This is a genomic window from Paramicrobacterium fandaimingii (assembly GCF_011751745.2).
GTDB classification, from domain to species: domain Bacteria; phylum Actinomycetota; class Actinomycetes; order Actinomycetales; family Microbacteriaceae; genus Paramicrobacterium; species Paramicrobacterium fandaimingii.
This window is the reverse complement of sequence record NZ_CP061170.1, coordinates 1,534,263-1,591,594: the sequence shown is the minus strand read 5'-3', so window position 1 is coordinate 1,591,594 and position 57,332 is coordinate 1,534,263. Positions and strand designations below refer to the sequence as shown.

The window sequence follows — 57,332 nt, the reverse complement described above, 5'->3', positions numbered from 1 at the left end:
GCGCAACGGTCTCCAGCGCCGCCCTATCGTATTCGATGATCTGCTGCGGACGAAGGAACGAATACGCGCCGAGACCCGATGAGAATCTCGACTGCCCTCCGGTTGGCAGCACGTGGTTGGAGCCCGCCATGTAGTCGCCGAGGCTCACCGGGGTATACGGACCGATGAAGATCGCCCCCGCCGATGTGATGTGCTCGAGCGTGCCGTGAGGGTCGTGCGTGTGAACTTCAAGGTGCTCCGGGCCATAGGCGTTGCTCAGTTCAGCCGCTATCACGATATCGGAGACCAGAACGATGGCCGATTGGGGGCCCTCGAGAGCGGTGCGAGCCCGCTCGGCGTTCGCCGTCTGCGGCAAAAGCACGTCGAGCTGTTCAGCCACCTCACGAGCGAGACGCGGTGAATCAGTGACAAGAATGGATGCCGCTGCCTCGTCGTGCTCCGCCTGGCTGAGCAGATCGGCTGCGACGAAGCGCGCGTTCGCTGTGCCGTCTGCGATGACGAGGATCTCTGTTGTCCCTGCTTCAGCGTCGATGCCGACCTGACCGCGAACGAGTCGTTTCGCGGCAGCAACGTAGATGTTTCCTGGCCCCGTCACCACATCAACAGGAACAAGGTCAAGATCCGGCACACCGTACGCAAACGCACCGACGGCGCCTGCGCCGCCCATAGCGTAAACCTCGGTGATTCCCAGCAGCCCGGCGGCGGCGAGAATCGTGGGGTGCACTCCCCCATCGAACTCGCGCTGAGCTGGTGATGCAAGGGCGATTGACCGCACACCCGCCACCTGCGCCGGCACGGCGTTCATAATGACGCTCGACGGGTAGACCGCCTTGCCTCCGGGAACGTACAGACCAACGCGGTCGACCGGCTGCCAGCGCTGAACGATAGATGCGCCGTGTCCGATCTCTGTGTGGCGCGGTTGCGGCACCTGTGCCGTTGTCGCGCGTTGCACCCTCTCAATGGCCTGCGTGAGAGCGTCGCGCACAGAGGGGTCAAGATCGTGCACGGCCCTGTCGATGGCATGGATGTCCACGCGCACCGAGTCGGGCCGCACGCCATCGAACCGCTCCGCCTGATCGAGGAGGGCCGCCGTGCCCGACGACCTGACGTCATCGATCAGCGCCTGGGCCGCCTCGCTGGCAACGGCGACATCGATGCTCGGACGCGGCAGCACGCCGACGAGCTCAGCTCGACTGAGGTCTTGAGAACGCAGATCTATGACGTGAACCATAACTCGTTCATCTTAGCGGGGCGCGCTGGTCAGCCTCGCGTCAGCCCGTCGACATCGTTCAAGATGCCGACGCGTCCGTCGTCGTGACGAACGACGAGCGCCTCGCCTCGATCCTCGACGGCAAGAGCCCAGGCGTCGGGGCCGATGTCAAACACGGGAGCGCCCGTTGTCTCGTCGACGACAGGACGCGGGTGCGGCGACCAGACCCAGAACGGAGTTGTGCTCTGGCCGTCAGATCCGTTGATATGGGCAGCGGCGCTGATCGGCTCCGTGCCCGGCTCAGTCTTCGGCTCAGCAGCCGGCTCCGGCTCCGGCGTTGTGTCGGCGGCATCCGCGACCGGCGACGCCTCGTCAATCTGCGGCTCGACAGGTTCGCTGACCATCGGTGTCGGCTGATGAGTCGAGCTCTGCTCGGTCGCTGGCTCCGGCTGAGGCGCGGTGTGCGCCGGTGCGGCCTCGGGCTCTGCCTGACGAGCATACGGGCTCGCGCCCTGCGTTGCACCGTACGGCGCGGGAGCAAACGATGCGTCGTGTTGTTGCGCAGGCTGAGGAGCAGGCTGCGCGGCAGGCGGCTGCGGTTGCAGGGGCTGCCCATATCCATTCGGAGCACCATGCGGTGCGGGCGGACCGTACCCAGGAACGGGAGCAGGAACGGGGCGAGGCGCACGCACGATCGGTTTGGCGGGCCGTGCGGTGATGTGCGCTTCCACCGTCACACGCCCGCGGAAGTCGGCGGCGAACGGGGGAATCAACGTTGCCAATGTCGTCACGACCACGAGAATGAGCGAGAAGAGAATTCCGAGCAGCGGCCCGAAGCTCAGCGAGACAGAGAAAAAGCCCACCTCTCCGAGCGATGCGCCGATCGACAGCACGACGATCATGACGCCGAGATATGTCGCCGCGGCGATGATGGCGACGACGGAGGCGAACTGATCGACGGAGAGAGAACCGACGCGCAGCCTCACCCCGGGAGCAAGACGCCGAATGAGCACCAGCACGGCGGCGGCAATCGGAAGCAGTGCCCCGGGGACCACGAGCGGCCACATCAGACTCCACAGGTTCGTCGTGCTTCCGATATCACCGGACAGAATGGGGAGGAACGTGCAGACAAGCAGAAGAAACGCGGCAATGAAGATGATCAGCTCACGCAGCGTGAATGGCCCGACGGTGATGCTCTCGGATGGCGGCCGCTGCGGCTGTGGAGCCGAAAAGCCGTTTGGCGCCGGATAGCCCTGCGGCCGGTGTGGAGTCCCGTACTGAGCGGACGGAGCGGGAGCGCCGTTGTGCGGTGCTCCTGCAGTGTTCTGAGGTGGGTTCCACCCCGAAGGCGGCTGCTGGTTCGTCATTGCGATATTCTCCACATCATTGTTTCGAGCGGCGCGGCAATCCTAGCCGAGACAGTTCGGCCCGAGAAGCGACTTGAGTTCGCCGAACAGATCGGCCGTGACGGAGACCGGAAAGGGAACCTCAAAGACACGGGCGACGTCGCCGCGAAGCAGGCGAAGGCGCACCTCGTTATCGCCGCGGTGTCGCGCGAGAATCTCGGCGAGCTCGGTCACGGCCTCCTCCGTCGCGCGGTGCTCGGGCACGTTGAGCAGCAGCGGGCCGGAGGGGCCGTCTTGCTGCAGGTCAGGAGCGAAGATCGAGTAGGCGTGAAGGTTCATTCCGTCGTCTCGCATGCTGACGCGCCCGCGGACGACAACAACCGTGTCGGCTTGCAGGGCGTGCTGATACTCCTGGTAGCCCTTGCCCATGAACATCACGGTCATCTCGGCGCCGAAGTCTTCCACAGTGATCATGCCATATGGGTTTCCGGATGTCTTCGCCACGCGATGCTGCACGCTGGTGACGAGTCCAGCAATCGTGACGGTATCGCCGTCTTGCGTGTGCTCCGACGCTGTCAGGTCGGTGATCGAGGTGCTCGCGAGTTTGGCGAGCTGCACGTCAAGCCCAGCCAGAGGGTGATCGGAGACGTACAGGCCCAGCATCTCGCGCTCGAAGGCGAGTTTGTCTTTCTTCGACCACTCAGGTCTCTCAGGAACCTGAGTCACCGCGGCCTCGCCGACCTCCGCAAAAAGGCTGTCAAAATCGAAGCCCACTTGGCCCGTCGCCTCCATGCGCTTGTCGCGCACGGCCGACTCGACGGCATCTTCGTGTATTTCGATGAGTGCTCGGCGCGTCGCCCCCATTTCGTCGAAGGCACCCGCTTTGATCAGCGATTCGACGGTGCGCTTGTTCGTGACATGCGCGGGAACTTTTCGGAGGAAGTCGTGGAAGTTCTCGAAACGTCCGCCTTTCTCGCGTGCAGCGACGATGCCGTCAACGACGTTGCCGCCCACGTTTCGCACGGCGCCGAGTCCGAAGCGAATGTCTTCTCCGACGGCGGCGAAGAAGTTGATCGACTCATCGACGTCGGGAGGCAGAACCTGAATTCCCATGCGCCGACACTCATTGAGGTACATCGCCAGCTTGTCGCGCGAATCGCCGACGCTTGTGAGCAGCGCCGCCATGTACTCCGCCGGGTAGTGAGCTTTGAGATACGCGGTCCAGTAGGCAATGACGCCATACGCTGCGGAGTGCGCCTTATTGAACGCATAGTCGGAGAACGGAAGCAGAATGTCCCACAGCGCCTTGATCGCGGCATCCGAATAGCCGCGCTCTTTCATACCGCCACTGAAGCCGACGTACTGCTTGTCAAGCTCTGACTTCTTCTTCTTTCCCATCGCCCGGCGCAGAATGTCTGCTTGACCGAGTGAGAACCCCGCGACCTTCTGCGCAATGGCCATGACCTGCTCTTGGTAGATGATCAGACCGTAGGTTGTGTCGAGAATATCCGCGAGCGGCTCAGCGAGCTCGGGGTGGATGGGCGTGATCTTCTGCAGGCCGTTCTTGCGCAGCGCATAATTCGTATGCGAGTCGGCGCCCATCGGCCCGGGACGGTACAGCGCGATCACGGCCGAAACGTCTTCGAAGTTGTCGGGCTTCATCAGGCGCAGGAGGCTGCGCATTGGACCGCCGTCGAGTTGGAAGACGCCCAGCGTGTCGCCCCGGGAAAGGAGATCGTACGACGGCCGGTCATCGAGATCGAGCGTCTCGAGATCGAGTGTCTCCTGGCGGTTCATTGTGATGTTCGCGAGCGCATCCGAGATGACCGTAAGGTTGCGAAGACCGAGAAAGTCCATCTTGATCAGACCGAGATTCTCGCAGGCCGGGTAGTCGAACTGCGTGACGATCTGGCCGTCTTGCTCACGTTTCATGACGGGAATGATGTCGAGCAGCGGATCACTCGACATGATCACGCCGGCAGCGTGAACACCCCACTGACGCTTGAGGTTCTCGATGCCGAGGGCCGTGTCGAAAACGGTCTTGGCGTCTGGGTCGGTCTCGACGACCGATCGAATATCGGATGCCTCGCGATAACGCGGATGCTCCTTGTCGAAGATTCCCGTGAGCGGAATGTCTTTGCCCATAACGGGCGGCGGCATCGCCTTTGTGAGCTTCTCCCCCATTCCGAAGGGAAATCCGAGAACTCGGGATGAGTCCTTGAGCGCCTGCTTCGCTTTGATCGTTCCGAAGGTGACGATCTGGGAGACGCGTTCGTCTCCGTATTTCTCGGTGACGTATTTGATCACCTCGCCACGGCGCCGGTCATCGAAGTCGACGTCGAAGTCGGGCATGGACACACGGTCGGGGTTGAGAAAACGCTCGAAGATCAGACCGTGCTCGAGCGGGTCGAGATCGGTGATGCGCATCGCGTACGCGGCCATCGAGCCAGCGCCCGACCCACGACCGGGGCCGACCCGAATGCCGTTGTCTTTCGACCAGTTGATGAAGTCGGCAACAACAAGGAAGTAGCCGGGAAAGCCCATCTGGGAGATGATCCCGATCTCGTAGTCTGCACGCTCGCGCACCGACTGAGGAACTCCGCTCGGGTACCGGTAGTCAAGCCCCTTCTCGATTTCCTTGACGAACCATGTCTGCTCGGTCTCGCCGTCGGGCACGGGGAAGCGCGGCATGTAGTTCGCCGACGTGTCGAAATCGACGCCGCACCGCTCGGCAATCTCAAGCGTGTTGTCACACGCGTCCGGGTGGTCCCGGAACAGGAGGCGCATCTCCTCGGCCGATTTCAGGTAGAACTCGTCTGCGTCGAACTTGAAGCGGTTGGGGTCATCGAGCGTTGCCCCGGACTGCACGCACAGCAGTGCCGAGTGACTCTTCGCATCTGACGCGTGCGTGTAGTGCAGGTCATTCGTCGCGACAAGCTTCAGCCCGAGGTCTTTCGCGAGGTCGAGCAGTTCGGATGCTACACGCTTCTCGATGCCGATGCCGTGGTCCATCAGCTCGCAGTAATAGTTCTCGTGCCCGAAGATATCGCGAAACTCAGCGGCGGCCTCGCGAGCCTCTTTGTACTGCCCAAGGCGCAACCGCGTCTGCACCTCGCCGCTGGGGCATCCGGTTGTGGCGATAATCCCCTTCGAGTACTGCGACAGCGTCTCGCGGTCCATGCGCGGCTTGAAATAGTAGCCCTCGATCGAGGCACGGGACGACAGTCGGAAGAGGTTGTGCATTCCCTCGGTGGTCTCGGCGAGCATTGTCATGTGCGTGTACGCACCCGACCCGGAAACATCGTCTCTGCCCCCATCACCCCAGCGAACACGCGTGCGGTCGCTGCGATGCGTTCCGGGCGTGATGTACGCCTCAGTGCCGATGATCGGCTTGATGCCAGCCGACGTTGCGGCGCTCCAGAAGTCGAACGCGCCGAACATGTTTCCGTGGTCGGTTACCGCGAGTGCCGGCATCTGCTGGTCGGCGGCAGCCTTGGCCACTTCGTTGATGCGCGCGGCCCCATCGAGCATGGAAAACTCGCTGTGAACGTGAAGATGGACGAACGAGTCAGTTGAGGACACCATTACTCCGAGTGACGACGACGATATGCTTCCAGCCTAATCCCGGCCAAGGACATCCAGCGCGTGCTGCAGGTCTGGCGGGTACTCGGCCGAGTAGGTAACCCACTCTCCCGTGGCGGGATGTGAGAACGACAGCTGCACTGCCTGCAGCCATTGCCTGGTGAGTCCAAGCCTCTCAGCCAGCCGCGGGTCGGAGCCGTAGAGGGGATCTCCGACGCAGGGATGCTTCACGGCGGCCATGTGCACACGGATCTGATGCGTGCGTCCCGTCTCGAGTCGCACCTCGAGCAGGCTGGCGTAGGGGAAGGCCTCACGGGTCGAGTAGTGCGTGACCGACGGCTTGCCGTCCGCCGTGACGGCAAACTTCCAGTCATGCTTCGGATGCCGGCCAATGGGCGCTTCGATCGTCCCGGTGAACGGGTCGGGATGCCCTTGCACGACGGCGTTGTAGATCTTCTCGACTTCGCGGTCATGGAACGCGCGCTTGAGCGCCGTGTATGCGCGTTCCGTCTTCGCAACAACCATGAGGCCGCTCGTGCCGACATCGAGACGATGCACGATGCCGGCTCGCTCCGACTGCCCGGACGTCGCAATCGTGTAGCCGGCGGCCGCAAGCGCCCCGAGCACCGTCGGGCCGGTCCACCCCACAGACGGATGCGCCGCGACGCCCGTCGGCTTGTTCACGACGACGATGTCGTCGTCGTCGTGAACGATGGCCAGGTCTTCGACGGCGATCGCCTCGATCACTGGCTCGTGGCGCGGCGTCCACGACACCGCAAGCCACGCCTCAGCCGTGAGCCGATCGGATTTTTGCAGCACGCGTCCGTCGAGCTCGACGCCTCCTGCCTCGATCACCTCGGCGGCAAACGAGCGTGAAAAGCCGAGGAGCTTCGCGATGCCGGCATCCGCTCGCGTGCCGACAAGTCCGTCGGGCACGGGCAGACTGCGTGACTCCATCAGCTGCCCTTCTGCGTGCTCGGGTTCTCATCGGCGACATCGCCGTCTGCAGAGTCGTTCACCACCGTCTCGTGGTCAACGAGATCGCCGGGGACATCGCCCGCGTCGTTGTCGGATGCATCCGTCTCGGACGCCTGCTTGGGCGCACGTTTGCCGTCGAGCCCGACACCGAGGATGGTCAGGAGGACGAAGAGCGCCATCGCCACACAGATGCCGATGTCGGCGACGTTGTAAATCGCTGGCATCATCCATGGAGTGGAGATGAAGTCAACGACATGGCCGAGGCCGAATGACGGCTCACGAAAAAGTCGATCAAGAAGATTGCCGAGAACACCGCCAAGCAGAAGTCCGAACACGAGACCCCAGCGAACGGAATGGATGCGGCGGGCCATCACAATGATCGCAATGACGACGCCGGTGGCAAGAAGAGAGAAGATCCACGTTGCCCCCGACGCGAACGAGAAGGCGGCACCTGGATTGCGCACGAACAGAAGTTGGAGGGCATCGCCGAAAACGGCGATGCGTTCGTTTTCCTGCATGTGCGTGACGACGAGGTACTTGGTGAGCTGATCGAGGCCCACCCACAGCACAGCCACGGTCAGAAGCACGCTGAGCGCGCGGACCGTGGCTGTGCGAGAAGGTGATTCGGGCAAGACCTAGTGGCTTGTCGACTCAGAGAGCTTCGAGGAGCCGCTCGACGGGCTTGCCTTGTCGAGGTCCTTGAGGTGGCCCTCGATGTAGCTGCGCAGGTTCTGGCGGTACTCGCTCTCGAACTGGCGGAGCTCGTCGATCTTCTTCTCGAGACCCGACTTTGCCGTCTCGAGCTTCGACAGCTCTTCACGCTGCTTGGCCTCGGCCTCGGAAACGACGCGAGCGGCCGTTGCGTGGCCCTCTGCGATGAGTTGGTCGCGCTTCTCTGAACCCTCGCGCACGTGCTCGTCGTGCAGGCGACGGGCCAGCACGAGGAGGCTGTTCGAGCTCTCGGAGTCGCCGTCTGACGATTCGGCCGACGCCACTGCCGGAGCCTCTGGCTCGGTCTTCGCCGCTGGTGCGGCAGGCACAGGAGTCGCGACAGGCGCGGCTTCCGCAGGCTGCTGCGCGACAAAGCTCGATGAGGAATCGCTCTGGCTTGACGTGCTTGAGCTTGAGTCAGCCTGTGAGACCTGCTCCTTGAGATCCTGATTCTCCTGGATCAGGCGGCGCAGCTCGACAACGACCTCGTCAAGGAAATCGTCGACCTCGTCCTGGTCGTACCCCTCGCGAAACTTTGTCTGCTGAAACTGCTTGTTGACTACGTCTTCCGGAGTGAGCGCCATGGCTTACCACCTTCATGTGTTCTGTGTTCATGTATAGCGTGCCCACGTTAGCAAACACAACGGCAAATTGCCGGGACGCACGACGCGTGACGCTTGTCCCAGATTACAGCCACATTCGCTGTTTCAGCGGACACTCGGTTCGGAGAGTCTGAAAGTCTGCGTGTCTAGAGGAAGCCGACGATGAACATCGCCACGATCACGCAGAGCATTGTGATCGTCCATCCGAAGTCGAGCGCGACAGATCCAAGACGAACCGGAGGCAGCACTCGCCGGAAGAAGTTCACGGGCGGATCCGTGAGCGAGTACACGAACTCCGCGGCGACGAGCCCCGCCCCCCGGGGTCGCCAGGCACGGTTGAACGTGCGCATGAGGTCGAGAATGAAACGACCCCACATCACGAAAAAGTACAGGAGCAGCACGAGATAGAGGATGCTGCCGATCAGAGAAATGACGGAACTCACCCGTCAATTATTGCTGAGCGAAGAACGTGGCGTCTGACTCGGTCTTCTGATCGCTCTCGCCCGAGATGGAAACGTGCGACGGCGACAGCAGAAATACCTTCGAGGTAACGCGCTCGATCTTGCCGTAGAGCCCCTGAGAAAGCCCGCTCGCGAAGTCAATGAGTCGACGAGCATCGCCGTCACTCATCTGAGACAGATTGATGATCACCGGAATGCCCTCGCGGAAGCTCTCGGCAATTGACTGGGCATCCCGATACTGCTTTGGGTGAACAGTCAGAATCTCGCTGAGCTCGGCGGGTGCCGCCTGCTTCACGGCTGCGGGTCGCCGCAGAGGCGTCACCGGCGCGGCGCGATGCGGAGCCGAAGGCTGCGCTGATGCCGTGGCCTGCGCAGACTGTGCGGGAGCGGCCTGCTGAGCCTGAGCCTGCTCCTCGTACTCAAGCTCTTCGTCAGCGAGCCCGAGGTACATCATGGTCTTCTTCAGGGGGTTCGACATCGCTTCCTCCGATTGTGGTTCGTCTCTTCTGAGGTTAATGGTGACAGCGCCGGTTTTCGCTGATTGAACCGGGCAATTCGTGAGCGTGTCGCCGAAACACACGTGCGCCCAGACCCGCGAAGCGGATCCGGGCGCACGCTCGGAGGCTGTGTCGTTACTTCAGGAAATCGGGGATGTCGAGTTCGTCTTCGTCTGAGAACGACGCGTCGACCGATGTGGAGGCCGGAACGTGCTGCGGGGCACGCGGAGGCGTCCACGGCTTACGCTCCGGCTCAGGCTCGGGAGACGCATCGACAGACACCGCGTCGTCGGCATTGTCAGTGTCGGACTCAGAAGCCGACGACATGACGCCGCCGGTCGTGATGACAGCATCCTTCCTCGGCTCGACCTGGCGCGCGGGCGGCTCTCCCCCGTCGAAACCGGCAGCGATCACCGTGACGCGCACTTCGTCGCCCAGCGTGTCGTCGATGACGGCACCGAAGATGATGTTTGCCTCGGGGTGCACCGCCTCCTGCACGAGTCGGGCCGCATCATTGATCTCGAAGATTCCAAGATTCGATCCGCCCTGAATCGAGAGAAGCACGCCGTGCGCACCTTCGATGCTCGCCTCGAGCAGCGGAGAAGCGACGGCAAGCTCTGCTGCCTTGATCGATCGATCGGCACCGCGGGACGAGCCGATTCCCATGAGCGCAGACCCTGCGCCCTGCATCACCGACTTGACGTCGGCGAAGTCGAGGTTGATGAGGCCAGGCGTCGTGATCAGATCGGTGATTCCCTGCACGCCGGCGAGAAGAACCTGATCTGCCGTCGAAAACGCTTCAAGCATGCTGATGCCGCGGTCGCTGATCTCGAGAAGCCGGTCGTTCGGCACGACGATGAGCGTGTCGACTTCTTCTTTCAGCGAGGCGACGCCCAGCTCTGCCTGCTGCTGACGACGGCGTCCCTCAAAGCTGAATGGCTTTGTGACGACACCGATCGTGAGTGCTCCGATCGACTTTGCGATGCGCGCGACGACGGGAGCTCCGCCTGTTCCGGTGCCACCGCCCTCTCCCGCGGTCACAAAGACCATGTCGGCGCCGGCAAGGGCTTCCTCGATCTCTTCAGCATGATCTTCAGCGGCACGACGGCCAACCTCGGGATCGGCACCTGCGCCGAGCCCTCGGGTGATCTCGCGACCGACATCGAGCTTGACGTCGGCGTCGCTCATGAGCAGCGCTTGTGCGTCTGTGTTGATGGCGATGAATTCAACGCCTCGCAGCCCGAGTTCGATCATCCGGTTGACGGCATTGACGCCGCCGCCCCCGATGCCGACCACCTTGATCACTGCGAGGTAGTTCTGGTTTGTAGTCACGTCCGGCCTCCGATGAGAACTTTCAACCTCTAGTTAAGGGTTAAAGTTATGCTCAGTATGCATTTCCTGAGTTTCACGTTATGCGCGCACGGTCAGCATCCTCTGCTGACACGCGGGCGTGTCGCAGAGCCGGCGCCGGAATTCAGCAAATCCGAAGATCAGCGTGGTTTCACAACGACGTTCTCGGCGCTCGACACGTCGTAGAGCGCCACGCCCTCTGGCGGGTACGCGCTCATGAGTTCGGTGAGAGCTCGCGCTTTCAGCGCCGAGTCCTCAGCGCTCCCCCACCGCACCTGAGCCCCGCTGTCGGCAAACACGAGAACGACGTCGTCGCGCGTGGACGCCGATACCGTGTCAACGACGGAGCGGATCTTCTCGGGAAGCGCGCGCAGCACGGAGACTGCCGCCTGAAATCCGCGACTCTCTGGATCGGAAACCGTATCGATGACCGGAAATCCGTCGATCCGCTTTTCAGACGTGCGAAGCGTCACCCCAGCTGCATCAACAAGCGCAAAGCCCGTGCCCGAGTCCACCAGACCAAGCGGCTCACGCTCGACGAGACGCACGATGAGGGTGGACGGAGGAACCGCCTCCACCGTGTAACTCTGGATCAGCGGATACTTCACAAGCGCAGCCTTGATCGCTCGCCCGTCGACGAGCGGAAGCGGAGTGCCGATCTGCGATTGAAGATCAGTGACGATGCCATCGCTGTTGACGAGCTTTGCGCCCTCCACGGTGATCTCGCGCACAGCCATAACCGGTGAGTACGCCGTGGCAACGGCCCCGATGGCGACGGCGACGATCGCGCCGAGCGAGATCCAGGTGTTCCGGCGGCGACGGCGCTGGCGCGCCGTGAATCGGCGAACTTCAGAGCGCTCGACGCGCTTTCTCTCACGTATGGCCCGGCGAAGCGACCAGGTGCTCCACGTTCTGGTTTCGTGGGCATCTGCAACGGCGTCGTTCTCTCCGTCGGGCCGCGCGTTCTCACGGTCGGCGGACGCGTCGTCGAACTCGGTTTCTTTCCCTCGAAAACGGCCGAGGAACGATACGGGTGCCGGATCGTCGGCGGCGGACGGCTTCTCCTCATCCGGCTGCTGCTGAGGAGTGAATCCGCCTGGACGCTTCACCCTCCCTGCCCGCGCACGCGTTTGAGCGACGAGAGCAGCTGCGGAATGATCAGATTGACGTCACCACAGCCGAGGGTGACGACGAAGTCGCCCTCCTTCGCGATCTCTGCCGTGCGCGCAGCCGCCTCAGCCCAGTCAGGGACGTAATCCACGTTCGACGGGTCGTGAAAGCGTTCAGACACGATTGCCCCTGTCACACCGGGGATCGGATCTTCTCGGGCGCCGCACACGTCGAGAACGATCGTGTGGTCGGCATGCGTCTCGAGCGTCTCGGCGAACTCACCGGCGAAGGCCTGCGTGCGACTGTAAAGATGCGGTTGGTGCACCGCGATGATCCGCCCCTCGCCGACGACGCTTCGGGCCGCCGTCAGCGCAGCCGCGACCTCCGTTGGGTGGTGGGCGTAGTCGTCATACACACTGACGCCGCCGACGACGTCGTGACGTTCAAATCGGCGCTTCGTACCGCCGAATCTGCTCACGGCGTCGATAACGCTCGCCGGGTCCCAGCCCAGCCCGGTGAGAACGGCAAATGCACCCGCCGCGTTTATCGCGTTGTGCAGGCCTGGAACAGACAAGGATGCCGGGTAGCGGGAACCGTCGAACTCAAGTGTGAATGTCAGAGGCCCGCTTTCGCTGACCTCTGTGACGCGAACGTCCGCCTGCGGCGACTGCCCGAACGTCACGACGTTCTGGTGCGTCAGTCGCGAGCGAACGTCGCGTGCTCCGGGGTCGTCCGCCGAGATGACGACGAGCTCGCGTGCCTTGTCTGCGAACTCAACGAAGGCCGAGACGAAGCTCTCCAGCGAACCGTAGTGATCGAGGTGGTCGGGATCGACGTTGGTGATCAGCGCGACAGCAGTGTTGTAGAGCAGGAACGAACCATCAGATTCGTCGGCCTCGACAACGAAGAGATTGTCTGTTCCGGGAGCCGAGCTGACGCCGAGGGATTCGATGACCCCGCCGTTGACGAAGCTCGGGTCTGCTCCGAGCCCGAGGAGCCCGGTCACGATCATGCCCGTCGACGTCGTCTTGCCGTGAGCACCGGCGACCGACACGAGCCGAGATTCTGCGACGAGCCACGCGAGCGCCTGCGAACGGTGCAGAACCGGAATTCCCCGCTCGTTGGCTGCGACGAGCTCCGGGTTCTCTGGCCAGAGCGCGCTCGTCACCACAACGGCGTCGACCGCTCCGAGATGCGCGGCGTCGTGCCCGATGTGCACCCTGGCGCCGAGCGCACGGAGCTGATCGACGGTGGCTGACTCACCGCGGTCGGAGCCCGAGACGACGCTCCCCCGCGCAAGAAACAACCGCGCGATTCCGCTCATCCCCGATCCTCCGATGCCGACGAAGTGGATGGACTGGATGTTCTCGGGAACGGGAGCGGTGAGATCTGGCTTGATCACTGTAGGTCTTTCGCAATCGGGTGAGGGCGTGGTCAGTTGTCGAGGGCGTCGTCGATCAGCTGAAGCATACGCTGTGAGCCTTCACGTGAACCGATGTGTCGGCTCTGCACAGCCATGTCGTGAAGCCGCACACGATCGTTCAGCAGCGGAATCAGAGTGGTGTTTACCCAGTCGGGAACGAAGAGGGCATCGGCGATGAGCAGCGCACCGTTTGCACCGACGACGTCTGCGGCATTGAGCCTCTGCTCTCCATTGCCGACGGGATACGGAACGTACACGGTGGGAACGCCGACGGCGGTGAGCTCAGATACCGTTGCCGCCCCGGCACGCGACACGGCAAAATCGGCGACGGCGAGAGCCAGATCCATGCGATCGCAGTATCGCATCATGTGGTAGTGCTCGATGCCCGGATCGGCGACGTCTGCCTTGCCTCCGACGAGATGGATGATCTGCCAGCCGTTGCCGATGATCGTCGCTGCGGTGTCGATCACCGTCGAGTTCAATCGCCGAGCCCCCTGGGAGCCCCCTGTGACGAGAAGCGTCCTCCGATCGGGGTCGAGATCGAATCGCGCGATTCCCTCGCGCCGCGCCGCGTCAATGTCGATCTGTTCGATCTCGGAGCGCAACGGCATGCCGACAAAGCGCGCGTTCTTCAGTCGGGTTCCATGAAAGGCCACGCCGACGAACGTCGTGTAGCGAGTGCCCAGCCGGTTCGCGAGCCCTGGGCGCGCATTCGCCTCATGGACGACGAGAGGCACTTTCGCCTTCTTGGAGGCGACGTAGGCTGGCGTCGACGCATACCCGCCGAAGCCGACAACGACGTCGATCGACCGATCGGCGATCAGCCGAACGGTCTGCGCGCGCGCCTGGCGAAAAAGTCCGGGAAATCGCATTGCTGCACCGTTGATGCGGCGGGGAAACGGGACCTTCGGGATGGTGACGAGTTCATAGCCTCTCTCGGGAACCAGCCGCGCTTCGAGTCCTTCTTTCGTTCCGAGCACGACGACCTCGGCGTCGGGCTCGCGGGCGCGAAGAGCGTCAGCGGTCGCGAGAAGCGGATTCACGTGCCCGGCTGTCCCACCTCCGGCCAGCAGATATCGAGTCATTGTCCCGCCTTCGCGCGAGCAAGGCTCGCATCGTCATGGCGTGCGCACGAAAGCACAACGCCAATCGCCATCATTCCCGTGAGCAGGGCTGTTCCTCCTGCCGAGATGAACGGTAGAGGGACTCCAAGCACGGGGAACACCCGAAGCACGACTCCGATGTTCACGAATGCCTGCCCGATGATCCAAACCATTACTGTACCCGTGGCAATGCGGGTAAACGGATCGCTGGCTGACCGCATGATGCGCACGAACACAATCACCATCACGACGAAGAGAGCGAGCAGCACAACGCACCCGATGAGTCCGAGCTCTTCGCCGATGATCGCGAAGATGTAGTCATTGGATGCCGCGGGAAGCCACGCCCATTTCTCGTGCGAGTTGCCCAGACCTCGGCCGAAGATCCCGCCGCCGGCCAATGCCCACGTGCCATGCAGCGGCTGCCAGCACAGGCCTTCGTAATCGGTGCACTGAGCGTCGAGAAACGAGGTGATGCGCCGCATCCGGTTCTCGCTTGTCAGCGCCATGACGGCAAGCAGGGCTGCCCCACCGAGCACGGGAACCGCGAGAAAGCGCAGTTTGACATTTGCAAAGAACAGAGCGCCGAGCACGATTCCCGCCATAATGCTCACCGTGCCGAGGTCGTGGCCGAGCAGAACGAGTCCGATGGCGAGCCCCGCGATGGGAAGCACGGGAATGAGCACGTGGTACCACTTGCCGAGAAGAGGCTGCTTGCGTGCGAGAACCGTGGCAAGCCAGATCACGAGGGCGACCTTGACGAGCTCAGACGGCTGGCCGCTGACGGGCCCGATAGCGATCCAGTTTCGGTTTCCGCCATCTTCGATTCCCAGCGGAGTGAAGACGAGCATCTGCAGAACGATGGCGACGATGATCGCGGGCCATGCCCAGGCTTTCCAGAACGAAATCGGAAGCCTGCTCAGAATGAGCATGAGCGGAACGCCGATGGCCGCGTACGTCGCCTGCTTCCAGAAACCGCCAAAGAATCCTTGGGAGTCGAGGTAGGAATCGATTGTCGACGACGAGGCGACCATGATCAGCCCGAAGACAACGAGAAAGAGCGTCACTCCGAGCAGAAGCACAAAATTCGAGGGGACTGCCCTATCGATCTTGCCCAGCGATATGCGTGCGGACGTGAAGCCTCGTCGCTTAGCTGCCGGTTCGGTGAGGCTCGTCTGATTGGTCATCCGCCCCACCCCCCTGAATCTCGTTGACGGCCTGCGCGAAGAACGTTCCGCGCTGGTCATAACCCGTGAACTGGTCGAGCGAAGCCGCGGCCGGAGCCAGCAGCACGACATCCCCCGGTTCAGCCATTCGGAGCGCCGCCTTCACGGCACGCGTCATGACAGTTTCAGTTTCGGTCGGGTCCACCTCAAATACCGGAATGTCAGGCGCGTGTCGCTGCAATGCAGAGGCAACCGCCTGCTGCTCTGTGCCGATAATCACCGCTCCGCGGAGCCGCGCGGCGTGTCGCTCAACGAGCGGTCCGATATCGACGCCTTTGAGGTGACCGCCGAGAACCCAGACGACCGACGCGAATGCCGCAAGAGAAGCATCTGCTGCGTGTGGGTTCGTTGCCTTTGAATCGTTGATCCAGCGGATGCCGTCGCGATCGAGCACCAGTTGGATTCGATGCGGGTCGAGAGAAAAGCCGAGGAGAGCCTGCTTGATGCTCTCGGGCGGAATTCCGTATGACCGCGCGAGGGCGGATGCCGCGAGAATGTTCGCGACGAGGTGCGGCGCGTCAAGGCCAACCCCACGCAGCTCGTCGACGGTGATGATCTCGAGTGCAGAACGTCGGCGTTCGTCGAGAAATGCCCTGTCGCAGAGAATGCCGTCGACGACGCCAAGGTCGCTGGGGCCGGGCATGCCGAGATCAAAGCCGATCGCACGCGCGCCCTCCACGACGTCGGCATTCTCGACCATCGTCCTCGTGACGGCATCCGCCTTGTTGTAGACGCAGGCGACGCGCGTGTTCTCGTACACGCGTGCCTTTGCGTCGCGGTAGGCATCGAACGTTCCGTGCCACTCAAGATGATCGTTCGCCACGTTCAGGCACACAGACGAGTGCGGCGATACCGCGGCATCCGTCAACGCGAGATAGTGAAGCTGGTGGCTCGAGAGCTCGACGACGAACACATCGAATCCCTGAGGATCACGCACGGCATCGAGCACGGGAACGCCGATGTTGCCGCAGGGCGCGACCCTGTACCCCGCCGCGGCAATGATTGAGGCTGTGAGCTGAACTGTCGTCGTCTTGCCATTCGTGCCGGTGACAAGCATCCATTCGGCAGGCGTGCCGACCTTGTCGCGAACGCGCCACGCAAGTTCGATATCGCCCCAGAGGGGAATCTGCTGCCCTGTGGCCCACTGGACCATGGGGTGGCGCGGTGAGAAGCCAGGCGAGGCGACGATGAGCTCTGGATCGTGCTCGATCACCTCAGCAGGCGGATGCTGCAGATCGCCCGTGAGCAGCGTTGCGCCGATCACGGAGACAAGCTTCGCGTACTCGTCAGACGCCTTCTCTGCGACGACGAGAACGTCGGCGCCCAACTCGGTGAGCGTGTCGGCAACGGAAAATCCCGTCGCCCCGAGCCCGAGGACGACGACGCGGAGTCCGCTCCAATCAGCGTGCCAGCTTGTGAGGCCGTCGAGACGATCGGGAGCAGCGTGCCTCGGGGTCATCGCGTGATCCATTCGAGGTAGAACGTGCCGACCCCGGCAGCGACAAGGAGGCCGCCGATGATCCAGAAACGCACGACGACGGTGATCTCCGCCCACCCCTTGAGTTCGAAGTGATGGTGAATGGGGCTCATCAAGAAGATGCGCTTGCCATGCGTGAGTTTGAAATAAACACGCTGCACGATAACCGAACCTGCTTCGATCACGAACAGGCCGCCGATGAAGATCAGGAGAATCTCGGTGTGGGTGAGAATCGCGAGAGCAGCGACGGCGCCGCCGAGAGCGAGAGACCCGGTGTCGCCAAGGAAGATCTGCGCGGGTGTCGTGTTCCACCACAGAAAGCCGATCAGCGAGCCGACGATTGCCGCCGCGACGATCGCGAGACCCAGAGGGTCGACGACTTCATAGCACTTGTAGGCGAGGTCGCCCTGCAGTGCGGTGCTGAAGCAGGACTGGTTGTACTGCCAGAATCCGATGATGACGTATGAGCCGATGGCGAAGATGCTCGCACCGGTCGCGAGGCCGTCAAGACCGTCCGTCACGTTGACGCCGTTCGACGTGGCGGTGACGATGAACGAGATCCAGACAAAGTAGAGCACAAAGCCGATGATGGTTCCGGCGAGCCCCCACTGGGTGAGTGCGAGAAAGTCGATGTTGAGGTCTCTGATGAACGAGACTGCCGTCGACCCGGGAGTCACACCCTGACTGTTCGGGAACCCAATAGCCAGAACCGCGAACACCGCGGCGACGATCACCTGGCCAACGATCTTCTCCCAGCCACCGAGGCCGAGGCTCTGCTGCTTGCGGGTCTTCAGAAAGTCGTCGACAAAGCCCACGACGCCGAGCCCCACCATCATGAATAAGACGAGCAGCGCCGAGACGCTGATGCGATCGCCCGTGATCAGCATCGCCGTGAAATACCCGAAGAAGACGCCGACGATGACGACGATGCCGCCCATCGTCGCCGTGCCCTTCTTCGAGTGATGCGATTGCGGGCCGTCATCGCGAATGAACTGCCCCCAGCCGAGCGCTCGGAAGAGACGGATGAACAGCGGAGTCATGAAGAGGGAGAACGCCCCCGAGAGGGCTCCAGCCGTGAGAAGTGCAATCACGAGAACAATTCTCCCAACCGGTCGCCGAGAAAACGCAGACCAACAGAGTTCGACGACTTCACGAGCACCGTATCTCCGGCGCGGAGCTCGGCCGCGAGGTAGTCATATGCGTCATCAGCCGTCTGCATGAATGTTGATTCGCCGTCCCACGATCCCTCGTTGATTGCCGAGATATGCAGTCGCCTGGCTTCGGGACCGACCACAACGAGTTTGTCGATTCCGAGGCGTACGGCCATCAAGCCGATGCGATCATGCTCGTCCCCGGTGAACTCCCCCAACTCGCTCATTGCGCCGAGAACGGCGACCGTGCGCTGTTCTCGCGGGGTGACGAGCGCGAGCGTCTTGAGCGCCGCCGACATCGAGTCGGGGCTCGCGTTGTAGGCATCGTTGATGATCGTGATTCCATCTCGTCCGCCCATGACCTCCATGCGCCATCGTTCGGCACGCGTCACGGTCTCAAGTCGGCGTACGGCGGTCTCGAGCGGCACTCCGAGCTCGCGCGCCGTCGCCAACGCGGCAAGGGCGTTCCAAACGTGATGCTCGCCGAGCACTTTGAACGAGACGGGGATGCTGTCGCCATCGGTGGTCCTCAGCGTGAACTGTGTTCCGCTCGCCGTGACGACGATGTCGGCCGCGCGCACGTCCGCGTCGTCGTGCTCGCCGAACCACACGATGCGGGCAGCCGTCTGCGAGGCCATTGCCGCGACGCGAGGGTCATCTCTGTTGAGGATCGCCACGCCGTCAGCGGACAGCGCCGCGACGAGCTCTGTCTTTGCCGCAGCCGTCTGCTCGATCCCTCCGAAACCACCGGCGTGCGCCATGCCCACCTTCAGCTCGACGCCGATATCGGGCTGGGCGAGCGCCGCAAGATGCGCGATGTGCCCTGGCCCGGACGCGCCCATCTCAGAAATCAGATATCGCGTCGTCTCGGTGACCCGAAGCATCGTCGTCGGCGCTCCGACGGTGTTATTGAACGAGTTGCGGGGCGTCACCGTCTCGGCATCCGGTGAGAGGATCGCACCAAGCAGGTTCTTCGTCGTCGTCTTGCCGTTTGAGCCGGTAATGCCGATGACGGTCAGCGTTCCCTGTGCTTTGACGCGTCCGATGACGTCGGCGGCGAGAGCGGCAAGGGCGTCGACGGCATCGTCAACGATGATCTGGGGAACCGCCAGGTCAACAGGGTGCTCCACAATGGCGAGTGCGGCGCCGTTCTCTCGCGCGGCGCCGACGAAGCAGTGTCCATCGGTGACGTCGCCTGGCTTCGCCACGAAAATGCCGCCCGCCTCAATTTCGCGGGAATCCGTGTCGACGTGCCCAGAGACGCGCGTGAGCTCGGAAGCGTCCGTGCCCGCCGCGTCATATCGCCCCGATACGGCCGTGGCGATCTCGCCGATGGTGAGAGTGATCACCGGTGCATTGTCTCCTTCGTGTATGGCCTCATGCGACGTTCTAGAATCGCGTCGGCCAGTTGGGAGCCGGCTCCGTTGACGGCGGGACGTCGTACGACTTCAAGACCTGTGTGAGCACCTGCTGAAAGGTTGGAGCTGCAGCCGCAGACGACCTAATGGTAGTCGGATTCGCGATCGTAACTGAAACCACATACTCAGGATCTTCGGCGGGCGCCATGCCCGTCATCGACACGATATAGGTGGATTTGAGGCCGCCAGAGCCGTCGCCTTGCTGAGCCGTTCCGGACTTTGCCGCGACGCGGTAGCCGGGAATCTGCAGCATGGTGCCGAAATGGCCCTCGGTCGGAACGCTCTCGAGCATCTGCACCGTCAGGTCTGCGGCGTTCTCTGACACCACGCGGGTGCCCGAGTCGCTGGGAACATTCGTCAGGGTACCGTCTGGCTGCTGACAGCCTTCAACGAGCTGCGCGGGAAGTCTCACGCCGCCGTTCGCGAGTGCTTGGTATGCGCTCACATCTTGAATGGCTGTCGTGGTCAGACCCTGGCCGAACATCGTCGCGTAGAACGTCTGGTTGTCCCATTTCTCCCACGGATGCAGCACGCCAGACGACTCACCAGGGAACCCGATGGCGCTCTTTGAGCCCACCCCAAACTTCTGCAAGTACTCGTAGCGATTCTTCGCCGACATTTTCTCACCCAGCTGCGAGATGCCGGTGTTCGACGATTCCGAGATCACTCCCGTCAGCGTGAGGTTCATCGGACCGTGCGGGAACGAGTCTTTGATCTCGGCGCCATTGCTCGGGTAATACCAGCCGTCAGCGACAACATGCGTCGTCGGATCGGCAAGCCCAGCGTCAATCAGCGACGCGGCGATGAGGGCCTTAAACGTCGAGCCCGGTGCGTACGGTGTTGTGAAGGCGCGGGCGCCACGGTCTTCCGCGTCTGTCGCAGAGACATTCGTGGGGTCGACGGACGGATACTCGGCTAGCGCCTTGATTTTGCCGGTCTTCGCCTCCATCACCGTGACGATTCCCCAGGTGCCGTGAGTGGCTGTCACCTGCTCGGCAAGTCGCTGCTGGGCATACCACTGCAGATCTGAGTCGAGGGTGAGCTTGACTGTGCCGCCGTTCTCTGCCGGCTGGGTCGTCTGCATCGACCCGGGGATCGCGACGCCGTCTTTGCCGCGCTGATACGCCTGCGTGCCGTTCTGGGACTTCAGACAGGTGTTCATGAACCGCTCGACCCCGGCAAGTGGCTCCTGGTCTGAACCGACGAAACCGACGACGTTGCCGGCAACGGCACCGTTCGGATAAAAGCGGGCGGGATGCTTCTTTGCGTACAGCCAGGGAATATCGAGAGCATCAACGGCGCGATATTGATCGACACCCACGGACTTCGCTATTCGCGCGTACAGCGAATTGGCGTCCTCGTCCAACGCGCCAGAGACAATATCGAGGATGTCTTTGCCGGAAACGCCGATGATGTCGCCGAGTTCGCTCGTCGCCTGCTCGACGCTGACCTTCGTCTTCTCCCCGTCGTCTCCCGTGCGCGTGAACTGATTGACGTTCGCCGGCGCGATAGACAGGTCGTACCGCATCACGCTGCCAGCCAGCACGTCACCGTCTGAATCGACGATGTCGCCTCGTTCGCCGTAGACGGTAAGCTCCCCCGACGTCTTATCTGCAGCATCAGCCTGGAGCGACGAGGCGTTCACAACCTGAATGTCAATGAGTCGAATGACAAAAGCGGCGAAAACGCCAAGCACACAGATGACCGCGATGAAGGCGCGACGCCTGCTGGTTCGATTCGCGTGTTGCACTAAGGGATCCTCACGACGACACGGCTACGTCAGTGGGTTTTGGGAGACGGTAGGCCGTTTTCGAAGATTACCTGCGTGGGCGGCGGTTTCGAGCCAGACTCGCCTGCCCCTGCTGAATCCTCAGAGTCGCGCTGAGCCGAATCGTCTTTCTTGGTGTCGACCGGCCCGAGCTGGTCAAGGAGGCTGTTGCCGACCATGCCACCTGCGAGGGGCCGCTCCGTTGCCTGACCGCCAGGGCCGGGCTGGCCGAGCACCGTGCCATCAGAGAGCCGAATGTAGACCGGACTCTGATTGATCACCATTCCGAGTGTCTGTGCGCTCTCGGCGATGTGCTGCGGCGAGTTGAGCACATCGATCTGCTCGGTGAGGGACTGCTGAGCAAGCTTGAGATCGCCCTGCTGCGATTTGAGGGCCGAGAGCTCATACGCACCCTGGCTCAGTGCGACACTCGAGAGCAGCTGGGCGATGACGATGCCGCTGACCGCAGCGATCGTCGTGACCGCGTAGGCGATCTTCGGACGCGACTTTCTGACGGTGTGCAGGGGAACAGCCCGAAGCGGAGGCCGCTGCGTCTCGCGTTCCGGCGCCCGCAGCGGACGAATGCTGTGCGCCACTCCAGTGCTCATCGATTCTTCCCCCTGATCCGTTCAGCCGCGCGGAGCCGCACGGGCGTCGCCCGCGGGTTCGCAGCCATCTCCGACTCGCTCGCCCGCTCGGCGCCGCGCGTCAGCAGCTCAAATTTCGGTTGATGCTCCGGCAGCTCAAGCGGCAGCCCCGCAGGCGCACTCGACTGGGATGCCGCGTGAAGTGCGCGCTTGACGATGCGGTCTTCCAGCGACTGGTACGACATGACGACAATTCGTCCGCCAACCGCGACAGCGTCAAGCGCTGCGGGTATCGCGCTCTCGAGCACGGCGAGCTCGCTGTTCACCTCGATGCGCAGCGCTTGGAAAACACGCTTGGCCGGGTGCCCGCTGCGCCGCACCGCTGCCGGTGTTGCCGTGTCGATCAGCTGCACAAGCTGCGCGGACGTGTGCAGAGGCTGCTCGTCTCGCATCCTCACGATCGTTCGCGCAAATCGTCCGGCAAGCTTCTCCTCGCCATATCGGTGAAAGATTCTTCTCAGGTCGGCCTCGCTGTACGTCGCGAGCACGCTCTCGGCCGTAAGCTCGCTGTCCGCGTCCATGCGCATGTCGAGTGGCGCATCGTGAGAGTACGAGAACCCGCGCTCTGCGCGATCGAGCTGAAGCGACGACACACCGAGGTCGAACAGGATGCCGTCGAGGTGATCAACGCCTGCTGCGGAGAGTGCTCCCTCGATGTCGTCATACTCGGTTTTGACGAATGTCACGCGGTCATCGAACCGGGCGAGACGCTCCCCCGCGATCTGAAGCGCATCGGCATCTCTGTCGATGCCGATCAGGTGCACATCGGGAAACCGTTCGAGCATTGCCTCGCTGTGGCCGCCCATGCCGAGCGTCGCGTCGATGACGACTCGTCCGGGCCCGTCGAGCGCGGGAGCGAGAAGGTCGACGCAGCGGTCGAGGAGAACGGGAGTGTGAATGTCGTTGTGTGCCATTGATGTCACCGGGCCCTCGGCGCTGATCCCCATCCGTTCGACCTGGCACCGGGGAAGTGTGTCAGGGCGCCAACGGCTGGGAGTCGGCGACGAGGGATCAGAAGAGTCCCGGAATCACCTCCTCCGCGGTGTCGGAGAACACTGATTCCTGCTCGGCGAGGTAGGTCTCCCATGCCTCGGAGTCCCAGATCTCGGCGCGGCTTCCGGCGCCAATCACCGTGAGCTCGCGATCGAGGCCCGCGTACGAACGAAGGTTGTGCGGAATGGTGATGCGGTTCTGCTTGTCCGGTGTTTCCGGGCTCGCGCCAGAGAGAAAAACACGAAGATAGTCGCGCGCCTGCTTCGAGGTAACCGGGGCCTGCCGGATCTTCTCGTGCATCTCCTCGAACTCACGCGTGCTGAACACGTAGACGCAGTTTTCCTGCCCCCGGGTCATCACGACGCCGCCCGCGAGTTCGTCGCGAAACTTCGCCGGAAGAATGATGCGCCCTTTGTCGTCGAGCTTTGGAGAGTACGTGCCGAGAAACATCGAGCCCTCCCCCTCTTCGCCGGCCAACGTGGAGTCTTGCTCCACTTTACTCCACAATGCACCACAAACAGAAGCACATTTGCCTATCTCTTGCGAACTTAGTGTGAAGAACCCCGTAAACACAAGCAATTTTGAGGTGGAGCAAGGTGGAGTGATTTTTCACAATCCGGAGCATAACTGGCCAGAGACACCGCATTAGGGGCCTCTCGAGTCACAAACGGCCGCGGTGGAGGGCTAGGCAGATCTGTCGAGACGGAGCGTGACGAACGGTGGTGGAGGGAAATGGATGACGGCTGTTGCCGCCACGCACGCACAAAAAAAGGAACCGACCCGCAGGTCGATTCCTTTTCACGCTCCGTCAGAGGGAGCTACGTAAAAATCAGCGTTCGTTTTCCTGGCGACGATCCCAGCGATTGTTCATCTTGTCCATGAAATTTGCGCCGTCACGCGGGGTCTTCTGTGCTTTGCTCTTGTCCCCCGCGGGCTCAGCGGAATGCTTCGACGGCTGCATTGCCAGGAGCACACCACCCAGCATGACGACAAATCCGACGACCCCGACGACAGGCTGCTGGATCATCACGGCAGCGACGAGTGCGCCGATGCCGATGAGCACAACAAGGCTGCCCAGAGCGATGCTGCGGTACGAGGGACGGCCTCGACGATCCCCTGTCGTCGAAACGAAATCAGCGTCATTCCTATAGAGGTGACGCTCCATCTCATCGAGGAGCCTCTGCTCCTGTTCAGATAGTGGCATCGCCTTCCCCCTTCTCACGAGTTCGGATGCGACTCAATGTCTGCACCAATTCTATCCCGCCTTCATGTGGCTAGGCTAGACGCGTGCCTGATCCACAGCATCTGCTCCAGTTTATCCAGACTCGGCTCGACGAGTTTCTCAGTGCGCGCACCTCTATCTTGGCGGGAGTTGCCGAGGAAACAGCTCAATTCTCGAGCTTCTCAAGGGAATTTCTCAGAGGGGGAAAAAGGTTCAGGGCTCAGTTCTGCCATCAGGGCTGGCACGCGGTAACGGGATCGTCAGCGTCACACGCGACAGAAGCCATTATCGGCGCGGCATCCGCGCTCGAGATTTTCCATGCCGCGGCCCTCGTGCACGACGACATCATCGACAATTCAGACACCCGCCGCGGACGCCCGTCGGCACACCGGCAATTTGAACGACAGCATAGGGATTCGCGCTGGGCCGGCGATTCTGAGGAATACGGCCGCTCTGCGGCCCTGCTTCTCGGCGATCTGCTTCTCGGCTGGAGCGACGAGCTGCTCGACGACGCGCTCGCTGCATTGAACGACCCCGCGATCGCACGCGTTGCCCGCAATGAGTTTCGTCGCATGCGCACAGAGGTGACGGCTGGCCAATATCTCGACATCCTCGAAGAGAAATCCTGGGCCACGCACACCGATGCCGAACAAGTCCGCCGCGCCGAAACGGTAGCCACCTTCAAATCAGCCAAATACAGCGTCGAAGCTCCACTGTCGCTCGGCGCCCTTGTGGGCGGCGGCCAACCAGACCAGCTCGCGGCGCTTCGCGCATACGGACTGCCCCTCGGCATCGCGTACCAGCTTCGCGACGACCTTCTCGGGGTCTTCGGCGATTCGACAGTCACGGGCAAGCCGAGCGGCGATGACCTGCGCGAAGGAAAACGGACAGTACTCATCGGGCTGACCCGCATGGCACTCTCCCCCGCTGGACGTGACGAACTCGATGGGCTTCTCGGTGATCCGCAGCTCAGAGACGCAGACGTCGCACGAATTCAGACGATGATCCGTGAGAGCGAGGCAGACGCGAAGGTCGAGACCCGCATCGTCGACGAAGTGGCGAGGGCATCGGAGGCAATTCGAAACGCACCGCTCGACGGCGGCGCGATTGACGAACTGCTCAGCCTCGCGGGTGCCGTCACGCAGCGCGACGCATAGCAGCTACGCGAGCGCCTGAGCCACTCGTCGCACCTCGGATTTGCGACCTGCTCTCAACGCATTCAATGGGGTGTCGCCGATGGAGTCATCGGCTTCGGTGAGCCAGGTGAGAATCTCTTCGTCATCAAAGCCGGCGTCTGACAGCACGATGAACGTGCCTCGAAGCTCCGTGAGCGGCTCACCGTCGCGCAGAAAATCAGCGGGCACGACGAGCACCCCGTCTCTGCGCACTGCCAAGAGCTCACGATCCTCAATGAGCCGGCGCACGCGGCTCAGCTTCACATCGAGCATCTCAGCGAGATCGGGGATGGTGAGCCATTGAGTTGAGGCGTCGTCGTGAGTCACGATTCGAGTGTGCCACGATTGGCGAGCTCAGGCCAGTTGCGGCATTTCAACAGCATCCATGACCGATCACTGCGCGTTTTTTATTATAACGTTCACCACATTAATCACATTAGCCACTTGGGCAACAGTGGACCGCCAAATAACATAGTTCTCATCCATCTCTTTTATTGACACGCTTCACACGCGTATGTAACGGTTGGGACGTTGTACGACATTGCGAGGGGGACAGAATGCCGACGACGACAATCAAGAAAAGCATTGTGCCGATTGCGCTGCTGAGCGCCGTGGCCGCCGGAATGCAGATCATGCCGGCGCACGCCGACGAGCATCACACCGCGGACCACGGCCCCGATGGATTCACACGGGGCTCGGGGACCCTGACGCACAGGTCACATTTTCTTCCCGCGCCAGCGTCGTACACGGTCGGAGCGAACGATAGCATCGCCGTCATCGCCACCCGCTTCGGGCTCGCGGCCGAAACCGTTGCCGCCCTCAATGGCCTTGCTGCCGACAGCTCTGTGCACGAGGGTCAGAATCTGACTCTCGCTGCCACGACCTCATCGTCGACACCTCGGGCCTCCGCGTCGACAGCATCCACTCAGTCAACGCACGTCGTGAGATCAGGCGACACTGTCAGTCGAATCGCCAGCAGCCACGGTGTGAGCACGCAGTCCGTGCTCACGGCGAATTCGCTGGAGTGGTCGAGCGTCATCTACCCCGGGCAGAAGCTCATCATTCCTGCGGAGAGCTCGGGGTCGAAGACGTCATCGTCGACGAAGAATACGGAGTCGAACGAATCACACTCGTCGAAGGGAAGCACCTACACGGTGGTCTCCGGTGACACTGTCGGCGGCATTGCCTCACGGTTTGGGGTCAGCACGACATCCGTTCTCGACGCCAACGGCCTCTCGTGGTCGTCTGTGATCTTCCCAGGCCAGAAGCTGACCATCCCCGGAAGCTCCTCGGGCTCGTCCGACTCGAAGAAGTCAGAGTCGAAGAAATCCGAGTCGCATGATTCCACGTCGAAAGGCGGAACGTACACCGTCGTCTCGGGCGACACGGTCGGCGGGATCGCTTCCGCACATGACGTGAGCATTCAGGCGGTTCTCGATGCCAACGGTCTGACCTGGTCGAGCATTATCTATGTTGGACAGAAGCTCACGATTCCCGGCACGGGATCAACGGAGTCTGAATCGTCGAAGAAGTCAACTGACGAGAGCGTCACCCCGCTGACGGCGGAGATGAAGACAAACGCACAGACGATCATTCGCGTTGGCCATTCGTTGGGCGTCAGTGATTACGGACTCGTCGTCGCGCTGGCCGCCGCAATGCAGGAGTCGAGCCTTCGCAACGTCAACGGGGGAGATCGCGACTCTCTGGGCCTCTTTCAACAGCGTTCAAGTCAGGGCTGGGGAACGAAGGAGCAGATCATGAATCCGGAGTATTCGGCAAAGGTCTTCTTTGTCGGTGTCTCCGGTAAGACGCGAGGCCTTCTCGACATCTCCGGGTGGCAAGACATGTCTGTGACGGAAGCCGCGCAGGCCGTACAGATCTCGGCCTACCCCGATGCGTATGCGAAATGGGAGACGTCTGCCCGGTCCTGGCTGGCGCAGCTCGGCTGACAATCCCATAACGAAGAGGGTCGAATAGGCGCGCAACCCGTGTGTCCGTGCTGACACTCAGTGTGCGGTTCGTAGACTCGTGTCGTGACGACTAGCCAGCAAACCGATCCTCTGATCGGCCGTGTCATCGACGGCCGATATGAGGTGCGCTCGCGCATCGCGCGCGGCGGAATGGCTACAGTCTATGTCGCGACAGATCATCGGTTGGAGCGGCGCGTCGCGATCAAGGTGATGCACGGCCACCTGAGCGATGACCAGGCGTTCACCAACCGATTCGTGCAAGAAGCCCGATCGGCGGCTCGACTCGCGAATCCGCACGTCGTCAGCGTCTTTGACCAGGGTCAAGACGGCGACATGGCCTACCTGATCATGGAGTACCTGCCGGGAATCACGTTGCGCGAGCTGCTTCGCGATCACGGCTCCCTGACGCCACAGCAGGTCGTCGACATCATGGATGCCGTTCTCACCGGTCTGGCGTCAGCCCACCGCGCCGGAATCGTGCATCGCGATGTGAAGCCAGAGAACGTGCTTCTTGCCGATGACGGGCGCATCAAGATCAGTGACTTCGGCCTCGCTCGAGCCGCCTCGGCAAACACCGCGACAGGGCAGGCGCTGCTCGGCACCATCGCCTACCTCTCCCCCGAGCTCGTCACTCGAGGCATGGCCGACACCCGCAGCGATATCTATGCGCTGGGCATCATGATGTACGAGATGCTCACAGGCGACCAGCCGTACAAGGGCGAGCAGCCCATGCAGATCGCCTACCAGCATGCGAACGATTCTGTTCCCCGCCCCAGCGCCCGCGTACCGAACATCCCAGATGAGATCGACGACATGGTGTTGTGGGCGACGGAGCGGGACCCCGACGAACGGCCGGCCGACGCTCAGGAGATGCTCGATCGTCTGCACGAGGTGGAGGCCGAGCTCGGCTACGCCCTTTCATCGACACCGACGCAGCACACCGTGGCGTTCCCCATGGACGACACCGTCGCGTTTGGTGAGACAGCGGCGTTTGGCGCAACGACGGCGTTCGACTCTCCCACGACGCCGACAGGAACAACGGACCCTCTCGGCTCGATGGTGGCGACAACGGGAACGGTGAAGAAACTCACAACGACAGTCACAAAGCGTCGCCGCAAGGGCCTGTGGATGTTTCTGATCGTCGTGCTGCTCTGCGCCGTCGTTGGCGGCACCGGATGGTTTTACGGAACCGGCCCCGGTTCGCGCATCGCCATTCCCGAGAGCCTCGTCGGCGGGTCTCCCGATGAAGCTTCGGCAGCGTTGACCGAACTGGGCCTCCTCGTGGAAGCCGGTGAGGAATACAGCCTCAACATTGACAAAGGACTCGTCACGAGCACGAGCCCCAGCCCGGGCGATCTCGTCTATAAGAATTCGACAGTGACGGTAAATGTCTCTCTCGGGCCGAAACCAGAGACGCTTCCCTCGCTGGCAGGCGTTGCCATCGCTGACGCACAGAAGACCATTGAAGACCTGGGCTTGAAGATGGGCGACGCCAGCTACCAATTCAACTCCGATGTCGCCGCAGACGGCGTGATCGCGGCATCCATCGACGGTGACGATGTCACGGGCGGCGCCGATACGTTCCAGGGCAAGACCGTCGATCTCATCGTCTCGGTCGGATCCGTTCCCCAGTTGGTCGGCGAGACCAAGGATGCCGCAACTGCGGCACTGGACGAGGCCGGGCTCAAACTGGGCTCCGTCTCCGAGAAGTTCAGCGATGACGTGCCGAAGGGCAAGGTCATCTCTGTCGATTATGAAAAGCCGCTGGCACCAGGCGACAGTGTCAACCTGCTGGTGTCGAAGGGGCAGGACCTCGTCGCGGTCCCCGATGTCGTCGGCATGACCGTCAACGAGGCGAAGCAGACGCTCGAGGAGGCCGACTTCACGGTGAAGATCGACTCCAACATCCCCAAACAATACTGGGATGCTGTCATCAACGATCTCTTCGCCGTCGACTCGACAGACCCCGAAGCGGGCGCGATGATCAAGCGCGGCTCGACGGTGACCATCGTCGCGAACCTCTGACGCACAGCAGAGAGGACAGGCGCGTAGCCTGCCCTCTCTGCTTCAGTCGGTGCCGCTCGTCAGCCCTTGCCGAGCTGCTCGGCCACGAGGAAGGCGAGCTCGAGCGACTGCATGTGATTGAGTCGCGGGTCGCACAGCGACTCGTAGCGCGTCGACAGCGTCTCTTCGTCAATGTGCTCTGAGCCGCCGAGGCATTCGGTGACGTCGTCTCCCGTGAGCTCGACATGGATGCCGCCCGGGTGCGTTCCGACAGCGCGGTGCGCCTCGAAGAACCCCTGAACCTCATCGACGACGTCGTCAAAGCGACGGGTCTTGTAGCCGTTCGGCGTCGTGATGCCGTTTCCGTGCATCGGGTCGGTGACCCACAGCGGGTTCGCCTCTTCTTGTTTGATGCGCTCAAGCAGCGGAGGAAGCGCGTCGCGGATCTTGCCCGCACCCATTCGCGTGATGAACGTGAGTCGACCAGGGCGGCGCTCGGGGTCGAGCTTGTCGATCAGGCGCAGCATGTCGTCTGCCGACGTCGTCGGCCCGAGCTTCACGCCGATCGGGTTGTGCACACGCGACAGGAAATCAACGTGTGCGCCATCGAGGTCGCGTGTCCGCTCGCCGATCCAGATGAAGTGCCCAGACGTGTTGTACGGCTGGCCTGTGCGCGAATCGATGCGCGTCATGGGCCGCTCGTAGTCCATGAGAAGGCCTTCGTGCGCCGTGTAGAACTCAACGCGCTTGAGTTCGTCGAAGTCGGCCCCCGCTGCCTCCATGAACTTGATGGCGCGGTCGATCTCCTTGGCAAGGTGCTCATACCGCTGATTCGCGGGGTTCGCCGCGAATCCTTTGTTCCACGAGTGCACCTCGCGCAGGTCGGCAAATCCGCCCTGGGTGAAAGCGCGAATGAGGTTCAGCGTCGACGCGGCCATGTGGTACCCGCGGAGAAGACGATTGGGATCTGCGCGCCGCGATTCGGGTGTGAAGTCATACCCGTTGACGATGTCGCCGCGGTAGGCGGGAAGCGTCACATCGCCACGCGTCTCTGTGTCGCTGGAGCGAGGCTTGGCGAACTGGCCAGCCATGCGCCCCATCTTGACGACGGGCATTGATGCGCCGTACGTCAGCACAACGGCCATCTGCAGAATCGTCTTGACCCGATTGCGGATCTGGTCGGCCGTGGCACCGGCAAACGTCTCGGCGCAGTCTCCGCCCTGAAGCAGAAAAGCCTCACCGCGCGCAGCTCGGGCAATACGGTCGCGCAGCAGATCGACTTCGCCGGCGAACACCAGCGGCGGAAGCGTCTCGATTTCGCGAGAGACCTCGGCGACAGCATCCTGATCCGGCCATGCCGGCTGCTGCTTAATCGGAAGCTCGCGCCAATAGTCGAGACCGGCGATCACTGAGTCATCAGCCTTCACTACCGGGTCATTTGACATTGTCACGGGCTGTCCTGTTTCTGTGTGCGAGCGGGAATGGGAGAGCGCGATGCGCGGCTCTCAGCCTATCGCGAAACCCGGGCCTGCTTGTCCTTCACCGACGTCGCATACACGTCAACGTATTTCTGCTGGCTGAGCCGCTGCAGCTCGTACATCAGCTCGTCTGTGACCGAGCGCAGGATGAATCGATCGCCCTCGAGTCCTTCGAATCGGCTGAAGTCGAGGGGCTCGCCGAAGATGAGCCCTGGGCGCTTGATGTGAGGAAGTCGGGTGCCGATCGGCATGATGTGCTCGGTGTTCACCATGACGACGGGAATGATCGGCACACGCGCTTCGAGCACCATTCGCGCGACTCCGGTGCGCCCGCGGTACATGCGGGCATCAGGACTGCGTGTCCCCTCAGGGTAGATGCCCAGAAGCTCACCGCGGCCCAGCACGGCGAGTCCCGTGTTGAGCGATGCCTCGGAGGCTTTGCCACCCGACCGGTCGATCGGAATCTGACCCGTCGCCGTCATGAACGCCCGCGTCGCCCAGCCCTTGATGCCCTTGCCTGTAAAGTAATCGCTCTTTGCAAGAAACGAGATGCGACGGTTGAGGTAGAGCGGGAGGAAGATCGAATCGATCACCGAAAGGTGGTTGCTCGCAATGATCGCCGGCCCGTGTGCTGGCACGTTCTCGGCGCCCACGACCCAGGGGCGAAAGATCGCCGTGACCAAGGGGCCGACGATCACGTTCTTCATGATCCAGTAGAACATCGTATGTAACAGTATCCCGTTCGCTGCCTATGACCTCTGACGTTGCGCCGCGATCCGCGCCGAGTCCGCGGCGCCGACCACTCCCGCATCATTGACAAGCTCGGCGATCACGAACTCGGGCTCGGGGTGGAATCCGCGCGCCGGAAGATTGTCAAAATACGCGGCGCGAACAGGCTCGAGCAGAAGCTCGCCCGCCTGCGCGACTCCCCCACCAAGAACGAACATCTGCGGGTCAAGCACGGCTCCGAGGGTCGCACATCCCTGGCCGATGTACGCTCCAAGGCGGCGCAGAGCCGTCAGAGCGCCGCCGTCACCCGCGACAATGAGCTCGTAGATCGCCTCGCCCGACAGCGTTCCGCCGGCCTCTGCACGCTTATCGGCAAGAGCTTGACCGATTCCACCGGCATCAGCGAGTTCGCCCGCGAGCCGGCCGAGCGCCCTGCCGGAGCCATACTGCTCGAGACAGCCGCGCACGCCGCAGCCACAGGGAAGGCCGCCGGGAATCAGCCGAATGTGACCGAGCTCGCCTCCGGTGCCGAAACCTCCGCGAAAGAGCTCGTCGCCAGTGACGATGGCGCCTCCGACGCCCGTGCCGATCGTCAGCATGACCATGTCACTGACAAGTTGAGCCGCTCCAAAACGAAATTCTGCCCAACCCGCTGCGTTCGCGTCATTCTCGATGACGACAGGCATCTTCAGGCGCGCCGACAGCTTTGCCTGGAATGGCTCATTGCGCCAACTCAGATTCGGGGCATAGTAGACGGTCGACTGGGCCGCATCGATAAACCCTGCGGCGGCGACTCCCACGCCGGCGATGTCGTGACCGTCGCGCAGACGCTCCACCATCTCGACGACGGCATCCTCAATTGCTGAACTGTCGCGGGCCGGTGACGGGACTCGATCTTCTCTGACGATCACACCGTCGTCATCAACCACGGCCCCCGCGATCTTTGTTCCTCCGATATCGATCCCGATGGCGTGCACGCCGTACCTCCACAGATGACTTTGTCGCGAGAACTGATGAATCCCACAAAAATTTGCTTGTACCCTGCCGGTTCTATGCAGGAAATCCCAGGGCGGTGTTGGCCGACCCCGTGAACACAAGCGTCCTCACTTTAGAGTAGAGGAAGCCGTACTCGCCCACGTACCGAAGGAGCTACAGTGGATCACCACACCGTGCCCGCTCTTGTCCCCGCAGATCCCGCTGCCAATGCAACTGATCTTCTTATCGACCGGGTCAAGGCAACTCCCGATGCTGCCCTGTTCTCTGTCCCCTCAGGAGACGGATGGTCTGATGTGACCTCCGCGGAGTTCCTGCGTCAGGTGACGGCACTTGCCAAGGGGCTCGTCGCCGCGGGCATTGCTCCCGGCGACAAGATCGGCTTCATGTGCAAGACAAGCTACGAGTGGACTCTCGTCGACTTTGCAACGTGGTTCGCCGGGGCAGTTCTCGTACCCGTCTACGACACGAGTTCGCCGTCGCAGATCCACTGGATTCTGAGCGACTCCGGCGCAACAGCCATGATCGTCGAAACGCCGGAGCACTTCTCGCGCTTTGATGAGGTGCACAGTGACCTCGGCGACGTCGGTGCGGTCTGGCAGCTGCATCTCGGCGACCTCGACAAGCTTGCGCTCAGCGGAACAGAGGTGCCAGACGAGGAGATCGAGCGGCGTCGCAGCCTGGCGCAGGGTTCCGACATGGCAACGCTCATCTACACCTCAGGCTCAATGGGAACTCCGAAGGGCTGCGTGCTCACGCACTCAAACTTCGTCGAGCTCTCCCGCAACGCGGCGGTGGCAATGAAAGAGGTCGTCGCACCGGGTGCTTCGACACTGCTTTTCATCACACTTGCGCACATCTTTGCACGATTCATCGCGGTGCTCGCCATCCACACGGGCGTGAAGGTTGGGCATCAACCCGACACAAGTCGGCTGCTCGAATCGCTCGGATCGTTCAAGCCAACCTTCCTTCTCGCTGTGCCGCGCGTCTTCGAGAAGGTCTACAACTCCGCGGAGCAGAAGGCCGAAGCTGGCGGAAAGGGGAAGATCTTCCGCACGGCTGCCGCGACCGCCATCGAATACAGCAAGGCAAAAGAATCTGGCTCCGTGCCGTTCGGTCTGAAGATGAAGTTTCTGCTGTTCGACCGTCTCGTCTTTGCCAAGCTCCGCGCAGCCATGGGCGGCAATGTGCGCTACGCAGTATCCGGCTCGGCACCGCTTGGGGAACGACTCGGCCACTTCTTTCATGCGCTGGGCATCACGATCCTCGAAGGCTACGGCCTCACCGAGACGACGGCACCGGCGACGGTGAACACACCATCCCGGTCGAAGATCGGAACTGTCGGCCCTCCGCTGCCGGGAATGAGCGTTCGCATCGCAGAGGACGGCGAAATTCAGGTGAAGGGAATCGACGTCTTCAAAGAGTATTGGAAGAACCCTGAAGCGACAGCGGATTCCTTCGACGACGGCTGGTTCTGCACCGGAGATCTCGGTGCCCTCGACGATGACGGGTTCCTCACCATCACCGGGCGCAAAAAGGAGATCATCGTGACGGCGGGGGGCAAAAACGTCGCTCCGGCCGTGCTCGAGGACCCGGTCCGCTCAAACCCGATCGTCGGGCAGATTGTCGTTGTCGGCGACCAGAAACCGTTCATCGCGGCACTCGTCACCCTCGACCCGGAGATGCTTCCCACGTGGCTCCAGAACAACAGCGAAGATGCCACGATGTCGGTGGCGGATGCTGCCCGCAACCCGGCGGTCATCGCCGAGGTTCAGCGAGCCATTGACACAGCGAACAGTCGCGTGTCGAGAGCCGAGTCCATTCGGAAGTTCGAAATTCTCGACACCGATTTCACCGAGGCCTCCGGACATCTCACGCCGAAGCTGAGTATCAAACGCAATGTCATCGTCGCAGACTTCGCCGACGCCATCGAAAACATGTACTCGACGCCCCAGCCGACGCAGGGACTCTCCCTCTCCTAGGAGGAGGCCCTTCCGACGAGAAACGAGAGCGGCGCGCCACGGCGGCGCCGCTCTCGTTTCTCGAGGCGTTCCGGTCAGAACCAGTCAGATTCCCTCACGCTCTTCATCGCAACGCGACGTTCGCCCTTTTCAAGCCGATCGAGGTAAAGGTAGCCGTCAAGGTGATCGACCTCGTGCTGCAGCGCTTGCGCGAGAACTCCCGTGCCCTCGACAGTGACGGGTTCGCCGTCCAGATCGATCCCCGTCACGCGCGCATAGGGATGCCGCGGGGTGGGATGCCACTGCTCGGGAACCGAGAGGCAGCCCTCGTCGATAAGCTCCTTGTCGCCGCGCACCTCAACCACCGTCGGATTGATGACGTAGCCAACGACGCCATCGACGTTATAGCTGAACGCACGCAACCCGACACCGATCTGATTTGCCGCCACCCCGGCTCGGCCCGGTTGCTGCACGGAGTCGATAAGGTCGGCAATGAGCGATCTGACGCCGTCATCAATCGTGGTGATTTCGGCACACCGAGATTTCAGAACAGGGTCCCCGAAGAGACGGATAGAACGTTCGGTCATGTGAGTGATCTCCCTCAGCCAGCGGTGAGCGTCGGGCGCTGCACCGGAATGCCATCGACGACAGACGCGGCCAATTTCCTGGCCGCGTGCTGGGTGACACCGCGAAGGGCACCGAACTCGATGGATGACCCCGAGGCCAGCGCTGGATCGTACGGAAGACGAACAACCGCGCGCACGCGCGAGGCGAAATGCGCTTCGAGCTCGTCAAGCTTCACAAGGCTCCGCGCGGCCGATCTGTTGTTGATCACCACGACGGCATTCTTCGCCAACGGGGCGTACCCGTTCGCCTCCAACCAGGAGATGGTCTCGGACGTGAGGCGTGCCTCATCGATGCTCGTTCCTGAAACAATCACGACGCTGTCGGCGCGCTCGATTGTTGCCCGCATGACATCGTGGACCATCCCTGTGCCCGAATCTGTGAGCACCATCGAGTAATACCGTGATGCCAGCGTTGCGACTGTCGCGTAGTCGTCGTCGCCGAATGCCGCTGTCGCCGCGGGATCAGAATCGGAGGCGAGAACGTCGAGCCGGGTTTCGTCGCGGGCCACAAGCGTCGAAAACTCGGTGTAGCCAGTGATGTCGTTCTTGCGGCGAATGACATCCCGAACCGTATAGTCGCTCTGTCCGCCGATACGGCCGAGAAGGGTCCCTCTGTCGGGATTTGCGTCGATGGCAATGACTCGGTCATCCCGAGCATCCGCGAGCGCCATTCCGAGGAGGAGAGAGACCGTCGTTTTTCCGACACCGCCCTTGCGGGTAAGCACGGGCACGAAACGAGCTGATCCGACGAACGGCTTCGCAATGCGGTGCGTCAGCTCCTTTCTCGCGCGCGCCTTCTTGCTGTCGCCGAGATTGATCAGATGGCCGCTTGCCGCGTAGAGCGCACGTTGCACAGCGCCGTCGGGGGCGCGGTTTCGCGAGCCTCGATCGTCGAGAAGCCGTTCCGCTGTGAGCATCTCAGCATTCTCGGCTCCACCATTGGGTGCGCGTCGCGCACTCATGCTCTGCGGAGTCGACTGCTCAGGCTCTGGCGCGGGCGTCGGTGAAGCCTCTGGCGCCTCGGGCTTCACGGCTGCAGCACGCGGCGCGGGTGCGCGTGACGGCGTCGCGGCGCCTGAGGGGGCGCCGGCGGAGTTCTTCGGCTTCGTCTGCGCGCTCTTCGTTGCCGCGCTCGCCTTCGCCGGGAGGGCCGGGCCTGTCTTCGGCTGCGCCGCGGCAGCCGACGATTTCGTCGCTGGCGCTTTCTTCGCTGGTGCGGGAGGCGAGGCTGGTGTTGAGGACGCCTGTGCCGGCGCGGCGGGCTCTTCCCGCCGCGGTGGAACAACAGCATCCGTCGTACTCACCGCGACATCGTCGAGAATCACATCGTCATCGTCGAGTTCATCATCACGGGATGCTGGAATGGTGACGCTGATCGTCTGGCTGCGCAGGTGCTGCTTCTCGGCAGACTCGGCGAGCGGCGCGTCGCCACTCGGCGTTTCAGCCTTCTCGATACCGTCATGCTTCGAGGGCATGGTGATAGTGCTCCTTCGGGTTGTGGCGATGACTCACGCCAAGATAATCCGTGAACAGTGTAATGACCAGACGGGTGATCAGCCGATTCAGGGGGTGGAAAACCTCTCAGGATGCGGCGACCGCAACGACGAGATCACCCGACTCGACCTGCTGCGGGGAGTTGATGGCAATCCGATCGACAGTCCCCGAGATCGGGCTGGTGATGGCTGCCTCCATCTTCATCGCCTCGATGGATGCCACGGCCTGTCCCGCTTCGATCGAATCGCCCTGGTTGACTTTGACGGTCACGACTCCCGAGAACGGCGCGGCGACGTGGCCAGGCACGTTTGCGTCTGCCTTCTCCGCCGCCTTCGTCGCGACGTCGACGGAACGATCTCTCACGAACACCGGGCGCAGCTGCCCGTTGAGAACAGCCATGACCGTGCGCATTCCCTTATCGTCTGGCTCGCCGACCGCTTCAAGCCCGACATAGAGCCGCACTCCTTCGGCAATCTCCACATAGGTCTCGCGACCTTGCTCGAGACCATAGAGATAGTCAGCGGTTTCAAGCACTGACAGATCGCCGAACAGTTCACGCCGCTGTTCAAACTGTTGTGTAGGCGCGGGGAACAGCAGCCGATTCAGCGCGCCACGCCGTTGCGCTGGTGTGCCCTCAAGCTGCGCTTCGTCGTCAGTGCTCAGCGGCGTGACGCTGATCTTCACCTCTCTTCCGCTCAGCACCTTCGAGCGGAAGGGCTCGGGCCATCCGCCCGGCAGCTCACCAAGCTCGCCGGCCATGAACCCGACGACGGAGTCCGGTATGTCGTAATTGCCCGGGTTCTCGGCGAAGTCGTCGGGATCGGCGTGAACTGCCGCCAGGTGGAGCGCGAGGTCGCCCACGACTTTTGACGAGGGCGTCACCTTGGGCACGCGACCGAGAATCGAGTCTGCCGCCGCATACATGTCTTCGATCAGCTCGAAGTCGTTCTCGAGTCCGAGGGCGATTGCCTGCTGCCGCAGATTTGAAAGCTGGCCTCCGGGAATCTCGTGCTTGTACACACGCCCGGTTGGACCAGACAGTCCCGACTCAAATGGCTTGTAAAGGTGCCGCACGGATTCCCAGTACGGTTCCAGGTCAGACACGTTGTCCAGCAACAGGCCCGTGTCCCGCTCCGTGTGTGCGAGCGCGGCCACAAGGGCAGAGGCCGAGGGCTGACTCGTCGTGCCCGACAGAGGCGCGGAGGCAACGTCCACCGCATCCGCACCTGCCTGTGCCGCCGCAAGCAGCGTTGCCAGCTGTCCGCCCGCCGTGTCGTGCGTATGCACGTGCACGGGAAGATCAAAGCGTTCCCTCAGAGCCGAGACAAGCGTTGCCGCGGCAGCTGGCCTGAGCAGTCCCGCCATGTCTTTGATCGCGAGAATGTGCGCGCCCGCCTCAACGATCTGATCCGCGAGGCGCAGGTAGTAGTCCAGAGTGTAGAGATCTTCGTTCGGATTCAGCAGGTCGCCGGTGTAGCACACAGCGACTTCTGCGACTGAGCGCTCCGTGGCAAGCACAGACTCGATCGCTGGGCGCATCTGCGCGACGTCATTGAGTGCGTCGAAGATGCGAAAGATGTCGACGCCTGTGCGGGAGGCCTCCTGAACGAATGCGTCGGTCACCCGAGTGGGATACGGCGTATACCCGACGGTGTTGCGCCCTCGAAGAAGCATCTGAATTGCGACGTTTGGCAGCGCACCTCGCAGGCTTTCCAAGCGCTCCCACGGGTCTTCTCCGAGGAAACGCAGCGCGACATCGTACGTGGCGCCGCCCCACGCTTCGACAGAGAGGAGCTCGGGCGTGAGTCGAGCAACGTACGGCGCGGCACGAAGCAGCTCCTTCGTGCGCACTCGGGTTGCGAGAAGAGACTGGTGTGCGTCTCTGAATGTCGTATCGGTCACCGCGAGGGCCGTCTGGTCGCGGAGATCGATGGCGAAGTTGCGTGGCCCGAGCTCGAGGAGCTTCTGGCGCGACCCGGCGGGAGCATCGAGCTGCAGATCGACGTTGGGGAGCTTCTCCACCGGATTGATTCCCACGGGGCGCGGCCCATTCGGCTGGTTCACCGTGACGTCGGCCAGCCAGTTCATCAATTTTGTTCCGCGGTCCTTAGATGTGCGGCCCTTCAAGAGCTCAGGGCGCTCCTCGATGAACGAGGTGCTGAGGTCGCCTGCGAGAAACGAGGGATCGTCAAGGACTCCCTGAACAAAAGGAATGTTTGTCGCGACGCCGCGAATCCGAAATTCTGCAAGGCCCCGGCGCGCACGCGCGACAGCGGTAGGAAAGTCGCGGCCACGGCACGTCATCTTCGCGAGCATGGAATCGAAATGTGGGCTGATCTGCGCGCCCGGGTTGATCGTGCCGCCATCGAGGCGAATTCCGCTGCCGCCTGGCGAACGATACGTTGTGATCTTCCCTGTGTCCGGCCGAAACCCCTGCGCGGGGTCCTCCGTCGTGATTCGGCATTGCAGGGCGGCGCCCCTCAACGTGAGCGACTCCTGCGACAGCCCAAGGTCGTCGAGATTCTCCCCCGAGGCAATGCGCATCTGCGACTGCACGAGGTCGACGTCGGTGACTTCCTCCGTCACGGTGTGCTCAACCTGAATTCGCGGGTTCATCTCAATGAATACGTGCTCGCCCGCTCGCTCACCAGCGGTGTCGACAAGGAACTCCACGGTCCCGGCATTCACATAGTGAATCGACTTCGCGAACGCGACAGCGTCACGGTACAGCGCCGACCGAAGCTCGTCACTGATGTTTGGGGCCGGAGCGATCTCGACAACCTTCTGGTTTCGCCTCTGCACGGAGCAGTCGCGCTCGAACAGGTGAATCGTGTTTCCCTCGCGGTCAGCGAGAATCTGCACTTCGATGTGCCGCGGCCGAATGACCGCCTGCTCCAAAAACATCGTCGGGTCGCCGAAAGCACTGTCTGCCTCGCGCATTGCCTCGGCCAGAGCAGACGCGAGCTCCTCCCTCGACGCGACGCGACGCATGCCGCGCCCTCCCCCGCCGGCAACGGCTTTGGCGAAAAGCGGGAAGCCAACCTCATCGGCGCTCTCAAGCAACGTGTCGATATCGTCAGAGGCTGGCGATGAGCGCAGAACGGGCACTCCCGCCGCAATCGCGTGTTCTTTCGCCGTCACCTTATTTCCCGCCATCTCCAGAACCGACGTGCCCGGTCCGATGAACGTGATCCCTGCTGCCGCCGACTTCTCGGCAAGTTCCGGGTTCTCCGAGAGGAATCCGTAGCCGGGGTAAATGGCGTCGGCGCCCGCATGCCGTGCGACGCGAATGATCTCGTCGACATCGAGATAGGCGCGAACCGGATGCCCGGGCTCGCCGATCTCGTACGCTTCATCTGCTTTCAGACGGTGAAGCGAATTTCGATCTTCATACGGGAAAACAGCGACAGTGCGTGCCCCAACCTCGTACGCCGCTCGGAACGCCCGAATGGCGATCTCACCTCTGTTGGCAACGAGAATCTTTGTGAACACGCGATGTCCTCTCTGGCCGGGTAGTGCTCAGCCAACATTTAGGTTCTCCAACCTTAGTAACGGTAACGTATTGACTGTGCACGTATTAAGCGTCAGCAGCCTCAAGGGCGGCGTCGGCAAAACCACAGTCAGTCTCGGACTGGCATCTGCCGCGTTCGCTCGGGGTGTCCGCACGCTTGTCGTCGACCTCGACCCGCAGTCCGATGTTTCGACAGGACTCGACATCGCGCTGGCCGGCCGGCTCAACATCGCAGACGTCCTCACCTCTCCCAAGGAGAAGACGGTTCGACAGGCGATCGCACCGTCTGGCTGGACGACGACGCACCCGGGCAAACTCGATGTCATGATCGGCAGTCCGTCTGCCATCAACTTCGACGGCCCTCACCCCTCGATTCGCGACATCTGGAAGCTCGAGGAAGCCCTTGCCTACCTCGAGAATGAGTACGACCTCGTGCTCATCGACTGTGCCCCGTCGCTCAATGCGTTGACGCGCACGGCGTGGGCGGCAAGCGACCGCGTCAGCGTTGTCACGGAGCCGGGACTGTTCTCGGTTGCCGCTGCCGACCGTGCGCTTCGGGCCATCGAAGAGATCAGGCGCGGCCTCTCCCCTCGACTGCAGCCGCTCGGAATCATTGTGAACCGCGTTCGCAATCAGTCGCTGGAACACCAGTTCCGCATCAAAGAGCTCCGCGACATGTTTGGGCCGCTCGTTCTCAACCCTCAGCTTCCTGAGCGTACGTCTCTGCAGCAAGCGCAGGGCGCGGCCAAGCCACTTCACATCTGGCCTGGCGACAGTGCGCAGGAGCTCGCGCACTATTTCGACCAGCTTCTCGAACGCGTGCTTCGCACAGGCCGCGTCGGTGAGTACGCTGACAGTCCCGCTCGCGACGAGCCAGAACCGATCGAACCCGTTTCCTGACGCGGTTTCGCGCGACATACCCCGGCGTGGCTTCGGGTGACGCACTCAGGTCGAATTCCGACGCACGTCTGAGACCAGACGGCCTGCGTTCCGTCAACGCACGGGGTTCCTAACCCGCTCAGGCACTCCGCGCAGCACGTCGAGCAGCAAGCTCATCGAGCGGGTCAGGCGCCTGCGGGTCAAAATCGACAAGCGTTGTCTCGACTTCGCGCAGCACCTTGCCGACGGCGATGCCAAAGACTCCCTGCCCGCGGCTGACGAGATCGATGACCTCATCGTTTGATGTGCACAGGTAGACGCTTGCGCCATCACTCATCAGCGTCGTCTGTGCAAGATCGTGAACTCCAGCCGCGTGCAGCTGATTAACCGCCGTGCGGATCTGCTGCAGCGAGATTCCCGTGTCGAGCAGTCGCTTCACGAGCTTGAGAACGAGAATGTCTCGAAAGCCGTACAGACGCTGCGTACCCGAGCCAGACGCACTGCGCACTGTGGGCGTGACGAGCCCTGTGCGGGCCCAATAATCCAGCTGACGATAACTGATGCCTGCTGCGCGGGCCGCGACCGCACCGCGATAGCCGGCGTCGGCGTCGAGGTCGGGCAGTCCGTCGGTAAAAAGAAGGCCAAGGTCGTAGCGAGCGGTATCGTCGCGGCTCAGTTCGCTCATCGTTCTCCCTTGCTCCTTTCGCACGTAAAGCTGTGCGTGCTCCCTACGCTATCGACTCACAGTCCGGTTCCGTTCGACATCCGCCTCAAGAGGATCGGCGTGTCGGGTTTGGGAGCAGCTGTCACCACAGTCTAAGCCTAGGGAGCGATTCGACCTAGAGCCGATCGCACGAGACTTGCCCGCACAGACTCCAGATTTCCCGCGATATCTCCGGCGAGTTCCGCCGCACGCGCCTTGCTCGCCGTGTCTCGGCGGCGAACCATGGGCCGCAGCGCGCTCTCGATGAGGTCCACCTCGCGCGCAGCAGCCGTTCTGAAGCCCCTGAGGTGCCGAGGTTCGATTCCGCATTTCTGCAGCGCGACGAGCGAGGTGAGCATCGTCAGGGCGTCGTCGCCATACGACTCCCCCGGTTGAATCAGCGACGCCGACACGGCTTCTGCCAATAGCGACGGCGGAGACTGAGCTTCGCGGAGAAGCTCGCTCTTCTTGTACCGCTTTCCGCCGGGAATGATCGTCGGCGTCGCCGCACCGTCCGGAAGTCCCGGGAATGCCGGAGACCGTCCGGCGTCAAGCTCTGACAGGTACGACCGAATGACCTTCAACGGCAGATAATGATCCCGCTGCATCGACAGGATCAGCCGCAGTCGTTCCACATCGCTCATGCAGAACTTGCGATAGCCACTCGACGTTCTCGATGGCGAGACAAGACCCTGCTCTTCGAGAAAGCGGAGCTTCGAATTCGAGAGATCTGGAAAATCAGTTCGCAGTCGCGCAAGAACCTGTCCGATGTTAAGGAGTTGCGCCCCCGGTGCCTGCGACTTGGCCGCCCCCGCAGCCACTAGCTTCCAGTCGACGTTCGCAGGTCGCGACGCGACGCGTAGAACGTCAGGCGGTACTTCCCCACCTGAACTTCCGCGCCGTCTGACAGCAGCGCGGTGTCGATGCGCACGCCGTCAAAATAGGTTCCGTTGAGTGAGTTGAGGTCAGCGATCTCGAATGTGGTTCCTGACCGATGAAATTCAGCGTGGCGGCGTGAGACCGTGACGTCGTCGAGGAAGATATCTGCCTCGGGGTGACGGCCAACTGTCGCGATGTCGGAGTCGAGAAGGAAACGTGCTCCCGAATTGGGGCCGCGTTGCACGACGAGCAATGCCGATCCTGACGGCAGAGCGGCTATCGCCTCCTGCTCCTCGCGCGAAACAGAGGCATCGAGGCCGGCAAGCGCATTGCTGAAGTCTTCGCCATAGCCGACTGTCGTGTCATTCAGCCCACCACCTGAGTGATCATCGGGCGTCGAGCCGCGCTTGATGACACCGGTCATAGGGAAATTGTTTTCGGGTTGGGGCACCGTGGTCCTCCTCACATATCCAGCGTATCTGATGAACCAGACTCTGGAACAGACCGGTCATGAATCATTCGTCGCGTTTGAATAATGTAGATGATTCCAGCCGCCCAGTACAGCACAGCTCCGAGCAGCGAGAAGCCGAGGGCGATTGGAAGGACGGCATCGCCGATTGTCGGCACCGCCGCTGACAGCATCAGGAGCGGCAGACCGACGAAGAGAGCCGCCGTCGCCGCTTTTCCCGTCTTCACAACGGGCAGCGCGCCGATGCCGTGTTTGGCGAGCACTCCCCCTAAGACGAGAAGCATGATATCGCGAGCGATGATCACGACTGCGAGCCAGAAGGGGATCAGATCGCGCCACCCGAGGCCAAGCAGCGCGGCGACGATGTACAGCCGGTCAGCTGCCGGGTCGAGAATCTGCCCGAGCCGGGTCACCTGATTCAATCGACGCGCGAGAAACCCATCGAGAAAATCGGTCAGTCCCGAGACTGCGAGCACGATGAGCGCGGCAACATCGTTTCCCTCGACAAGAAGGATGAGAAACACGGGTACAAGACCCAACCGCAGAAAGCTCAGCAGATTGGGAATCGTCACGATACGATCGCTGACCTCGTCATCCCTCGAATTGCCCACGGGTCAAGTTTAGCGATTCTGCCTCATGAACCCCTCCACGCGCGCACGACCCCCAGGACACGGGTAGTTCTCGATTCGGGGAAATCGCCCGCGCGTGCGTACCCTATATATATGACTCGAAGGAATGCCGACCGACGCGTGCGTTCCGTTCAATGGAAGATCGCCACAATTCTGGCGTGCGCAGTGGTGACGGCATCCATTGTGACCGGTGTTTTGGCGGCAGTGAAGCCAACGGCTCCCCCTTCGGTCACCGTGGCGCAGCAGGATCCGAACGCCGGTGGCTCAGCCGTGCTCGCCTCGGCGCGATTCGGTGACGCATGGAGCAGAATCAACGACACGACAACCCCGTTCGTCGTCACCGTGGCCGGCGACTCAACGGGCAATGCCCCCGGCGAATGGGTGGATCGCGCATTTCACACTCTTGCCGACAGGCTGTCACGCCCCCTCGTCATTCATTTCTGGAACGAGCGCACTCACAAATACGATCTGACGTCCCGCGCCGACGGGGCTGCCGATTATGCCCCGATTATTGTCTGGAACGGTTCGGCTTCGGGCACAACTCCCGCGTACTCACTCAAGCATCTCGACCAGCTCATGCCCGAGCAGCCGGATACCGTTATCATCAACCACGGTCTCAACAACGTGCGCAATCCCGCCGGTGCCGCTCCCGAGATTCAGGCATTCCTGAAGGCCGTCGAAGCCCGGTGGGACGAGACGATCGGCTACGCGGTGATTCTGGAGAATCCGCGATTCGACAGGTGGAAGGAGCCGTTCGAAGACGTTGTCGCCAGCATCACCGACTGGGTTCAGCCGCTCAGCAATGTGCTGCTCATCGACGTGCACGAGGCTTACCTGGAGTCGGACAACCTCAACCAGCTGCTCTTCGATGATCAGCTGCATCCCAATCCGGCCGGGTCGCAGTTCACCGCGGACGTTGTTCTCTCGGCGATTGCGGACGCGGCCGCTTAGACTCGGTGCGATGGAAACAACAGGCTCGGTGCGCGTCGACAGCTGGCTCTGGGCCGTTCGGCTCGCAAAGACCCGCTCGGCGGCGACGACCGCGTGCAAGGGCGGGCATGTGCGGGTGAACGGCGACCGCGCGAAACCAGCTCAACGCGTCAAGCCTGGCGATGAGGTGCGTGTCAGGCGCAGCGGATTTGAGCGCATCGTCACCGTGACAAAGCCGATAGTCAAGCGCGTCTCGGCGGCAGCCGCGGCCGAGTGTCTGATCGACAGCACTCCCCCGCGACCGGCGAAGACCGAGGCTCCTGCCGCGGTCGTGCGCGACCCAGGGGCGGGGCGTCCGACGAAACGCGACCGTCGTGCGATCGAGAAGCTGCGCGGCCGAATCTGACCTGACCGCGCTACCCTGGGATGCCCTCGGCGCGCCGAATCGCATCGGCGACCGCCGATCCCGCCGCTTCCGCCGCATCATAGACGGAATCTCCGGCGAGGAGGCGCACAATCACCGTTGCGGCGAAGATGTCCCCCGCGCCCTTTGCCCGTGTGCGGATTCGTGCATGCCTGGCCGTCGCAGATCCGCCATCGGTGATGATGAGGTTTTCGACCGTGGCTTTGCTGCTTCCGCCAGCGCTCGTGACGATCACCCACCCGCCCTCGGGGCGCAGCTGTGACGCGGCCTCTGTCATCGAGGCGGCGGCGTCAACGACGGCATCCGTCATCAGTCCGAGCTCGAAGCGGTTGGGGGTGAGCCCCGCTGCGAGAGGCAGCAGATGGGCGCCGTAGGATTCGGCGACGGCGGCCTCGGTGTACATTCCCACATCATCATCGCCCATAGCCGGGTCGACAACGAGCTGCACGTCTGGTGCTCTGTCACGAAGCCGAGAAAACCACTCTGAAATCATTCGCGCCTGCCCCGCATGAGCCAGATAACCCACCAGAACATATTTCACTGAGTGCAGCGCATCAAGCTCGAGCAGGTCATCGAGGATGCCGGCGAGCCACTCATCGGGAAGTGCACCCCCGTGCAGCCGCGGGTAATGCGGGAGTGTTCCGAGAATCACTGTGGGAATGTGAACGCAGCGGTACCCGGCTTCGGTGAGCACCCGCACCGTCGCCGTATTTCCGACGGCTCCGTACGCGACTTGCGAGCTGATCACGACAGCATCAACAGGACGCCTGTCCATCTCCCAGCCGCTCGTGAGCACCGTCGGCTCCGTGGTCATGCGGAGGCCTCCGCACCGCCTGGGCCCGTCGGCCAGTAGTAGCTGTCGGGGAGGGCGCGCGAGCCGAAGATCGCCTGGCCGACGCGCACGGTCGTGGCCCCTTCGTCAATGGCCGCCTCGAAATCGCCCGACATTCCCATGGAGAGCCCCTCGGGGTGCAGCCCGCCCGGCGCTTCGGCGCAGACCCGATCGCGCAACTCGCGCAACACAGTGAAGCACCGTCGAACGCGTGTCTCTTCCGCGCTGAAGACGGCAAGTGTCATGAAGCCCGCGATGTTGAGTCTGTCGAATGTCGGCAGCCGCCGCACGAATTCCTCGGCATCCGCGGGTTCGAGCCCGAACTTGCTCTCCTCACCAGAGGTGTTCACCTGAACGTATACGTCGAGGGTGCGATCTTCGAGGTCGAGTCGACGTTGCAGCGACTCAGCGAGACGGATGCTGTCAAGAGCGTGGAACTCTGCCGCAAACCGTGCGACGTACTTCGCCTTGTTCGTCTGCAGGTGTCCGATGACCGCCCAGTCGAGCTCGTCGATGTCAGCGAGATTCTCTGATTTGCGCAGCGCTTCCTGCACCTTGTTCTCGCCGAGCAGCGTTGCGCCGGCGGCGACCGCCAGACGAACGCGCTCTTCGGGCACTGTTTTCGATACAGGAAGCAGCCGTACGTCCTCAGGGGCGCGTCCCGCGGCGCGCGCCGCCGCGTCGATGCGAGCACGAACCTCGCTGATGTTCGCGGCGAACTGCTCTGTCGTCTCTGCGGTGGGGTATGCCGACGAGATGGCATCCGGTTGGTCAGTCACGCCAATGCGCTCACATTTCTGCCCGATACTCGGGCCCGTCGTTTCTCTGTGCCCCCGGCAGGATTCGAACCTGCGACCAAGAGATTAGAAGGCTCCTGCTCTATCCCCTGAGCTACGGAGGCGGGCGCACTCAGAATACCGCAGGCCCGCGTGCGATGTGGAATCGCCGCGTCGACACGTCGCAGCGTGCGGGATGGAAAGACCCGTTATACCAAGCCGTTCGACGCGCTCTCGGATTGACGTAAGTCGAGAAAGGGGTGAAACTAATAAGTATCTGGTTACTTATTAGGAGTTCACGTGACGAATCACCTCGCTCGACCTCGCCGCACCAGGGACGCCGCCCGCACGACGGCTCAGATACTCAGATCCGCGCAGACGGAGTTCTCCTCGAGCGGTTTCTCAGGCGCACGGGTCGACCGCATCGCTCTCGATTCAGGCACCAATAAGGCCCTGCTCTTCCAGCGATTCGGCGACAAAGCGGGTCTCTATGCTGCCGTGTTGGAGAGGGTTCGCCACGATGCCTCCGCTGCGCGAGCCGCGTTCGTCGCCCGTGTGACGTCGACGGACAAGCCGCGCTCTTCGACGCAGTTTCACGAGGTTGTGCGAAAGCTCGTGGAACTGAACATCGCCTTCTTGGTGCAGCATCCCGAGGCTGCAGCGATACTGCATTGGGAGCGGGCATCCGGGTGGGTTGCCTTTCGTGAGGCCGCGCTCGACTCCATCGACGAGCCGGGCTCGGCACTTCTCGCTCTGTTCGAGGATGCCGCCGAGCACGGCTGGATCCAGTCAGCGCCGGCGCCCGCCGTTCAGCTCGCGATGACCTTCGACGTGCCGCATACCCACTTCGCCTCCCGGTTGAGAGATGGCAGGCCTGTTGCAAAAACGGCCGAATGGGGATTTGTCTCCGGGTTCGTCGCGGACGGTCTGGTCACGCAGGGAGACGCCCGATGAACAGCGTCTCCCCACCCGAACTCACCCCCGTTGAGAAGACCATCTACCTCACGGTGGTCTCGCGCGCCCGTGATGCGCACTCGCGTCAACCGATCCTGGGCGACTCCTGGTCTGTGTGTGTTCGCGATGGTGTCGACTACGACTTCGACGCGCTCCGGATGCCGGAGAAAGAGAAGTTCACTGTCGCGATTCGCGGCAAACAGCTCGATGATTGGTGTCGGGACTTCATTCGGCGTCATCCAGATGCCGTCGTGATCGAGCTCGGATGCGGCCTCGACGATCGCTCGCGGAGAATTTCACCTCCTGACGGGGTCGATTGGTACGACGTCGATTTCGACGCCGTCATGAACTTCCGCTCCCGAGTGTCGATCCCTCGTTCCTTGACCGGAACAGTGCACGAGGTGCGTGGCGACGCGACCGAGGGGAGCTGGGTCAACGAATTGCCGAGCGGTCGGCCGGTATTCGTCATAGCCGACGGCTTCATTCCGTTCATCCAGACGGACCGCTTGAGAGCTCTCGTCCGTCAACTGATCGGCCATTTCCCTTCCGGCGAGATTGGGCTGAACGGGTACACGACGCTCGCTGCCCGACTCCTCAAGAGAATCACGGCGATGAAGACGATCGGTCTGATGCCCGACATGGGGGCGGCGTTTGATGATCCGCGAACACCCGAGCTTTGGGACCCGCGCCTGCGCCTGGCAGAAAGATCCATGCTGAGCAGGTCACCCTATGTCGCACGGATGCCGGTCGGGCAGCGGATCGCCTGCCGGGTGCTCAATTGGTTTCCCGCCCTTGCCGCGAAGAGCGACGCCGGGGTGCTGCTGTACCGATTTTGACTCGACGTGGCGCATGGCAAGGCCATGACCCGGGCTGCCGAAGCCAAGAAAGGCGAGTCCACACCGGCTCTTCAGAATTGACGGTGTAGTCGGGTGTGGCACGTCGTTGCGGGGATACGTGTCGAAGTCTTCCCATGATGGGAGCGCTCAAACTTCCGCTCTGACCAGGGAAACTGCGAAAGTAAACCGGCCCCAGTACCGAAATACTGGGGCCGGAACCTGGGTGAGTAACGGGACTTGAACCCGCGACATCCGCCACCACAAGGCGGCGCTCTACCAGCTGAGCTATACCCACCATGCGCTGCCCTTCACGTGGTGGTGAAGAACAGCAACCCTAAGAGTGTATTACACCTTCGGAGTGGTTTGCGACTCGAGCGACTGCGCCGCTGCCTTTGCCTCGTCGGAGGTCGGCCCCGGCTCCGAGACAAACACGATCTGCCGGTAATACTGCAGCTCGCGGATCGACTCCAGAATGTCGGCGAGCGCCCTGTGCCCACCGTCTTTCTTCGGGGCGTTGAAGTATGCGCGCGGGAACCACCGGCGCGACAGCTCCTTGATCGACGAGACATCCACATTGCGATAGTGCAAGTGAGCGTCGAGACGCGGCATGTACCGCGCGAGGAATGCTCGGTCGGTGCCGATCGTGTTGCCGGCGAGCGGCGCTTTGCGCTCTTCGGGCACGTGCTTCTGAATGTACTCGAGCACCTGGTATTCGGCGTCAGCGAGGCTCACACCCTCGGGGATCTCCTCGAGCAAACCGGAGCTGCGGTGCATCTCAGTGACGAAATCGTTCATGTTCGACAGGGCTGAGTCGTTCGGTTTGATGACGATGTCGAAACCCTCGTCGATGATATTGAGATCGAAATCCGTTATGACGACCGCGACCTCGACCAGTTCGTCGACAGAAACGTCGAGTCCAGTCATCTCGCAGTCAATCCACACCAAGTGGTCGCTGAGATTGCTCATATCCCCATGCTATCCGTCACGGCAGACGCACGACGCTGCCGCCGTCACGCATAGGCTGGAACTGACACGACGAGCAAATGAGGTGGCTGTGTACGAGATGAGTGCTGACGAGTTTGAAGAACTGGTCAGCGACGAGTTCGATCGACTTCCAGACGACATGCTGTCTGGGCTCGATAACGTGGCGATTTTCATCGAAGACCTTCCGGAAGACGGTTCGCTGTCGCTGCTCGGCCTCTACCACGGGGTCGCGCTCACAGAGCGAGGCCAGTATGGCTTCGGTGAGCTGCCCGACACCATCAGCATCTACCGGCTCCCGCTGCTGTCCATCGTGAACGACGAAGAGCAGCTGCGCGATCAGGTGCACGTCACTCTTGTGCACGAAATCGCACATTTCTATGGCATTGGCGACGAGGAGTTGCACCGACTCGGCTGGGCGTAGCCTCGTGTGCCCGTCGCCGCGCTAGCCTCGAATCACACGGATTGCTAAGGGGTGCAGATGCGGGTGTTGCGCGGTTTCGGAATCTTCGCCGGCGTGCTCGTCATTCTTGCCGTCGGCCTGTACGGGCCGGTCACGCTTCTCGCGCCGCTCCCCGATGCAGACATGTCTGTTCACCATGTCGAACTCGACAGCACAGGAACACCCCCTGCCCTCCCCGAGGTCGGTGCGACGGCGATCGCCGATTCGGCAGAAGGGCCCGTGCTTGCGCAGTCGGGCGAGTCAGAACCGGTGCCCATGGCGGGGATCGCCAAGGTTCTCATGGCGCTCGTCGTTCTCGATGCCAAGCCCATGACTCCCGAAGGCGACGGCGAGACTGTTCCCATCACGTCGCGGGACTTTCTGCGCTACAACGACTATCAGGATGCCGGTGCCCGCGCCGTCACGGTCTACACAGACGACACATGGTCTCAACGCGCCGTTCTCCAAGCCGTGCTTCTCGGCTCGAGCAACAACCACGCAGATACCCTCGCCGCGTGGGCATTCGGCTCGGTCGATGAGTATGTCGATGCGGCGACGGCCTGGCTCGACGACGCCGGGCTCGACGACACCTCGGTTGTCGACGCGACAGGCCTGTCGGCTGACGACGTCTCGACGGCATCCGATCTGTCGCGCCTCGCCGCGCTGGCCATGGCGAATCCGGTGATTCCCACGGTTCTTACGCAGGAGGTGTCCGGAATCGCGAAGACCCGCGGAGTGGAGAACACCACCGCGTACATGGCCGATCGCGGGGTGACGGGGATCTCACGCAGCTTCACAACGCAGGCGGGAATCTGCCTGCTCTTCGCAGCCACCGTCACCGTCGACGACGCCGAGTACACGTTCTACGGCGCACTTATTCGCATGCCCGACTGGAATTCTCTCGACCACGCAATGGACGCTCTGATGAGCAGCGCAGAGAAGGGCGTGCACACGGGCCCGGTTCTACCCGCGGACACTCCCGTCGCCACGTTCACAACGCCCTGGGGCGAGAAGGCCACCGGGGTGATCGGCTCGTCGGCGACCGCAACGCGCTGGGTCTCCGGAAGGCCGAGCGTTCAGGTGAAAACCGACGGTTTCGCCCTCGCGACCCAGGGCGACATCGTCGCGACGGCAACGGTCTCTGAGGGCACATCTGTTGTGGAGATTCCCGTGAAAATCGACAGCACGATCCAGTCACCTGACGTGCTCTGGAAGCTCGGTCACCCGTTCACGCTCATCCCCGCATTCTTTGGTCAGTTCTTCGGCGACTGACTCAGTCATCGGCCCACAGCACAAGGTCGGCCAGGGTGCGCGGGTGGTGCCGGGATTCAAACGCCTCCATCTGAGCGGTCCATTCATCCCAGTGAGCGTCGAATCCCCCACGGTCTCGCTCAAGTGCACGCCGCTTGCGAGCATCCGGAGCCCCGTCGAGCCACACCCGAAGATTCGCTCGTGCGGCATTGCCTCGCGTCAGAACTCCGCAGCCTTCGATGACGAGAGACGTCCCCAGGGCAACATCGTGCCACTCAGCCAGACGCTCGGCGTGCCAGTCGTAACGCCTCCAGCGACCGGCGACACCGTGACTGAGCGGTTCGAGCAGGTGGGTTTCAACGTGCTCGCCCGCCTGTGCGAGCCCTCCCCAGCCGGGATACACGTCGTCCATGCGCACGAGCAGCGGCGCCTCGCCAGGCCACGCCGCGACAACGGCATCCGCTGTCGTCGACTTGCCAGCACCGGATGGACCGTCAATCAGAATGATCGGATGCCGCGGCAACTGTGCGGCCGCCGCGGCGATGGCTCGGGCATTGCGGGTGACGCGCGCCGGTTGCTCAGCCAATGACGAAGCTCCACGTCCCCGCGAGAACCGCGCTCGTCACCGCAGTGCCCGCGATCAGCACTCCGATGGCAACGAGCACCGTCTCCGGGCCCCTGAACCTGGATTCCCTTGCCCACGTTCTCTCGGTCTCGGCCCCAAAGCCCTTCGCCTCCATCGCCGTTGCGAGTTTGCTTCCCCTCCGAATTGCCAGAACAAGAAGCGCGAACGCCTGCGCAGCAAAGCGCCTGATCGCGCCAGTATCGGCGACGCCACGGGCGCGACGAGCTTGGCCCATTGCGCGCCAATCGTCGATGAACAGTCCGATCATGCGCATGCCAGCCAGCGCTCCCAGCACGAAGCGCGCCGGAAGCTTCAGCACCTGTGAGAGACCGTCGGCGAGCTCAGTTGGGTCAGTCGTCGCCATGAGAACAACTCCGGGAATGCCGATCGCGAGAACTCGCAGCATGATCGCAACGCCCAACAACAACGAGCCTTCGCTGATCGTTGCGATGCCGAACCCCAGCAGCTCGCGCCCCGAGTCTTCTCCATACAGAATCGTCGTGACCGCCGCGAACGGGGCGGCAAACCAGACGGGCGCCGTGCGAACCCAGAACGATCGGGCGCTCAGCCCTGCGAAGCTGACGAGCGCCAGCGTCAGCACGAGTGCGATAGACGCAGACACGATGTCGACGGACAGCAGCAGCGTGATGCTGACCACGAGCGCGGCGATCAATTTGGCAACCGGATTGATGCGCGCAACGAGCGAAGGCGCGATGTGCGGAGTCATCGCCGTCATCGCAATACCCCCTGCGGACTTCCCAGTCGAATCGTCTCGTCAGCGAGGGCGCCGACGAGCGGCTCGTCGTGGGTCACCGCGACGACGCATGCTCCGTCGTCAACGAGGCCGCGAAGCAGAAGAACGAGCTCTCGCCAGGTCTGCGAATCCTGCCCGAACGTCGGCTCATCGAGCACGAGCATACGTGGGCGCGACGCGAGCACCGTCGCGACCGAGAGACGCCTCTTCTCTCCCCCGGAGAGCGTGAACGGATTGGCATCGGCCACGTGCTCGAGTCTGAGCCTTTCGAGCAACTCGCTCGTGCGCTGTTTCACCTCGTCGTCGCTGTGACGCAGTGCTCGTGGGCCGATGGCGAGCTCGGTGCTCACATGACCAGTGAGAAACTGATGCTCGGGGTGCTGGAATACCGTGCCGATGCGCGTGAGGAGGTCACGCGACCTCCATCGTCGCGGCTCGGCGCCACGGCCATCAGCAAGCGCGGGCGCTGCATGAAGCACACCGGCTGCCGGACGCAGGAGTCCAGCGATCGTCAGCGCGAGCGTGCTCTTGCCTGCGCCGTTGACACCCAGAATTGCTGTCGTCGTGCCCGCATTGAGCTCGAACGAGAGACCGGATGCCGCCACGACGGGCTCCTTCTGTCCAAAAGGCGAGCGCCCCACCGCGAGTTCGTCAGCCCGCATCAGAAGCTCACCGCGTGCGCGCGAAGGCGACTCGGGAACTCGGGGCGGATGCTCCGGAATCCAGATCCCTCGCGCAGCAAGGTGGGCGCCCTGCGCCACGAGAACATCCCGCGCTTCGCCATCGGCGAGCACGCCGCCTCCCGGTTCGAGAACGACGGCGCGCGTGGCGACATCGCTCCACACGGCGACCCGGTGCTCAACGACGACAAGAGTCATTCCCGTCTCGCGGGCCACCTGCGCCACAACGTCACGCACCTCACGGACGCCTTCGGGGTCGAGGTTGGCCGTTGGCTCATCAAGCAGAAGCAGCCGCGGCTTCATGGCGAGAATTCCCGCGATGACAAGCCGCTGTACCTGCCCTCCGGACAGCCGAGAGGTGGGATGGTCAAGGGGCACGTTCAGACCGACGGCATCCAGTGCCCATCTCACGCGCCGCCAGATCTCCTCACGGGGCACACCGAGGTTCTCGCACGCGAACGCGACATCGTCGCCAACGCGCGCCATGACGATCTGGCTGTCGGGGTCCTGAAGTACAAGGCCGACGACGCCGCGCGAGTCAGAGGGGCTGCGGCCATCCACGACAATTGAACCGGTCTGATCGCCTTCGTCGTCTCCCCCGAGCACCCCGGCAAGCCCGTGCAGAAGCGTGGACTTTCCCGCGCCGGAAGCGCCAAGAAGCAAGACTCTCTCGCCCGGTTCGATCGTCAGATCGAGACCCGCAATTGCGGGCCGAGCGCGCCCGGCATGGGTCCATCCCCAGCCGTGTGTGCGAACGTGCGCGCCCGACACTACGAGGCCTTCCGCCGCACCTCGCGACCGGCGGCGAAGCGGCTCAGCGCACCCGCCGAGGCGAGGCCGCGCATCGCTGCCCACGACAGCAGTCCGGCGATAAGCACACCGGATAGTGCCGCGGACACATAATAAACCGCTTTGAACGCCGGGTCGAGAACGGCGTAATCGGTGAATGTCGTGTCGAGGAAGGCCATCGCGAGGCCGGCGCCGAGCCCGGAAAGAAGTGCAACGTACAGCCGGTAGCTGCCATAGAGGAACGCCGCGAAGACGATCTCAGCGCCGAGCCCCTGAACGAGTCCCCAGATGAGAGTGGAAAAGCCCCACTGACTGCCGACGAGCGCGGACACCACAGAGGCAACGAGCTCCGTGAACAGCGCGGCACCCGGCTTGCGGATGATCAGCCCGCCGAGCACACCGGCAAAGAGCCAGCCGCCGCCGAGCAGCGCGCTGAGTCCCGGGGTGACAGCGAGCGGCAGACTGAGCGGCCCGTATGCGACGTTCCAGAAGAGAAAGATGACTCCGGACGCCACGCCGATGATGCTTGCGACGACGATGTCGACAACGCGCCAGCGGAACTTTCGCTGCGTGGATGTCGCGGACGATGAATTTAATGTCTGCACTTACGTGCCCCTTTCACGTGGGAATTGGGCACGGGTATTGAGATTGTCACTCCCTGCGCTGGCATGACCCAGATCAGGTTCGACGGTCGAAAGTTGAGAACTTTCCTCTCAGCCCGGCTCACCGGACTCCCGTGTTAAGCGCAAGTATAGCCGCTTGCGTGCGGCTCGCGGCGCTCCGCTACTTCTTGAGGGCTTTGATGATTCCTTTGAGCGCGGCCCCTGCGACGCAGACGAGGGGAACTCCAACGGCAAGAAGGGAGATCAGGTTGGGCTCGAAGCGAACCGTGTCGCCCGTGCGGATGTATGCGCCGACGGGCATGCTCATGCCGCCGCCTCCGCCGCCACCACCCTGGGCTCCAGCACTCTTCTCACCCTTGAGGTCGCCCGTTGCGTCGCCCTCCCCTGCGCCGAAGCCATACGAGGCAAGCGCCACCGGGACGATCTTGACGCCGTCGATGTCGACGACGTCGCCGTACACCGTCGTGACGCCGACGGACTTGAACTTTTCTGCGAGTTCCAAGGCTACGTTTCCCATGTGCCCACGCTATCGCGCATTCGCCCGTCTGCACAGACGTCGACGGTGACTCTCAGGTGCCTCGCCGCCCGGGGTGCCGCGTTCCGCCCGCTGTCGAGGGTCGGGGGGCGAGAAGGGACGCCGATGTCACGGCATCCACTCCAAAACGTCCCCGCAGCTGGTCGACGGTGCTCTCGGCGTCGCGCCACTCATCGTCTGGGTCCCAGAGACTCATCGATGGGGCCCCCTCCGAGAGTCGCTCAGCGCGAACGCCGATCAGTCGAACCGGCCTCCCCCTCACCTCGAGTTCGCGAAACAGCTCAACGCTCGACTCATAGAGCCGGCGAGCGACGCTTGTCGCCTCGGGAAGGCGACGTGACCGGCTGAGCGTCGTGAAGTCACTGTAGCGAAGCTTGAGCGCAACACCGCCTGCTGTGACGCCAGCTGCGCGCAACCTCGCGCCCACGCGATCGCTCAGCCGAAGAAGCTCCCGTTCCAGCGTTGCCCCGTCGACGACGTCATCGTGAAAAGTGACCTCATGACCGATGCTCTTCTCGACATGCTCCGTTGCGATCGGGCGAGGGTCTCGGCCTCGTGCGAGCTCCTGGAGTCGCATCGCTGTCGCGTCGCCGACCGCAGAGCGCAGAGCGCCGATGGGGATCTCTGCCACGTCGGCGACCGTCCGCAGGCCGAGACGCTGCAGGGCCTCTTCGGTCTTCCCTCCGACGCCGGCCAGCGCTCGAATCGGGAGCGGACGAAGAAAATCCTGAGTCTGCGCGGGGGGAACGACAAGAACGCCATCGGGCTTCGCCATTCCCGACGCCAGCTTTGCAATGAACTTCGTCTCTGCCGCTCCGACAGAGCACGTGAGTCCCGTGTCGTCGTACACCCGTTGGCGAATCAGCCGAGCGATGGATGCCGGGCTTCCGAGAAGACGTCTGGCACCGTAAACGTCAAGAAATGCCTCATCGATGCTCAGCCTCTCGACCAACGGCGTGATGTCGTCGAAAAGGCTCATCACACGCATTGAGTAGCTGCGATACAGCTCGTGTCGCGGGGGCACGACAATAGCCTTGGGGCACAGCTGCAGAGCGCGCGCCATCGGCATTGCCGAGCCGACACCGTACGCTCGCGCTTCATATGTCGCTGTCGTCACCACGGAGCGACCTTCGCGCCCACCGACGATGACAGGCTTTCCCCGCAGCTCCGGGTGATCGAGCAGCTCAACGGAGGCAAAGAAGGCATCGAGATCGACATGCAGAATGTGCGCGCCCGTGTCGTCAACGTCGTCATCGGAGACACGGCGGGCGCGACCGTCTTGACGTGACATGCGCCCATTCTCTCGCACCCGTCTGACAAATCGTCAGACCAACGCGACGACCAGAGGGAGCAGCCATTCTGTAAAGCTCTTCGCGTCGTCTCGCAGTGTTTCGCTGACGACGATCGTGTCGGGCGCGACGACCCAGGCGCCCGACTCGGCAAGCGGTAGAACCGCGAGATCGAGACGAAACGATGTCGCTTGCCGTCTCAGCTCAAACTGTCGCTTCTGCACGAGGCCGTACACATCTGCGAGTGGATGCTCGCGCACCTCGACCGCCTTGAGGTACTCGAAGCGGCGCAGGCGCGCCCACTCGATTGCGCGATCGTAGCCTCGGTACATCGCCTCCTGCAGCTCAAGCGCACGATCGAACGTTGCGAAATGCGGTGGCCGCACTTCGCTGATGAATGGCCGTGTCTCGAGAGGAACGATCCCAGCCCACCAGCCGCGCCATTGCGCCGCGAGCGGCGCGGCATCGATGTCTGAAACATCGATCGAGCCGACGTCGGGAATCGCCCGTGGAAGGTCGGGGGCGCAGGTGTTTTCGAGCCCGGCAAGATCTCTCAGGGCAAGGGCAAGGAGGAGGTCCCACGGACAGTCTTCCGTGGCCTGCCAGCGAATCGTGCCCTCGACGAGCATGCTTTCATGGTAAGCCGCCGGAGCAGCGCGCACCAGACCTCGATGTCGAAACGCGCTGGCGGCAGCATCCACTGAGAACAGGGGATGCTGCCGCCAGAGCGCCATGCTATTCGGAAGCGCGCTCCAGAATGAGCTCGCGCACGCGCGCGGCGTCTGCCTGCCCGCGCATTGCCTTCATGACGGCACCGATGATCGCGCCGGCCGCCTGCA

54 protein-coding genes, 2 tRNA genes and 1 riboswitch (2 of these 57 cut by a window edge) are annotated in these 57,332 nt (G+C 62.6%); of the genes, 11 read left to right on the top strand and 45 right to left on the bottom strand.

What is annotated here, in order from left to right:
* The 21 genes from hisD to HCR84_RS07615 all read right to left on the bottom strand — a co-directional run.
* Window positions 1-1,231 carry the 5' portion of a histidinol dehydrogenase gene (hisD, locus tag HCR84_RS07715; protein ID WP_166983507.1) on the bottom strand. It extends 77 nt beyond the left edge of the window, so the window shows 1,231 of its 1,308 coding nt (coding positions 1-1,231); it begins with the start codon at window positions 1,229-1,231; its stop codon lies off the left edge, out of view.
* A gap of 29 nt (window positions 1,232-1,260) precedes the next feature.
* A complete protein-coding gene (locus HCR84_RS07710; protein ID WP_166983506.1) occupies window positions 1,261-2,577 on the bottom strand; it encodes a hypothetical protein in 1,317 nt (438 codons plus the stop codon).
* A gap of 42 nt (window positions 2,578-2,619) precedes the next feature.
* Window positions 2,620-6,141, bottom strand: coding sequence for a DNA polymerase III subunit alpha (gene dnaE / locus HCR84_RS07705; protein ID WP_166983505.1), 3,522 nt, complete (start codon window positions 6,139-6,141; stop codon window positions 2,620-2,622).
* A 33-nt stretch (window positions 6,142-6,174) separates the two neighbouring features.
* Window positions 6,175-7,095, bottom strand: a complete 921-nt coding sequence (locus tag HCR84_RS07700; RefSeq protein WP_166983504.1) for an RluA family pseudouridine synthase — start codon at window positions 7,093-7,095, stop codon at window positions 6,175-6,177.
* Entirely contained in the window at window positions 7,095-7,748 is a 654-nt protein-coding gene (gene lspA / locus HCR84_RS07695) for a signal peptidase II (protein WP_235940838.1), read from the bottom strand. Before lspA ends, HCR84_RS07700 begins: the two co-directional genes overlap by 1 nt.
* Before the next feature lie 3 nt (window positions 7,749-7,751).
* Window positions 7,752-8,411, bottom strand: coding sequence for a DivIVA domain-containing protein (locus HCR84_RS07690; protein ID WP_166983503.1), 660 nt, complete (start codon window positions 8,409-8,411; stop codon window positions 7,752-7,754).
* Between the two features lie 164 nt (window positions 8,412-8,575).
* Window positions 8,576-8,872 (bottom strand): YggT family protein, encoded by a 297-nt coding sequence (locus HCR84_RS07685; protein ID WP_268921448.1) that lies wholly within the window; start codon window positions 8,870-8,872, stop codon window positions 8,576-8,578.
* A 7-nt stretch (window positions 8,873-8,879) separates the two neighbouring features.
* The gene (locus HCR84_RS07680) at window positions 8,880-9,368 is read right to left on the bottom strand and encodes a cell division protein SepF (protein ID WP_166983502.1); all 489 of its coding nucleotides are present in this window, start codon (window positions 9,366-9,368) and stop codon (window positions 8,880-8,882) included.
* Between the two features lie 154 nt (window positions 9,369-9,522).
* Window positions 9,523-10,719 carry a cell division protein FtsZ gene (gene ftsZ / locus HCR84_RS07675; protein WP_166983501.1) on the bottom strand — a complete coding sequence of 399 codons (1,197 nt, stop codon included), beginning with the start codon at window positions 10,717-10,719 and terminating at the stop codon, window positions 9,523-9,525.
* A 158-nt stretch (window positions 10,720-10,877) separates the two neighbouring features.
* Window positions 10,878-11,846 carry a cell division protein FtsQ/DivIB gene (locus HCR84_RS07670; protein WP_166983500.1) on the bottom strand — a complete coding sequence of 323 codons (969 nt, stop codon included), beginning with the start codon at window positions 11,844-11,846 and terminating at the stop codon, window positions 10,878-10,880.
* Window positions 11,843-13,249 carry a UDP-N-acetylmuramate--L-alanine ligase gene (gene murC / locus HCR84_RS07665; RefSeq protein WP_166983499.1) on the bottom strand — a complete coding sequence of 469 codons (1,407 nt, stop codon included), beginning with the start codon at window positions 13,247-13,249 and terminating at the stop codon, window positions 11,843-11,845. Before murC ends, HCR84_RS07670 begins: the two co-directional genes overlap by 4 nt.
* 32 nt (window positions 13,250-13,281) lie before the next feature.
* A complete protein-coding gene (locus HCR84_RS07660; protein ID WP_166983498.1) occupies window positions 13,282-14,355 on the bottom strand; it encodes a UDP-N-acetylglucosamine--N-acetylmuramyl-(pentapeptide) pyrophosphoryl-undecaprenol N-acetylglucosamine transferase in 1,074 nt (357 codons plus the stop codon).
* The gene (ftsW, locus tag HCR84_RS07655) at window positions 14,352-15,557 is read right to left on the bottom strand and encodes a putative lipid II flippase FtsW (protein WP_235940837.1); all 1,206 of its coding nucleotides are present in this window, start codon (window positions 15,555-15,557) and stop codon (window positions 14,352-14,354) included. The genes HCR84_RS07660 and ftsW overlap by 4 nt, the downstream gene beginning before the upstream one ends.
* A complete protein-coding gene (murD, locus tag HCR84_RS07650) occupies window positions 15,520-17,055 on the bottom strand; it encodes a UDP-N-acetylmuramoyl-L-alanine--D-glutamate ligase (RefSeq protein ID WP_166983496.1) in 1,536 nt (511 codons plus the stop codon). Before murD ends, ftsW begins: the two co-directional genes overlap by 38 nt.
* A complete protein-coding gene (gene mraY, locus HCR84_RS07645) occupies window positions 17,052-18,164 on the bottom strand; it encodes a phospho-N-acetylmuramoyl-pentapeptide-transferase (protein WP_166983495.1) in 1,113 nt (370 codons plus the stop codon). Before mraY ends, murD begins: the two co-directional genes overlap by 4 nt.
* Window positions 18,161-19,573, bottom strand: coding sequence for a UDP-N-acetylmuramoyl-tripeptide--D-alanyl-D-alanine ligase (locus HCR84_RS07640; protein ID WP_166983494.1), 1,413 nt, complete (start codon window positions 19,571-19,573; stop codon window positions 18,161-18,163). The genes mraY and HCR84_RS07640 overlap by 4 nt, the downstream gene beginning before the upstream one ends.
* Window positions 19,574-19,613: 40 nt before the next feature.
* Window positions 19,614-21,392: a peptidoglycan D,D-transpeptidase FtsI family protein gene (locus tag HCR84_RS07635; RefSeq protein ID WP_166983493.1), complete on the bottom strand. Its 1,779-nt coding sequence runs from the start codon at window positions 21,390-21,392 to the stop codon at window positions 19,614-19,616.
* A gap of 29 nt (window positions 21,393-21,421) precedes the next feature.
* The gene (gene ftsL / locus HCR84_RS07630) at window positions 21,422-22,018 is read right to left on the bottom strand and encodes a cell division protein FtsL (RefSeq protein WP_166983492.1); all 597 of its coding nucleotides are present in this window, start codon (window positions 22,016-22,018) and stop codon (window positions 21,422-21,424) included.
* Entirely contained in the window at window positions 22,015-22,971 is a 957-nt protein-coding gene (gene rsmH, locus HCR84_RS07625; protein ID WP_166983491.1) for a 16S rRNA (cytosine(1402)-N(4))-methyltransferase RsmH, read from the bottom strand. The genes ftsL and rsmH overlap by 4 nt, the downstream gene beginning before the upstream one ends.
* Before the next feature lie 97 nt (window positions 22,972-23,068).
* Window positions 23,069-23,500: a division/cell wall cluster transcriptional repressor MraZ gene (mraZ, locus tag HCR84_RS07620; RefSeq protein ID WP_166983860.1), complete on the bottom strand. Its 432-nt coding sequence runs from the start codon at window positions 23,498-23,500 to the stop codon at window positions 23,069-23,071.
* Window positions 23,501-23,879: 379 nt separating this feature from the next.
* Window positions 23,880-24,254, bottom strand: a complete 375-nt coding sequence (locus tag HCR84_RS07615) for an SCO2097 family morphological protein (RefSeq protein WP_166983490.1) — start codon at window positions 24,252-24,254, stop codon at window positions 23,880-23,882.
* Between the two features lie 83 nt (window positions 24,255-24,337).
* On the opposite strand from HCR84_RS07615, the gene HCR84_RS07610 reads away from it, so the two are divergent.
* On the top strand, window positions 24,338-25,429 hold the full coding sequence (locus HCR84_RS07610) for a polyprenyl synthetase family protein (RefSeq protein WP_166983489.1): 1,092 nt from the start codon (window positions 24,338-24,340) through the stop codon (window positions 25,427-25,429).
* Window positions 25,430-25,432: 3 nt separating this feature from the next.
* On the opposite strand, the gene HCR84_RS07605 is transcribed toward HCR84_RS07610, so the two are convergent.
* A complete protein-coding gene (locus tag HCR84_RS07605) occupies window positions 25,433-25,774 on the bottom strand; it encodes an Rv2175c family DNA-binding protein (protein ID WP_338040137.1) in 342 nt (113 codons plus the stop codon).
* A 230-nt stretch (window positions 25,775-26,004) separates the two neighbouring features.
* On the opposite strand from HCR84_RS07605, the gene HCR84_RS07600 reads away from it, so the two are divergent.
* Window positions 26,005-27,396: a LysM peptidoglycan-binding domain-containing protein gene (locus HCR84_RS07600; RefSeq protein ID WP_166983488.1), complete on the top strand. Its 1,392-nt coding sequence runs from the start codon at window positions 26,005-26,007 to the stop codon at window positions 27,394-27,396.
* A gap of 84 nt (window positions 27,397-27,480) precedes the next feature.
* Window positions 27,481-29,442 (top strand): Stk1 family PASTA domain-containing Ser/Thr kinase, encoded by a 1,962-nt coding sequence (gene pknB, locus HCR84_RS07595; protein WP_166983487.1) that lies wholly within the window; start codon window positions 27,481-27,483, stop codon window positions 29,440-29,442.
* A 59-nt stretch (window positions 29,443-29,501) separates the two neighbouring features.
* Here the strand turns inward: pknB and HCR84_RS07590 are convergent, their stop codons facing one another.
* From HCR84_RS07590 to HCR84_RS07580, 3 genes are all read right to left on the bottom strand, one after another.
* Complete coding sequence (locus HCR84_RS07590; protein WP_166983858.1) at window positions 29,502-30,866, bottom strand: class II 3-deoxy-7-phosphoheptulonate synthase; 1,365 nt, start codon at window positions 30,864-30,866, stop codon at window positions 29,502-29,504.
* Between the two features lie 65 nt (window positions 30,867-30,931).
* Entirely contained in the window at window positions 30,932-31,621 is a 690-nt protein-coding gene (locus HCR84_RS07585; protein WP_166983486.1) for a lysophospholipid acyltransferase family protein, read from the bottom strand.
* Window positions 31,622-31,648: 27 nt separating this feature from the next.
* A complete protein-coding gene (locus HCR84_RS07580) occupies window positions 31,649-32,605 on the bottom strand; it encodes an ROK family glucokinase (protein WP_166983485.1) in 957 nt (318 codons plus the stop codon).
* Window positions 32,606-32,782: 177 nt separating this feature from the next.
* Between HCR84_RS07580 and HCR84_RS07575 the strand changes: the two genes are divergently transcribed.
* A complete protein-coding gene (locus HCR84_RS07575) occupies window positions 32,783-34,603 on the top strand; it encodes an AMP-dependent synthetase/ligase (protein WP_166983484.1) in 1,821 nt (606 codons plus the stop codon).
* Window positions 34,604-34,677: 74 nt separating this feature from the next.
* Here HCR84_RS07575 and def read toward each other — a convergent pair whose 3' ends face one another.
* The 3 genes from def to HCR84_RS07560 form a co-directional block, all read right to left on the bottom strand.
* Entirely contained in the window at window positions 34,678-35,169 is a 492-nt protein-coding gene (gene def / locus HCR84_RS07570; RefSeq protein ID WP_166983483.1) for a peptide deformylase, read from the bottom strand.
* 14 nt (window positions 35,170-35,183) lie between these two features.
* Window positions 35,184-36,683: a MinD/ParA family ATP-binding protein gene (locus HCR84_RS07565; RefSeq protein WP_235940836.1), complete on the bottom strand. Its 1,500-nt coding sequence runs from the start codon at window positions 36,681-36,683 to the stop codon at window positions 35,184-35,186.
* Between the two features lie 106 nt (window positions 36,684-36,789).
* Window positions 36,790-40,194 carry a pyruvate carboxylase gene (locus tag HCR84_RS07560; protein ID WP_166983482.1) on the bottom strand — a complete coding sequence of 1,135 codons (3,405 nt, stop codon included), beginning with the start codon at window positions 40,192-40,194 and terminating at the stop codon, window positions 36,790-36,792.
* Window positions 40,195-40,270: 76 nt separating this feature from the next.
* Between HCR84_RS07560 and HCR84_RS07555 the strand changes: the two genes are divergently transcribed.
* Entirely contained in the window at window positions 40,271-41,113 is an 843-nt protein-coding gene (locus HCR84_RS07555; protein WP_166983481.1) for a ParA family protein, read from the top strand.
* Window positions 41,114-41,231: 118 nt separating this feature from the next.
* Here HCR84_RS07555 and HCR84_RS07550 read toward each other — a convergent pair whose 3' ends face one another.
* The 4 genes from HCR84_RS07550 to HCR84_RS07535 all read right to left on the bottom strand — a co-directional run bounded on the left by HCR84_RS07550 (window position 41,232) and on the right by HCR84_RS07535 (window position 43,754).
* Window positions 41,232-41,777, bottom strand: a complete 546-nt coding sequence (locus HCR84_RS07550; protein WP_166983480.1) for a MerR family transcriptional regulator — start codon at window positions 41,775-41,777, stop codon at window positions 41,232-41,234.
* Window positions 41,778-41,914: 137 nt separating this feature from the next.
* Window positions 41,915-42,616 (bottom strand): transcriptional regulator FtsR, encoded by a 702-nt coding sequence (gene ftsR / locus HCR84_RS07545; RefSeq protein WP_166983479.1) that lies wholly within the window; start codon window positions 42,614-42,616, stop codon window positions 41,915-41,917.
* On the bottom strand, window positions 42,616-43,098 hold the full coding sequence (locus HCR84_RS07540; RefSeq protein WP_166983478.1) for an FHA domain-containing protein: 483 nt from the start codon (window positions 43,096-43,098) through the stop codon (window positions 42,616-42,618). The genes ftsR and HCR84_RS07540 overlap by 1 nt, the downstream gene beginning before the upstream one ends.
* Window positions 43,099-43,136: 38 nt before the next feature.
* Entirely contained in the window at window positions 43,137-43,754 is a 618-nt protein-coding gene (locus HCR84_RS07535) for a CDP-alcohol phosphatidyltransferase family protein (protein WP_235940835.1), read from the bottom strand.
* Window positions 43,755-43,865: 111 nt separating this feature from the next.
* Between HCR84_RS07535 and HCR84_RS07530 the strand changes: the two genes are divergently transcribed.
* Window positions 43,866-44,723, top strand: a complete 858-nt coding sequence (locus tag HCR84_RS07530; RefSeq protein ID WP_166983477.1) for an SGNH/GDSL hydrolase family protein — start codon at window positions 43,866-43,868, stop codon at window positions 44,721-44,723.
* A 10-nt stretch (window positions 44,724-44,733) separates the two neighbouring features.
* On the top strand, window positions 44,734-45,108 hold the full coding sequence (locus HCR84_RS07525) for an RNA-binding S4 domain-containing protein (RefSeq protein WP_166983476.1): 375 nt from the start codon (window positions 44,734-44,736) through the stop codon (window positions 45,106-45,108).
* A gap of 10 nt (window positions 45,109-45,118) precedes the next feature.
* Here the strand turns inward: HCR84_RS07525 and HCR84_RS07520 are convergent, their stop codons facing one another.
* From HCR84_RS07520 to HCR84_RS07510, 3 genes are all read right to left on the bottom strand, one after another.
* The gene (locus tag HCR84_RS07520) at window positions 45,119-45,940 is read right to left on the bottom strand and encodes a PfkB family carbohydrate kinase (protein WP_166983475.1); all 822 of its coding nucleotides are present in this window, start codon (window positions 45,938-45,940) and stop codon (window positions 45,119-45,121) included.
* Window positions 45,937-46,737: a YggS family pyridoxal phosphate-dependent enzyme gene (locus HCR84_RS07515; protein WP_195706702.1), complete on the bottom strand. Its 801-nt coding sequence runs from the start codon at window positions 46,735-46,737 to the stop codon at window positions 45,937-45,939. Before HCR84_RS07515 ends, HCR84_RS07520 begins: the two co-directional genes overlap by 4 nt.
* 49 nt (window positions 46,738-46,786) lie before the next feature.
* A tRNA-Arg gene (locus tag HCR84_RS07510) sits at window positions 46,787-46,859 on the bottom strand.
* A gap of 175 nt (window positions 46,860-47,034) precedes the next feature.
* Between HCR84_RS07510 and HCR84_RS07505 the strand changes: the two genes are divergently transcribed.
* Window positions 47,035-47,688 carry a TetR/AcrR family transcriptional regulator gene (locus tag HCR84_RS07505; protein ID WP_166983474.1) on the top strand — a complete coding sequence of 218 codons (654 nt, stop codon included), beginning with the start codon at window positions 47,035-47,037 and terminating at the stop codon, window positions 47,686-47,688.
* On the top strand, window positions 47,685-48,524 hold the full coding sequence (locus HCR84_RS07500) for a class I SAM-dependent methyltransferase (RefSeq protein ID WP_166983473.1): 840 nt from the start codon (window positions 47,685-47,687) through the stop codon (window positions 48,522-48,524). The genes HCR84_RS07505 and HCR84_RS07500 overlap by 4 nt, the downstream gene beginning before the upstream one ends.
* A 222-nt stretch (window positions 48,525-48,746) precedes the next feature.
* Here the strand turns inward: HCR84_RS07500 and HCR84_RS07495 are convergent.
* Both HCR84_RS07495 and orn read right to left on the bottom strand, forming a co-directional pair.
* Window positions 48,747-48,819: transfer RNA gene (locus HCR84_RS07495), tRNA-His, on the bottom strand.
* Window positions 48,820-48,869: 50 nt separating this feature from the next.
* Complete coding sequence (gene orn, locus HCR84_RS07490; RefSeq protein WP_166983472.1) at window positions 48,870-49,490, bottom strand: oligoribonuclease; 621 nt, start codon at window positions 49,488-49,490, stop codon at window positions 48,870-48,872.
* A gap of 97 nt (window positions 49,491-49,587) precedes the next feature.
* Here orn and HCR84_RS07485 point away from each other — a divergent pair, with 97 nt between their 5' ends.
* Window positions 49,588-49,929, top strand: a complete 342-nt coding sequence (locus HCR84_RS07485; RefSeq protein ID WP_166983854.1) for a metallopeptidase family protein — start codon at window positions 49,588-49,590, stop codon at window positions 49,927-49,929.
* Window positions 49,930-49,986: 57 nt separating this feature from the next.
* Window positions 49,987-51,219 (top strand): serine hydrolase family protein, encoded by a 1,233-nt coding sequence (locus tag HCR84_RS07480; protein WP_166983471.1) that lies wholly within the window; start codon window positions 49,987-49,989, stop codon window positions 51,217-51,219.
* A 1-nt stretch (window position 51,220) separates the two neighbouring features.
* Here the strand turns inward: HCR84_RS07480 and HCR84_RS07475 are convergent, their stop codons facing one another.
* The 8 genes from HCR84_RS07475 to gatB all read right to left on the bottom strand — a co-directional run.
* Window positions 51,221-51,784, bottom strand: a complete 564-nt coding sequence (locus HCR84_RS07475; protein WP_166983470.1) for a nucleoside/nucleotide kinase family protein — start codon at window positions 51,782-51,784, stop codon at window positions 51,221-51,223.
* A complete protein-coding gene (locus tag HCR84_RS07470) occupies window positions 51,777-52,559 on the bottom strand; it encodes an energy-coupling factor transporter transmembrane component T family protein (protein WP_166983469.1) in 783 nt (260 codons plus the stop codon). The genes HCR84_RS07475 and HCR84_RS07470 overlap by 8 nt, the downstream gene beginning before the upstream one ends.
* Window positions 52,556-54,028 (bottom strand): ABC transporter ATP-binding protein, encoded by a 1,473-nt coding sequence (locus HCR84_RS07465; protein ID WP_244972592.1) that lies wholly within the window; start codon window positions 54,026-54,028, stop codon window positions 52,556-52,558. Before HCR84_RS07465 ends, HCR84_RS07470 begins: the two co-directional genes overlap by 4 nt.
* A complete protein-coding gene (locus HCR84_RS07460) occupies window positions 54,028-54,651 on the bottom strand; it encodes an ECF transporter S component (protein ID WP_166983468.1) in 624 nt (207 codons plus the stop codon). Before HCR84_RS07460 ends, HCR84_RS07465 begins: the two co-directional genes overlap by 1 nt.
* 33 nt (window positions 54,652-54,684) lie before the next feature.
* Window positions 54,685-54,794: riboswitch (TPP riboswitch) on the bottom strand.
* Between the two features lie 35 nt (window positions 54,795-54,829).
* The gene (locus HCR84_RS07455) at window positions 54,830-55,186 is read right to left on the bottom strand and encodes a spore germination protein GerW family protein (protein ID WP_166983467.1); all 357 of its coding nucleotides are present in this window, start codon (window positions 55,184-55,186) and stop codon (window positions 54,830-54,832) included.
* Between the two features lie 52 nt (window positions 55,187-55,238).
* Entirely contained in the window at window positions 55,239-56,495 is a 1,257-nt protein-coding gene (gene dinB, locus HCR84_RS07450) for a DNA polymerase IV (protein WP_166983466.1), read from the bottom strand.
* A gap of 33 nt (window positions 56,496-56,528) precedes the next feature.
* Window positions 56,529-57,122 (bottom strand): hypothetical protein, encoded by a 594-nt coding sequence (locus tag HCR84_RS07445; protein ID WP_166983465.1) that lies wholly within the window; start codon window positions 57,120-57,122, stop codon window positions 56,529-56,531.
* Window positions 57,123-57,228: 106 nt separating this feature from the next.
* Window positions 57,229-57,332, bottom strand: the 3' end of a protein-coding gene (gene gatB / locus HCR84_RS07440; protein ID WP_166983464.1) for an Asp-tRNA(Asn)/Glu-tRNA(Gln) amidotransferase subunit GatB. It continues 1,393 nt past the right edge of the window; 104 of the gene's 1,497 nt are visible here — the last part of the coding sequence; its start codon lies beyond the right edge, outside the window; it ends in the stop codon at window positions 57,229-57,231.

What these genes read in the sequence shown, in the direction of transcription:
- HCR84_RS07520 (WP_166983475.1), bottom strand. Translation starts at nt 45,940, where the DNA reads ATGACCACGGAGCCGACGGTGCTCACGAGCGGCTGGGAGATGGACAGG.
- HCR84_RS07615 (WP_166983490.1), bottom strand. Translation starts at nt 24,254, where the DNA reads ATGCCACTATCTGAACAGGAGCAGAGGCTCCTCGATGAGATGGAGCGT.
- HCR84_RS07550 (WP_166983480.1), bottom strand. Translation starts at nt 41,777, where the DNA reads ATGAGCGAACTGAGCCGCGACGATACCGCTCGCTACGACCTTGGCCTT.
- HCR84_RS07700 (WP_166983504.1), bottom strand. Translation starts at nt 7,095, where the DNA reads ATGGAGTCACGCAGTCTGCCCGTGCCCGACGGACTTGTCGGCACGCGA.
- HCR84_RS07530 (WP_166983477.1), top strand. Translation starts at nt 43,866, where the DNA reads ATGACTCGAAGGAATGCCGACCGACGCGTGCGTTCCGTTCAATGGAAG.
- HCR84_RS07690 (WP_166983503.1), bottom strand. Translation starts at nt 8,411, where the DNA reads ATGGCGCTCACTCCGGAAGACGTAGTCAACAAGCAGTTTCAGCAGACA.
- murD (WP_166983496.1), bottom strand. Translation starts at nt 17,055, where the DNA reads ATGACCCCGAGGCACGCTGCTCCCGATCGTCTCGACGGCCTCACAAGC.
- HCR84_RS07600 (WP_166983488.1), top strand. Translation starts at nt 26,005, where the DNA reads ATGCCGACGACGACAATCAAGAAAAGCATTGTGCCGATTGCGCTGCTG.
- HCR84_RS07590 (WP_166983858.1), bottom strand. Translation starts at nt 30,866, where the DNA reads ATGTCAAATGACCCGGTAGTGAAGGCTGATGACTCAGTGATCGCCGGT.
- orn (WP_166983472.1), bottom strand. Translation starts at nt 49,490, where the DNA reads ATGAGCAATCTCAGCGACCACTTGGTGTGGATTGACTGCGAGATGACT.
- HCR84_RS07710 (WP_166983506.1), bottom strand. Translation starts at nt 2,577, where the DNA reads ATGACGAACCAGCAGCCGCCTTCGGGGTGGAACCCACCTCAGAACACT.
- def (WP_166983483.1), bottom strand. Translation starts at nt 35,169, where the DNA reads ATGACCGAACGTTCTATCCGTCTCTTCGGGGACCCTGTTCTGAAATCT.
- HCR84_RS07485 (WP_166983854.1), top strand. Translation starts at nt 49,588, where the DNA reads ATGAGTGCTGACGAGTTTGAAGAACTGGTCAGCGACGAGTTCGATCGA.
- HCR84_RS07540 (WP_166983478.1), bottom strand. Translation starts at nt 43,098, where the DNA reads ATGACCGGTGTCATCAAGCGCGGCTCGACGCCCGATGATCACTCAGGT.
- HCR84_RS07565 (WP_235940836.1), bottom strand. Translation starts at nt 36,683, where the DNA reads ATGCCCTCGAAGCATGACGGTATCGAGAAGGCTGAAACGCCGAGTGGC.
- HCR84_RS07585 (WP_166983486.1), bottom strand. Translation starts at nt 31,621, where the DNA reads ATGTTCTACTGGATCATGAAGAACGTGATCGTCGGCCCCTTGGTCACG.
- mraZ (WP_166983860.1), bottom strand. Translation starts at nt 23,500, where the DNA reads ATGTTTCTCGGCACGTACTCTCCAAAGCTCGACGACAAAGGGCGCATC.
- ftsW (WP_235940837.1), bottom strand. Translation starts at nt 15,557, where the DNA reads ATGACCAATCAGACGAGCCTCACCGAACCGGCAGCTAAGCGACGAGGC.
- HCR84_RS07500 (WP_166983473.1), top strand. Translation starts at nt 47,685, where the DNA reads ATGAACAGCGTCTCCCCACCCGAACTCACCCCCGTTGAGAAGACCATC.
- HCR84_RS07680 (WP_166983502.1), bottom strand. Translation starts at nt 9,368, where the DNA reads ATGTCGAACCCCCTGAAGAAGACCATGATGTACCTCGGGCTCGCTGAC.
- HCR84_RS07470 (WP_166983469.1), bottom strand. Translation starts at nt 52,559, where the DNA reads ATGACGGCGATGACTCCGCACATCGCGCCTTCGCTCGTTGCGCGCATC.
- HCR84_RS07525 (WP_166983476.1), top strand. Translation starts at nt 44,734, where the DNA reads ATGGAAACAACAGGCTCGGTGCGCGTCGACAGCTGGCTCTGGGCCGTT.
- HCR84_RS07480 (WP_166983471.1), top strand. Translation starts at nt 49,987, where the DNA reads ATGCGGGTGTTGCGCGGTTTCGGAATCTTCGCCGGCGTGCTCGTCATT.
- rsmH (WP_166983491.1), bottom strand. Translation starts at nt 22,971, where the DNA reads ATGGCACACAACGACATTCACACTCCCGTTCTCCTCGACCGCTGCGTC.
- ftsL (WP_166983492.1), bottom strand. Translation starts at nt 22,018, where the DNA reads ATGAGCACTGGAGTGGCGCACAGCATTCGTCCGCTGCGGGCGCCGGAA.
- HCR84_RS07660 (WP_166983498.1), bottom strand. Translation starts at nt 14,355, where the DNA reads ATGACTCGATATCTGCTGGCCGGAGGTGGGACAGCCGGGCACGTGAAT.
- dinB (WP_166983466.1), bottom strand. Translation starts at nt 56,495, where the DNA reads ATGTCACGTCAAGACGGTCGCGCCCGCCGTGTCTCCGATGACGACGTT.
- dnaE (WP_166983505.1), bottom strand. Translation starts at nt 6,141, where the DNA reads ATGGTGTCCTCAACTGACTCGTTCGTCCATCTTCACGTTCACAGCGAG.
- HCR84_RS07455 (WP_166983467.1), bottom strand. Translation starts at nt 55,186, where the DNA reads ATGGGAAACGTAGCCTTGGAACTCGCAGAAAAGTTCAAGTCCGTCGGC.
- HCR84_RS07445 (WP_166983465.1), bottom strand. Translation starts at nt 57,122, where the DNA reads ATGCTCGTCGAGGGCACGATTCGCTGGCAGGCCACGGAAGACTGTCCG.